The organism is Acinetobacter sp. FDAARGOS_559 (genome assembly GCF_003940475.1).
GTDB lineage: Bacteria > Pseudomonadota > Gammaproteobacteria > Pseudomonadales > Moraxellaceae > Acinetobacter > Acinetobacter baumannii.
On the sequence record NZ_RKJG01000005.1, the window covers coordinates 288,357 to 346,027 of the forward strand.

The following is a 57,671-nucleotide window of genomic DNA, read 5'->3' on the forward strand; positions in this document are numbered from 1 at the left end:
ATTCATTTTCTTCCCCCGATCCATAAATATGGTTAAAAAGGCGGTCACAAACATAATGATTGCGAGCATGCGTAATAAGTCATTGAAACTCGATGTCAGTGCTTGAAAGTGAATATCGCGATAGATCACGCTGAGCGCGATTTGCTGGGCATTTGCACCGACTTCCTGATATTGCGCCGTAAGCCGGTCAAGCCGTTCTGTAAATATCCAGTTTTGCGGTGTCATCGACTGATTAATCTGGGTGACATGCATGGCGGTCAGCCAATCTAAGGATGAATTGATAAGTGCTAACCCCACAGCGCCGCCGATATTACGCATCAGGTTATAAATACCACTGGCATCAGCTACTTTACTGAGTGGTAATGTACTCATAGCCAAATGTGACACCACAATCAGGCAAATCATGAGGCCAATACCACGGTAAATTTGCGGCCAAAACATAAAGTCATAATCACTATGAATGCTCAAATGTGAATTAAGCCAGACACCAAAGCCCGCCAGAATCATTCCGACAAATACGGTTTTGCGGGTATCAAAATTGGGAATGAGCCACGCAAGAAATGGCGCAAAGCAGAACATAACAATACCTGTCACCATCATGACGTGACCAATTTGGCTACTGTTCATTTCACGGACTTGCCCAAGAAAGACAGGAATCATGTAACCCAAGCCATATAGCGCCATGCCAATCACAAACGTTGTAATGGCACTTAAGGTAAAGTTTTTATTTTTAAATACGGACAAATCGAGCAAAGGTTTAGGCTGAGTAAAACTTCGAGAGAAGAAAATCATGCCACCTACAACACAGACCATAAAAGCAATCCGAACGCCTGTGTCTGCAAGCCAGTCATGCCGTGCGCCTTCATCAAGAAAATATTCAAGCCCACCCAAAAACATCGCCATACCAATGAGACTAAACCAGTCCATACTTTTGATGAGTGAATAGTTGGCACGGTCGATATTTGGACCTGAGTAGATGACCGTAGCAATGATAATGCCCGGAATAATATTGATCAGGAACATCCAATGCCACGAAAAGTTATTGGTAAGCCATCCGCCAATGGTTGGGCCAATGGCTGGACCTAAAGTACTGATCATGCCAAACATGACCAAAGGCAAAGAGCGTTTTGCTTCTGGAAAAAGTAAGTACAAGGCCGTCATGGAAGTCGGAATCATACCGCCGCCCATAAAGCCTTGAATGCCACGGAACACCAGTAAACTTTCCAAGTTCCATGACAAAGCACAAAGTAAAGAACTCACCGTAAAGCCGATTGCACACATGGTGTAATACACCCGTGTTGAAAGCACTCGCGAGACAATACTCGACATTGGAATCGCAATAATCTCGGCAATTAAATAAACCGTTTGTACCCAAGTGACTTCATAACGACTTGCGCTCATGCCAGCTTGTACTTCGTTTAGAGAACTCGCCACAATCTGAATATCAAGAATCGCCATGAAGTTGCCAAAAATCATGGCAGCAAAAATTGCCCATGCAGTTTTTGCGGGAAACCTCCACTCAGCTTCAACATGCTTATTCATTTATGATTACCCAAAATTTTATTATTAAGTTCTTAGGTCAACGGTGGCGCTCACCGACATTCCAGGTTTTATCAAATCAATATGTGGGCTTGAATCTATGGCGATACGTACAGGAATACGCTGTACAACCTTGTTAAAGTTGCCTGTGGCATTGTCTGGTGGCATAAGTGAGAAAGTCGCACCTGAAGCGGGAGAAAAGCTCTCAATTTTTCCGGTAAAGTTGAGGCTTGGATAAGCATCAAGTTTTAATTTAACTTTCTGACCGATATGCATTTTTTCTATTTGAGTTTCTTTAAAGTTCGCCTGTACATACAAACTATTTTCAGGAATGATCGCCATTAAGCGGGTTTGCGGTGAAACGCGTGAGCCTTTTTGAATTGCAAGACTACCGATCTTACCGCTTACAGGACTCACCACTTTTGATGAGGCTAAATCAACTTGGTACAAGTTCAAATTTGCATTGGCACTTTGAATATCTGCTAAAAGCTGTGCTCGACTGGCCTGTAAACTGCCTAACTGAGCTTCTGCTGCATTTACGGCGGCTTGTGCTTTACTGAGCTGTGCTTGAGCGGTTAAATATTGAGACTGAACCCCTTCAAAGTTTTGACGGGTAATTACGCCATCTTTTAATAAGTCTTGATAACGCTCGAACTCTTTTCTTAAGCGAGTTAAATCGGCTTGTGCTGCCACTACACCACTATTTGCTTCACTAATTGACGACTTGGCAGACTTTTCATTTTGTTGTTGTACACCTAGGGCGGCTTCTTTTAAGCTGACTACTGAACGGGCTTGGTCATATCGAGCTTGGTAGTCACGATGGTCTAATACCGCTAAAGTTTCCCCTTTTTTTACCACCTGATTATCGTTAATTAATAACTCCATCACTTCGCCTGAAATCTTTGGCATTACCCAAGTGACATCGGCTTGTACATAAGCATTATCAGTAGATTGATAGAATCGGTATACAAAAAAATAATATAAGATGCCAGCAACTAAAAATAACAGCAGGACACTAAAAACACCCCAAGTTATTTTCTTTCGGCTTTGGAAATTAGTATCAGTTTCTAGCTGAGCTACGTTATCCATAATCATTCCGCTTATTTGTAATATTCGATTTTTTATTTAAGCCAATAAAATTATTGGTTTCTTTTTTACGTAACTTTTCACTTGGTTTTATTCAATGAATCGTGACAGCGTAAAATTTGGTGCAAATTATGGTTCTTAAGTGAATTAAATATCATTGACCTCTTTGACATATATTTCTTCTATTTATGTCAATTAATCATATTATATAAACTATGTTTAAAAATTATGTAATTCGAATTTGTCTAAATTTTCGATATAAATTTATTTTAAAGAATTAAATATAAATAATTGTTTTACAAATAAATTACCAATTAGTAGACATAGTTTTTTTAAATTTACTAAATAGCCTTTTATTGCAATATTATTAAATATAAGTTTAATTATGTAATATTTAAGTATTATTAATTAAAATAATATGTAATTTCAAAATTGGTTAACAATCTAAATTGTTATAGTTATACGAATAAGATATATAAGTTATAAATATTATATTTCTTTAAATTAACAATAGTAAAACTGACAGAATGTTTAATCTTATAAGTAATGATTGTTTAATAAATAAGCTACTAAAATAAGTAAAGTAGCTTATTATTTTTATATAAAACAATCTTACAAATAAGTTTAAACCTACTATTAAAAGGCGAACAAACCTTCAAAAATAGTGATTTAGGAGGTTTTGTTTATTAATTAAACTCTTAAAAATTTCTTCTAAAGTTATTCCCAATTAAACCCACTCATTGAGTGGGCTTTTTTATTACTAACCGTTTTGCCTGAGGTGGTCTTGGAACTCTTGGTCGTGTATTTTGTTGTAATTAACAGGGTCGTAGACACATCCAGTTAAAACAACAATTACAGTAAGTACAGCAACCAATTTTTTCATTGAGACAGCCTTTCCTTTAACGCAAAAGATTTGCTTTAAGTATACTCCTCGGTAGCCATTTTGACTGGACATAATTAAGGCAACTAATTGTTATTTTTAAATTATTGCTGTTCTTTAGCCTATCATTTGATTGTTTAACAAGTTCAAATCAAGGGTTAATACAAAACTTAAGCCTCAGTCGCTAAATACCAGTTTTTCCAAGAACTGGTTCCTCTCGTTTCAAGAGGCACCGTTGGAATCAACTTATCTTTTAATATTTCGGTTTGTTTAACCGCTTTGGCTAGTCTTGCTTTGACTGAATGAATACATTCACGATCACCAAATTCACAGCGGTCTAAAGTTGTTCCACCGCAAGGACCATTGGCTAAGCCTTTTGGACATGTTTCAGGACAAATATACAAAGTGTCGCCTAAGCGGCACTGACCACAGCTTTCACATCCCACTAGGCTATGTTTACTCAGTACTTCCGTTTTAAGTAAGAGTTTGGCGATCAAAGCGTTTTCCCAAAAAGATGCTTTGAAAATAAAACGTCCGACGCCTTTGGCAATTTTTGATCCAAACATTGCTTCATGCATAACATGTAGCTGACGATATTTAATTAATTGTTTAGATGTTGGCTGACATGAAAAATGCGTAATTTCAGGTGAAAACTCTTTGCCTGACGTGACTTGCCAAAGTGAATTCCAAAGCTCTTCTAAGGCTTTAAGCTCCAGATGTCTGTATTGCTCAATGTAGCTCTCAAGCAACATTTGCTCTTCTGGCTTATGACAAGCAGATAAATGAATACCAGCAAATCCTAAGTGTTTACATATTAAAATTTGTAAAGCGCAGCGCAAATAAACACGGTCTGTATGCCCTGCCTGTTTTTCCTCTGCCAAGACTTTTAGCATGTGTGGAGTAATCACAATACCCGCAACTTTATGCTTTACCATAAAGTTGGCACGACCTAAAGTCAGTGGCATGACGCAAGCTAGTATTTGCTGCGAATAATTGTTCTTGATTAAAAATGATTTGGCTTTCTTTAAGGCTTCAATATCATAGCCCAATTGGGTAATGATAAAGTCGGCACCTGCTTTAATCTTCTTATGCAGTTTTAAATACTGTGCATCACGCTCAGCTTCTACATATTTAAATGGGTTAAAAGCAACCCCAATACGAAACCCGCCATGATGCTTAGCTGCCATTACGGCGTTTACCGACTCTAGGTAACGACTACGAGGCTGTCCATCTCGACCATTATGATGCTCTTTAAGTTTGTCGCCTGTAAGCAATAACAAGTTTTGAATATTGGCAGACTTGGCTTGTTCTAAAAAGCGTTCAAAATCTTGTATGTCTCTCGCTTTACCTGAAAAGTGTAAGACTTTCTCTATTGAGTCAGGGTAACTTTTACTGGCTTCAAGCGGCGCGATATCATGATCTGAATGTACACGATCTGCCAATGTCATTGCAGCCGGATATCCTGCAAACTCATGTCTTACAGGATAAATTTCATGTAGTGAAGTGAGGTACTCCACCAACACAAAAAACTGGTTTTGCTGGAAGCAGGGAGAAACGTGTGACATAGGCAAAGTGCTGATCAAAACATGACATCAATCATAAGCGCGGCATTATAAATCAAAAGTGCATCAAGATGCGCTAGTCAGAAAGCTCATTGTTTTGCTTGTCTTCACTCTCTTTATTTCTAGGTAATTCGAGTGAACGAGGAAATATAAAATCAAAAGAATCAAGTGCATAGCGGTAAAGCTGAGCTGGTCGTTTGCCTACAATTTTACTGTGGTTGGTTTCTTCAACTGCCCCCGCTTCTATCATACGGCGTCTAAACGCTTTTTTATCTAAAGATTGCCCAAGAATAATTTCATAAATAGTTTGGAGCTCGGTTAGCGTAAATAACTCGGGCATTAGACTAGCTGGCAATGCGGTATAGCGAGTTTTACTGGTTAAACGCTCTAAAGCCAAGCTGAGCAATTCATTATGATCAAACGCCAATGCTAAATCCTGAGCTTTTGCTACAGGTATCCATTCGCTGTATTCAGCCAAGGCTTGGTGTTGATAGGCATTAAAATCGATTAATGCAAAATACAAAATGGTTACTGCCCAGCCACGCGGGTCACGTTTGGCATTGCCCACAGAGGCAACTTGTTCCAAATAAGGTGAACTAATTCCTGTTTTTTCGACAAGCTTACGATAAGCCGTAGCCATCAAATCTTGATCGTGCTTTAAATCGGCAAAACCACCCGGTAAGGCCCATTGGTCTTTGGCTGGAAAGTTGGGCCGCTTAATGAGTAATACCTGCAACTGACCATTAAATACCGAGAAAATAGCCATATCTACAGTGAGTAAAGGTGCGTCATAATCTCGGCGATCATAACTGGCAAGGAATTCTTGTTCAGTTTGAATAGTCACGTTCAGTCTCTCAATGAAAATGATGAGCCGATACTCATGCAACGGCTCATCTAAACTCAGTTATGCGATGGATAAACGCTCACGTATTTGATCCAAAGTACACTCATATTGAAGTTTACCATTTTCAAAGACGGTTTTAAGTGCTCCACCTTGTTCTTGTTCGGCTGTTTGCTCATCAAACAAAGTAAAGCCATTTTCACTTTCTTCGATGCGTAATAGACCTTTCGCAGATTTTTTAACGCCTGAGTCAGTAATCGGGTCTTTAAACAGTTCGCGGCCTACACCATTCACCTGTCCCCAAGTCGCTTTCACAGCAAACCCAAAGGTATCGCGAGTTAAGTAGTTATAGGTAAAACTGCCTATACCAAACACCAAGTTGTTTGAAGCAAAACCTTTGGCTTCTAGCCCTTCTAAAATACGCTGTGCACGGTCTAGGGTAATGGAGTCACCATAAATTAAACCGACACGTTCATTCAGTACTTTATAGCCTTGGTCAGTTGTTGTACCACCAAACACTTCCCATAAACATTCAACAGCGCCTTTATATGCTGGGCTACCGACTTTGGCGTCTGGGTCACCACAAATAATTTTAACTGGGTCACCAGAGTCTGGACGGAAAACCAATTTAGCCAAGCCTAAAGCATTAGGTTGTCGCGCCAAAATTTCAGGTTTTAAAGCCACCGTAAATTCTGTAATGACTCGCCAAAAGTCCCAAGTATCAGACACAATACTGACAACACCAGACGGATAAAGCTCGCAAATTAAACGTTTAAATGTTTCGAGCTCACTGTCTTCTGTGCCCATACACATCACACTGTGTTCGGTCGCTGGTACAGATACCCCAATCACACCTGTGGCATTGTAATATTCTTCTGCGTAGTCGATTGAAGCAACCGAGTCTGTTCCAATAAAACTGGTTAAGTGGCCTACTCCTGATTGTGCCGCATCATATATTCCACTCATGCCACGGCTACTAAAATCGTGTCCTTGCACAGGTACAAAATCGAGTGGTGCGCCAGTTTTTACGGCATATTGAGTTAATAAACGTTTGTACTCATAGGCAATTGTGGCCGTAGTGCAGCTTTTCCAAAGTTCAGCACTTAATACAGTTTCAATATAGTTAGTTAGCCAAAAGAAACGCGGGTCGGTATTAATTACAGTAAGCACAGGTACACGCATATTGACGCGGCTACCTTCTGGCAAAGCTTTAATCCGTAAAGGTAAATAACCCAAATCGTGTAAAGCTTCAATATGATCGACTGGTACAGCACCTTCACCTAATGAGCTATCCATACGGCGTTTATATGCAGCTACCACTTTGTCTTTAGGTTGCTTGAAAAAGCCTTCATTCCATGTATCGATTAAAAAGTGTTTGATAAAACCCTGAAGACCAAATAACACAACTTTATCATCGAAGTCAGGCAACATTTTAGCAAGTCGAGATGAACGCGGCGTAAAGTTTGCGTACACGTACTCTGTACCTGCTGGATACTGACGTCTGTGATCCGCTTTATAAAAATCGATAGCATTTAATGGATTAAGTTTAATCGTCATCTTTGTTCTCTTTATTCTGCTACAAAAGCAATTACTGAAATTTTGTCTGATGGTTGTTGTGGAAAGCTGTCTGAGGTAAATAGCTGGTCAAGCAGCCCATCAAAAACCTCTATTCCTTTACTGAAAATACCGTGGGTCACGTATAGAACGACCTTATGGCAATTGAGACGACGCAGTTCTTTGGCAATACCAATAAAGGTTGCACCGCCGTCGCAAATGTCATCGGTAATGACCGCTGTGAGGCCTGATAAATCAGTCGCATGTACATGTGTACCTAAAATTTTGCCAGTTACTGGATCACGTTTTTTATCGCACTGAATAATAGTGATTGGTTGTTTGCGCTTAGAATTAAAAGCATCTGCGACCATTTGTGTACGCGCTTTTGCGCCTTTGTCTGGGCAAACCAACACTGTTTTTTCATCTTTTAACAATGTACTTAGTGCTTCACTCTTTGCGATGATGTCGACTGAACTGATGTTTACAACTTCGCTAAAAGAAGTATTGGCAGCAAGTAATGTTGTTGTTACTTCACTATGGCAGTCCCAAACAGTCACCTTGCCTTGTTTGCCCGCTTTTTTGTCAGCATTGATGTTGAGTAACTTGGTCATCACATCAAGCGAGAATGCTTGGCCTACTGCACAAATACGGTCCTGACGTGCATATGGAAAATACGGAATTTCTAGGTCAACGGTTAAGCCTTGAGTCAGCAATATATTTTCAAGTAGTAAATAGTCCATCACATCGTGACTTGAGGCCATCTTTGCACGGACCAATACGTTGCCAGATAGTGAACCTAAGGTTGCCTCATCAATTTGAACATGACGCTCGCCACCAGAAAACTGCGTAAATTTCACTGGAATCTCATTTCTTGCCGCATCTAAAAGCTGGATAGCCATATCATCCTCTTTTTGTCTGATGACCTTCGATGAATATATAGTGGCACAAAGCCACTATATATTTCAAGTCTAATTTTTAAACTTTTTTCAAAGCCCTTTAAGACATAAAATTTGCAGTTTTAGAGCATTTAAAAATTTGATATTTAAGAGAGATTATTCTTCAACTAATTGAAATAACAAGTTAATTTACAAAAAATATGACGAGTAGAACTATTATTAAAAGTAGCGGATATAACTTTGCCCGCCATAAATCAGGTAGTTTTGAAATAAATTTTTCTGAAAAATATAGCCCAATCCATGTTCCAGCAACCAAGAATAAAGCAGCTTCAAACCAGATGAGACCGATAAATCCGTTGGGTGTAGATTGCCAAAGTGACAATACGCAATAGGTCAGCGTTGCAGTGAAAGACAAAGGCAGCGTGAGAATATTTGCAATAGCGGCAGCCTCTGCCATAGAACTGCCCCGCCGCCGTAATAAAGGAACCGTCATTACACTTCCTCCAACACCTAAAAGTGCTGCAACCCAACCAATAATGCCCCCTTTAATGAGTTCACTGTTTTGACCATAGTGTTGCTTTTGCCTTGAGGTCACTATAAACCCTGGTCGGTAATAACAATCTAGAATGGTTATGAACACATAGCCCATAAATATCCAGCGAAGCCAATTTCCATTAAACAATGAGGCCATTACCGCACCGACAATTCCACCAAGTGCAATACCACCCCCTAAAAAGCGGATTTTTTGCCAATCTATATGTCCAGAACGATAGTGCCGAAAGGTTGCAAAACTTGCCGAGCAGAGCATGACAAAAGCTGATGTAGCTACGGCGATTTGCATGGCATGTATGCCGATATTACTTTCATTACTCCACTTTTGAATAATGACTGTATAAAGCAAAGGTACAGCAACAAAACCGCCACCAAAGCCAAATAACCAAGTCGTTATGCCTGAAAGTAGTCCAAATAAAAATAGCTCATATAGCATGATTATCTTCCTCACGTTTATAGAGGCATGATATAAAATAGCTCTATGGCAAACTAACGTAGAAAAGCCATATTTTTATTTGTTTCAGCCAAAAATATATGCGTAATATTTCAATTAACGAGGTAGACCATCTACCACAAGCAGTTCTAGCGTTAGGGTCAGATTATCCTGCTGATACCTTGTTAGATACACATAGCCATCGCCGTGCACAGTTCTTATATGCACCCGAAGGCCTCATGAAAGTTGAAACTGAAGATGGACAATGGCTCGTATTACCGTACAGCGGTGTATGGATACCCGCAGGCAAACCACATCGGGTATGGCTATCTAAAGTCAGTACTTATAGTTTGTATATAGAAGTGAGTAATGCCCCAAGACAAGCAAACTATTGCGAGGTTATCCAAGTCTCGCCTTTGTTACATCAACTGCTCATTCAGGCAAATAAGTTATCCATTGATTACTCGCGCTCAGGCCGTGACGGCGCTCTTATCGATTTATTGTTATATGAATTAGAAGCTGCACCAGCCCTGCCTCTGTTTATTCCGCTGCCTCGCAACACATTATTATCTAAACAGTGTGCTGAGTTTATGCAGCATCCTGATATTCATAGCAGCCCTAAAGATTGGGCACATGACCATAATAAAAGTGAACGAACTTTTCATCGTTGGTTTAAGTCTGAAACTGGCATGTCCTTTCAGGCTTGGCGTAATCGAGTCTGCATTATTTATGCTTTAAATGCCTTAAAAGAAAATATCTCAATTACTGAAATTGCCTTTAGTTTGGGCTATGAACATTCGGCAGCTTTTACCGCAATGTTCAGTAAAATTATGGGTTATTCACCTAGCCAATTTCAAAAAAGATTTCATACGCATGATAAAGCGCTATAAAGATTTACTCATATGAATGGTGTCATAGGTATCGATCCATTCCCGTTGAATAACCTCAAAACCTTGTAGACGCCAAAACTCTTCAGCCGCCGGTAAAAATGGATGGGTATGCAAATACAAAGTCGTAATTTCACTGTTTTTGGCATGGCTAAACAACATGTCACATAGCTGGGTCGCGATGCCCTTACGACGGTATTCAGGCAATACAAATAACTTAACCACCTCAACCGTATTAGACGGTAAATTTAAATCAAAACGATGGTCATAAGCCCGATATGCAATCGTGCCAATAATGCGGTTTTGGTCTTTTACTGTAATGAAGCAGCCCAGTGGATCATGGACATAATGCTGCTCAAAATTTTGTAAATCATTGGGGACTTGCCCATGATAAATTTCTGGGAATAACAGCTCTCTTGTATAAAGCGCAAACTCTACCGCAGACGTATAGTCTGATTTACCAACCAATTGATAATAAAGTGTCATATTTACAGCCAAGAATGATCAGGAATCACAATGGTTTTGTCTTGAATCATGGCTTCATGGAACTCAACATCGTAGACACTTTTTAAAAACTTCGGATCGGTTATTCTTGTTTTTGACTCAGGCTTAACCACCTCATGTTGGCGCATAAAAAATAAATGATCCGCAAATAAAAAAGCTAAATTGGGATCATGCATAATCGCAATCACCGTAAAATTTTGCCGCGACAACTGACGCAATTTTTTCATTAAATAAGACTGATAATAAACATCGAGATGATTGGTTGGCTCATCGAGCAAAATGACTTTCGGTGCTTGCACTAAAATACGCGCAATCATAACCAATTGCCGTTCACCACCCGATAGCTCGGTATAAGGACGATCACGCAAATGCTCAATATCTAAATCAAGCAAAGCTTGGTCTACACACTCCCAGTCTGATTTTGAAGGACGATATCTGCTAAAAGCAGCACGCCCCGTAATCACCACATCTTTAACCAAAAATGGAAATACGGTTTTATGAAACTGTGGTAAAAAACCGAGTAAGGCTGCTCGATCTTTCCCTTTAAAGTCCGATAGTGGTTTTCCAGAGTAACGAATCAAGCCATCTTTTACGGGTTCTAGGCCCGCCATCAGCTTAAAAAGTGTCGATTTGCCGCAGCCATTACGTCCTAAAATGACGGAAAACTGATTTTCAGGAAATTCCAGATGAATATTTTTAAGAACCTGTTTGTGCCCATAGGCATAATTTAACTGATCAATTTGAATCATGCCCAATGAGTCCTCTGTGTTTTCATTAATAATAAGAAAAATGGTGCGCCAAGTAGCATGGTAAAAATACCAATCGGTATTTCAAACGTCAGTAAAACCCGAGAAAAGTTATCAATCAACAGTAGAAAACTGCCACCCAACACCATATTGGCAGGAATACTGTAGCGATGATCTGGCCCAACTAACATTCTCACAATATGTGGCATAAACAGCCCATATAAACTAATAATGCCTGCCGCAGCCACAGAAGTTGAGGTACATACAGTCACCAGCGCAATTAAAAGAAGCTGTTCCCACCTTGGGTTAACACCCACCGCCTGTGCTTCTTCAGCACCAAGTGCCATTAAGTTTAAGCGCCAACGCATCGCAAATAATCCGGCAAGACCAATACAAATCGGAAGCACGGCGTATTGAACCTTTTGCCAAGAAGCCTGATGTAAGTTGCCCATCGTCCATTGCACAATCGCTTGTAATTTAAATGGATCGCTTAGGTATTGAATAACCGTAAGTCCTGCTAAAAACAGTCCCGAAACAATCATGCCCGATAAAATTACCATCACTAAAGACGTCTGGCTTTCATGTTTTTGATGTGCAAATAAATACGTTAAGCCAACAGCACAAACGCCAAAAATAAAGGCTGATAGATTGGGTGAAAGCCAACTTAAAGAAAGTGCCAAGGCTGCACCGAACGCAGCGCCAGATGAAATACCAAGTACATAAGAATCAACCAATGGATTACGAAACAAGGCCTGCAAGCCATTACCTGCGGTTGCCAATGCAGCTCCCACCATAAAGGTCAGTAAAATTCTAGGCAGCCTGACATTTACTAAAATGTTTTGCATCAGTCTAAATTGTTCTGCATCAAAATAAGGTGTACCAAAAACTGCTTGTACACCCCAAAGCAAATAATCCCATGCACTCAATGTTTGAGTTGGCCCAATAAGCAATGAGATAAAAATCATGATGAAAGGTAACGGGTAAAACCAATAATATTTCAGCTTTTCCATATTCATTGCACCAACGCTTTAGCAAGCTGCTCACCATACAACTTGGTTAAAATACGCTGTTGTAAAGTACTTACTGGTAAATCAGACTGTTCAGGATAAATACCGTGATTTAGATAAATCGCCGTAATAATGATTTTGATGGTGTGCGGGTTATATATAAATGCAGGACTCAAATTAAATACCTTTCGGTTTTGTACAGCGCTTAAACCCTGTAATTCTTTTCGTTCATAAATCAGTTTAGGATTGGTATTCCAAAGCACAATATTGTCAGGGTTCCATTCAATTAATGTCTCGGGGTTTACGTTAGGTTGGTTAGCAGCGGTCTGAACAATGTTGTACGCACCAGCGAGTTCAATAAAGTCATTGGTAATCGACTCTCGTCCAGAGGTAGAAAAAATTCGTCCACCAGACCAAGCATAGTAAATCGATTGTTTATTTGGCTGACGGGCCGTTTTGGCTGCGACTTCTGCCACAATTTCATCAGAGAAATTTAAAATTTCCTGAGCTCGCTTTTGGGCGCCGCTCAGAATAGCAATTTCAGACAGTTCTTCTTTCACTTGTTTATAGGTGCCTGACTCCATTACATATACAGCGATGCCAAACTGCCGTAACAGTTCAATCGTTTGAGTCTGCCCGCTTCCTACAATCACCAGATCTGGTTTTAGCAACACGAGACTTTCAATATTGGTTGCATTGGCTCCTTGCGAAGGTGCTGCAAGCTGCTTATTAGCAATGCGTTTATCTATTTTTGAATAGGCATTAAATAATAAAGGTTGAATGTATACTTCGGCAGGTATACCAATTACTTTGTCACCTTGCCCTAGCATATAGAGGCCATCTAAACCCGACTCAAACAAAGATACAATTCTTTGGGCAGGTTTGGCTACACAGACTTTTGTATTTGTACTATCAAAGACACATATTGAATGAGAGGTTGAGTTTTCTTGAGTTTTTCTATGTTGCTCAGATGAGGAACATCCACATAGAATGAGTAAAGTGAGTAATGAAGCCAATAACTTCATTATGACACCCCGTGCACAAATAGAGTGCAAAATAAAAAGATGTGTTTATTTAGTGCATTTTTCATGTGAAAAAACACCATAAGAGAGCAAGACGTTTTGAATCATCATTTATACAGCAATCAAATTAAGTATGTTAGCTAAGGCCTTAGATAGTAAGCAAAAAAAACGCCAAATTTACCAACTAATAAAAACTATTTAATGATTGGGCAAAAAGTCTACAAAAGCGAGTCAAATAATTTAATCATGTTTATAGCGGTGAGCCTCGTGTTAGGACTCAGCTTACCTGTTTTTGGATTTAGTATTTTATTTAAGCTATTTATCTTTGCTATGGGTAAATATATATCTTCTAAATCATATCGCTTGCATTAATTAACCTGATGGGCTGTGCACACATAGCTATAGTATGCACAGCTCAAATAATGTCTGAATTAATCTTCAGATAGAGTTTTCATATCAATCACAAAACGATACTTCACATCGCTCTTTAGCATACGTTCAAAAGCTTCATTAATGTTTTGCATATTAATCATCTCTACTTCAGAAACGATATTATGCTCACCACAAAAATCGAGTAGTTCTTGTGTTTCTTTAATTCCACCAATAACCGAGCCTGCAATTGATTTTCTACCTAAAATCATAGGTACTGAATTTGCGCTAATTTCACCTAAATATCCCACTAATACAATGGTTCCATTTAAAGCTAAAGTTGGAATATAAGGCTTCAAATCATGGTTATAAGGCACAGTATCAACAATTAAATCAAATTGATTTAATACCGACTTCATTTGATTCTCATCTGTTGATAACACTACATGATGTGCGCCAAGTTGTTTTGCATCTTGTTCTTTGTTTGCTGAGCGAGTAAATAGTGTCACTTCAGCGCCTAGAGCATTGGCAAGTTTAATTGCCATGTGTCCTAAACCACCTAAACCAACGACAGCAACTTTACTGCCCTTTCCAACATTCCAGTGACGTAGCGGTGACCATGTGGTAATACCCGCACAAAGTAGTGGTGGTACAGCTTGAGCATCCAGATTTTCAGGTACTTTTAATACAAAATCTTGACTACAGGTAATGCTTTGTGAATATCCACCATAAGTTGGGCGTTGGTCATGGCGATCTACGCCGCCATAAGTCTGGATGTTACCTTCTTCACAATATTGCTCGAGTCCTGAATGACAAGCAGAACAAGTACGGCACGAATCGACCATACAGCCAATGCCCACTAAATCACCAACTTTATACTTTGTGACTTTAGGACCAATTGAGGTAACACGTCCAACAATTTCATGGCCCGGAACTAATGGATAAGCACTAAATCCCCAATCATTTTTAGCTTGATGTAGATCAGAGTGACAAACACCACAATACTCAATTTGAATGACAACATCATCTTCACGTGGGGTTCTACGTTCAAATTTAAACGGAACTAAAGGAGTTTCTGATGACAGCGCGGCATAACCTAAAACTTCAGTTGTCATATTTTTTCTCTCATGCTTAATGTAAATGAAGACGATTTTTTCGCTGGGAGCTCATTTAGAGCGATTGATTGTGAAAACTGGTCAATACATTTTGGAACCTTTGACCCACTTGCAGACTTACTTTTTCAGCAAGTATTTTCTGTATATTTTCAAATTGATGAGAACTAACACCTTGAGTCTTTGCAATATTAAGATGGGATTGAAGTTGGCTATCTACACCTTCTAGAGCCGAAAGCATGCTCAAAGTAGCAATCTCACGATCTTGCCAATTCAGCACATCCCTTGAAAAAATATCGCCAAAAAGATGAGCCTTTAAATACTCATCTATAGCTGGAGCAAACTCAAAAAGTGCACCTTTTACAGGTTGACCCACCAACTGAGTTTGATTCTGAGTACCTTGTAAAAGTGCCTGATAATCTTTCGGTAGAGTGCTGTTAGTCTTACCCTCTATGTCACGAATACCGCTTTCTTTACGCTGCTCTAGCACCTGCATAAATGTTGTAAGGGCATTCAAACTTCGAGGAAAACCTGCATAGGCATAGGTTTGAACTAAAACTTCCTTAATTTCTGCAATGGTTAACCCTAAATCTAAACCATCTTTTAATGATTGACTGAGTTTAGCTAGGTCACCATTTGCAGCATAGGCAGCAATCGGTATGATTGCCTGTTGCTGTTCGGATAAAGAATTTTGCATTTGTGTTATTTCCTTCTTTTGAGATAAAGGAAGCTGGACCATATGGGTAGCTGCATAAATCTGTTGATTCAGCGCCAACAAACTGATGGCTAGAAATAGGAACTTTATAATTTCAGTGGCCCGCCTCTTTATATTGCTCATCTGATACAGGCTCTAACCAGTCCACATTTTTGCCATGTTCATCAGTTGCAGTTAAAGCAAGATGTGTCATCGCAGAATTTCCACTTGCACCATGCCAATGTTTCACTCCAGGTGGACAATAAATCACATCTCCTACAGAAATTTTTTCCGCAGGTTTACCCCATTCTTGCACCAGTCCCTCTCCTTCTGTAACAATGAGATATTGCCCTTTAGGATGGGTATGCCAAAATGAACGGGCATTGGCATTAAAACTTACATAAGCACTGGAAGCATTTATACTGTCAGTAACATCAGTTAATGGTTTAATTGCAACTTGACCCGTGAAAATATTATCTAGGCCGGTAATTACCTGTTGTTGGTTGGCTTTTTTAACGGTTTGAAATGCTGTGACTGATTTTTTATCCATTGCGGGTACTCCCATTGAGATAAATAAACTGGTCACAAACGTGACTGCCTTAACATTCATCTTTTTTCCTAGATTGATACCAATGCCCTCAATTTAATGAGGGATGCAGGATTAAGCGTTGTTCAAACAGTATAAAAATGAAAGTTGTAAGGTGTTGTTCTATTCCTCTCACAGATTTGCCTAATCCTCCGAATTGTTGCACTTCTCACTATTTTTCTTATTTGAAATGCCTACAATAAAAATACAGAGGGTAATCGGTAGAATCTGAATGGCGAATAGGTCTAACCATAATCAAGAATTGGCTCAACTTGTCGATCAATGGACACGAGAAAAAGGCACATTCGAAACAGCTATTACGGGACTGACTTTATATCGTGCAGAGACATTGACCAAACCAAGTAGCAGCATGATGGATGCGAGTCTATGTATGATTGCTCAAGGCAAAAAACAGGTGATTCTTAGCGAAGAGACTTATACTTATGACTCTAACCATTTCCTTTTTACTGCAATTGACCTGCCTGTAATTGCTCAAGTGCTTGAAGCTTCTGTTGAACAACCCTATCTCTCAATTGTGCTAAGGCTAGACCCATATTTACTTGCTCAAATCATGCTTGAGGCCCATATTCCCTTTAAAGATGTAAATACTGAGAAAAAAGGAATGGCTGTTGGAGTAGTCAATTCAGAGCTGAATGATGCGTTTATACGGTTAATAAAATTACTAGATACGCCACAAGACATTCCCATCTTGTCTCCTCTTATTATTAAGGAAATTTTTTATCGTTTATTGATGAGCCCGCAAGGCGATCGACTTAAACGTATTGTAGCGGCAGGCACTACAGGCCATCGAATTGTGAAGGCGATTGAATGGCTGAAAACAAATTTTGCAAAACCATTTAGTATTGAAGAACTGGCAAGCACAATGGGGATGAGTGCATCAAGTTTTCATCAACATTTTAGGGATATAACCTCAATGAGTCCCTTACAGTATCAAAAGAGAATGAGATTGACCGAAGCACGGCGTTTATTAATGACCGAAGAATACGATATTTCATCTACCAGCATGCAAGTCGGTTATGAAAGCTTGTCCCAATTTTCCAGAGAATATAAACGCTTTTTTGGGGTTTCTCCGTCAGTAGATATTAAGAATATATAAAAGCAATAAACGTGGACTATTAAAAAATTAGTACCAGAAAAAAAAGCGGTACTTGATTATGTCTATTCATCAAGTACCACTAAAATTAAAGCAATATTACACATGATTCATTCGTTCAAGCTCACGAATTAAACCAGAATGATCAAGCTCACCGTCTCCGGCAGCAAGCATATTTTCAAATAATTGACTGACTTTTTGGGCTATAGGTAAATTCAACTCAAGCGATTTAGCATAGCTAACGGCTGTATGAATATCTTTATGCTGGTTTCGAGCTGTACCTCCCGGTTTAAAATCTCGATTTAACATACGTTCACCATGCTGTTGCAAAATCGGAGAATCTGCAAAACCGCCTGTTAATGCTTGTTTGAGTTTTATCGGGTCTGCTCCTGCTTTACTGGCAAGCAATAAACCCTCACTCACGGTTGCAATGGTGGATGCGACTATCATTTGATTGACAAGTTTTGCCAGCATTCCACAGCCAGCCTCTCCAACTAAAATTGGCCGCCCCATGGCAGATAGAACATGTTCAGCATGTGAAAATGTTTGAGCATCGCCGCCAACCATAATCGCCAGACTTGCATTTTGAGCACCTTTTTCACCGCCCGAAACAGGTGCATCTAAATATCTAAGTCCTCTTTCTTTACATTTTTCACTTTGTGTCTTTGCAAATTCAACAGGTATCGAACTCATCACTATGACCGTGCTTTCAGGTTTTAGCTGTGAAATTGCACCACGTTCTTGAAATAGAATTTCATCACAGGTTTTTCCATCACTGAGCATACAAATCAGAAACTCTACATCTTTTCCGACTTGTTCAAGTTCACTACAAACATGAGCACCCGCCTCTTTTAAACTTTCTGCTTTAGATGAAGTTCGATTCCAGACCTTAACTTGATGACCAGCTTTTAATAAGTTCATGGCCATTGGCATTCCCATAATGCCAGTTCCAACAAAACCAATCCGAGCCATTATTTCATCTCCGTAGCAGTCCGCACTTTAAGTCGCTGTTGTTCTACTTTTAGGCTATCAGACTTTAACTTTGCTAAAAGCAGTAACCCTAAACCGCCCATGGCGACAAATCCTGCAATGGCAAGGAACGCTACTGTATAGGTGCCCGTGGTGGTATATAAATAGCCTGTTAAATATGGACCAGTAAAACCACTTAAATTACCTACAGAGTTAATTAAGCCAATACCGGCTGCGGCACCCACTCCTGTTAAAGTTTGTGCAGGAATAGTCCAGAAGATGTTAATTGCACTAAATACACCAATTGCGAGCAAAATAAAGCCCACAATAATTGCCCACGGTTGATTCACAATTAAAGCAATCGCAATTGCGAAAGCCGCCATAAGTGCAGCACAAGCACCGTGTTTATAACGCTCTTGTTTACGGTCAGAACGGCGGCTCCATAAAACCATACCAACCGCCGCAAATGCATAGGGAATTGCGGTGAGTAAGCCATTTTGGATAAGGCTAATTTGCATACCAAAGGTGTTACGGAACGACTCTAAAACACTTGGTAAGAAGAAGAACATCGCATTTGAACCAGACGTAATTCCAAAATAAACAATTGCCATAATCCACACTAAAGGATTTTTAAACACTTGTTTAATGAGTTCACCTTTTGTTAAAGCAGCATCGGCAGATTGCTCTTTTTCTCTTTCTTCACGTTCTAGCGTATTCATGAGCCATTGGCGCTGCTCAGCTGTTAACCACTGTGCTTCTTTCGGGTTATTGGTTAAATATTTTAGACAGACTAATCCTAAAATAATGGAAGGAATCCCTTCTAAAACATACATCAAACGCCAGCCTTCATAGCCAATGGTATTGCCCCATTGCATAAGGCCGACCGAAATTGGCGCTCCGATAATTTGAGCAATTGGTAACCCTAAATAGAAGGTCGCGAAGACACGGGCACGATATTTAGCAGGAAACCATAAGGTTAAATAAAAAATAACCCCCGGAAAGAAACCCGCTTCTGCAATACCCAGTAAAAACCGTAAAATAATAAATTGAGTCCCACTATGGATAAATCCCATAAGTCCGGCAATAATTCCCCAAGTAATCATGATTCGGGCAATCCAGATCCGTGCACCAAACCGATGAAGTAAAACATTACTCGGTACTTCTGCAATAAAGTATCCCAAGAAAAATACACCCGCACCTAAACCAAAAATAGTTTGGGTAATTCCAATTGCATCATTCATATGTAGCGCAGCAAAACCAATATTGGTTCTGTCCAGAAAAGCCATAATGAATAAAATAATAAGAAACGGGATAATGCGATTTGAAATACGTTTAATTGTCTGCTCTTCGAGAGCAGTGACATTTTTGATATCTTCCATAATAACTCTCACATGAATTGGCGATCACTGCCATTAATTTTGGGTATCTTCTATATGTGCCTGAATGATGCTTTCAAAATTCTCATCTGCTTGGAAACCTAAAGATTCGGCATATTCAGCTTTCACTTGAACCGGCCAACTTTGAACAATCCTTTGAATCGTTTTATCTTCTTGCCACTGCACTAAATCAGTTGCTTGTTTACCAGCAACTTTTTCAAGAGCCTCAAGCATTTGCTTAACGGTAACGGTCAATCCCGGTAAAGGAATAATTCGGTTATCTTGGAGTGCATCTGAAGAAATTGATGCAGCCTTAATCATTGACTCAACACAGCGTCGTGGTGAAGTAATAAAAACCGGAGTATCTGGCGGGACTGGACAAACTGCCGTTTCACCTTTTAAAGGCTCGCGGATAATTGAGCTAAAAAATGTAGATGCGGCTTTATTAGGCTTACCCGGACGAACCACAATAGTCGGTAATCTTAAAACACGGCCATCAATAAAGCCTTTACGTGAATAATCTGAAACGAGCAATTCTCCTACTGCTTTTTGCATACCGTAAGAGGACTTTGGTGTAACCACCGTATCATCTGTTACAACTTCTGGTAATTGACCACCAAATACAGCGCAGCCACTCGCAAAAATGACTCGAGGCGTGGTTTGTTTTTTTCTTAATTCTTCTAATAAATTTAAAAGGCCATAAAGGTTTACATCCATTCCCAAGTCAAAATCGGCCTCTGCTGCCGAACTCACCACGGCGGCTAAGTGCCAAACAACATCAATTTTTTCTGTAATATTTGCCACTGTGGTTTTGTCGGTAATATCGCCAATCACCACTTCAATTTTTGGGTCTTGCGGCAAATCATCACCAGCAAACGCATCAAACAAAATAATTTTATCGATGGGCTTAGCTTGTTTACCGTCTAAAGTCAGGCTTCCGGTTTTTAAAATCTCTTTGGCGATTTGCTTTCCAATAAAACCCGTGCCACCAGTAATTAACACATTCATACAGGGATCCTTTCCTAATTCTTATTCACTTAAAGATTTTTAATCATCATGAATTAAACGATAAGGAGTCCCTGCAATAATTTCCAATGAATAATTTCTAAATATTGATAACTTTTTAATATCAGTTTTATGATGAAACTTTGACTAAATTAAATAGGCTTTCTTTTAATTTAAAAGCCCCAAGTCTTCTATGACTTGAGGCTGAGGACTTTACTTACGTTTTGCATTTTTAAGTAAAATATTAATAAATGCTGCGGCTATATCAGACACTGGTTCATCTTTACGTGTCAAAATTCCATAATCTTGGGCATCTAAAATCAGGTCTGTTTCTAAAATCTGTAGTTGTCCTTCTTTCACCTGATCAATCACCATTGCTTCTGGCAACATGCCCACCATAGGTGCCCCTTTTAAGATCTGTAAAAAGGTCTGCATCGACATGGTATTTACCGTATTTAAAGGAATTTTGACTTTAGCTCGGGCGAATGCACCTTCCATACGCTCTCGAATCGGTGTGCCTTTAGGATAAAGTACCCACGGCCATTTTAATAATTCTTCTAATGTACAAAACTTTTTCTGGGCACATGGGTGCGCATTATTGACAACAATACAGAACGGTTCAGGGCCTAACGGCTGGAAATCGAAAAACTGACTTTGCGTCACATCGGTAAAGCGACCTATGGCTAAATCTAGAGTATGTTCACTCAACATTTCCATTAAATGGTCACTGGTCTGTTCAACAACATCTATAGAAAGTAGCGGCCATTGTTTCTTAATTTCGATAATTGAGTTTGGAATTACCACGGCGGTTGCTGCAAATATTCCCCCTACTTTTAAAAATCCATGTCCACCCAACCGTAAAATCTCGATGTCTTCGACAAAATGCTTTGCGTCATTCAAAACACGTTGTGCATAACGAATGACATGTTCACCCAATGCCGTTACAGGCATATTACGAGGCAGTCGCTCAAAGACCTGAAACCCAAGAAGGCCCTCAATTTCCTTTAGCATTTTACTTACGGCAGGTTGACTTAAATTCATCTGCTCGGCAGCCAAATGCATGTTATTGGTTCGAGCTAACGTCTCTAACAAAACCAAGTGCTTGAATTTAAGCCAGTTATTTAAACTTGAGTAAGTCAAATCTGCCATTTTTAAAATTCCTTTTTGATAACCACTGGTTATTAATAATTAAATTATTACGATTGGTGTTTATTAAATAAGAAACATATCATGATTTCAAATAAAAGAAGGAAGCTTTAAATGAACTTTACGTTAAATTCCCAGAACTCATTACCAGATGATGCAACTCAAGGATGTTTAATTGGCCGTGCGTGGATTCCAAGTCAAATTTCGGGTCCATCCCCTATTATTTTAAGGGGCAATCAAGTTTTTGATATCTCGGAAAAATTTCATACTATTTCCGAGTTACTTGAAAGTGCTGATCCTTTAAAAGCTTTATCTGAAATTGAAGGAAGACGAGTTGGTTCAATTGATGAATTATTTGCCAATACTGTCGCCGAGCCAGATACCGACAAGGCATATTTTTTAGCCCCTATTGATTTACAAGTAATTAAAGCGGCAGGCGTTACCTTTGCTGCAAGCATGTTAGAACGCGTGATTGAAGAACAAGCTGGTGGCGATGCACAAAAAGCTCAATCGATTCGTGAAGTTGTACAAGGCGTAATCGGTGATAATTTAAAAACAATCGAACCCGGTTCTGAAAAAGCGCTACAACTCAAAGAATATTTAATCGAACAAAAAATGTGGTCTCAATATCTTGAGGTGGGTATTGGTACAGATGCCGAGATTTTTACTAAAGCCCCTGTTTTAGCAGCTGTAGGCACAGGACAAAATATTGGTATTCACCCAAAGTCTGAGTGGAATAATCCAGAGCCGGAAGTCGTATTAGTTGCCAACAGCCAAGGTAAGATTTTAGGTGCGACTTTAGGTAACGATGTGAATTTACGGGACTTTGAAGGCCGTAGCGCCCTCTTGTTAAGCAAAGCGAAAGATAACAATGCATCTTGTGCGATTGGCCCATTTATTCGCCTTTTTGACCATACTTTTACTTTAAATGATATTCGTACTTGCGATGTTGAACTGCAAATTCAAGGCACCGATAACTTTGTGTTAAATGGGGTGAGTTCTATGTCGCAAATTAGCCGAGATCCTGAAGATTTAATTCAACAAACTCTTAATGAAAACCATCAATATCCAGACGGTTTTGTTTTGTTCTTGGGTACTTTATTTGCACCGACTCAAGATCGAGAACAAGCTGGGGCTGGCTTTACCCATAAAGTCGGAGATGTCGTCCGTATTCATTCACCTAAACTTGGTACTTTGTACAACACGGTTATGACCAGTGATAAAGCAACACCGTGGAATTTTGGAATAAATGCTTTGATGCGTAATTTGAAGCAGCGTGAATTACTATAATTTTCACGTATTATCGATCGGTTGAATTGCAAGATTCATCCCGTAAATAAACTAAATTTCAAAAAGTATGAGTGAAAGGATCAAAAAATGAATGATCAAAATAAACGGATTTTTTTACGTAGCCAAGAATGGTTTGATGATCCTGAACATGCCGACATGACCGCTTTATATGTTGAGCGCTACATGAACTATGGTTTGACCCGTGCCGAGTTACAATCAGGTCGCCCGATTATTGGAATTGCACAAACCGGTAGTGATTTGACCCCATGTAACCGTCACCACAAAGAACTTGCTGAACGCGTTAAAGCGGGTATTCGAGACGCGGGTGGTATTCCAATGGAATTCCCCGTCCACCCGATTGCAGAACAAACCCGTCGTCCAACTGCTGCACTTGACCGCAACTTGGCCTATTTAGGTTTGGTTGAAATCTTGCATGGTTATCCACTTGATGGTGTAGTGCTGACCACTGGTTGTGACAAAACTACTCCTGCATGTTTAATGGCAGCAGCCACAACAGATATACCTGCAATTGTGTTGTCTGGTGGGCCAATGCTAGATGGTCATTTTAAAGGTGAGTTAATTGGTTCCGGCACTGTGCTTTGGCATGCAAGAAACTTACTTGCCACTGGTGAAATTGACTATGAAGGGTTTATGGAAATGACCACTTCTGCTTCACCTTCGGTGGGACATTGCAACACTATGGGCACTGCACTTTCCATGAATGCTTTGGCAGAAGCGTTGGGTATGTCTTTACCAACATGTGCAAGTATTCCGGCACCATATCGTGAACGTGGGCAAATGGCCTATATGACCGGCAAAAGAATATGTGAAATGGTTTTAGAAGATTTACGTCCTTCTAAAATTATGACCAAACAATCTTTTGAAAATGCAATCGTAGTAGCCTCAGCTTTAGGTGCATCGAGTAACTGTCCTCCTCACCTCATTGCAATTGCCCGTCATATGGGTATTGAGCTGAGTTTAGAAGACTGGCAACGTGTGGGTGAAAACATTCCGCTCATTGTGAACTGTATGCCGGCGGGTAAATATTTGGGTGAAGGTTTCCACCGTGCGGGTGGTGTTCCTGCCGTTTTACACGAATTACAAAAAGCTGGTGTATTACACGAAGATTGTGCATCGGTTAGCGGTAAAACAATTGGGGAAATTGCCAAAAATGCAAAAACCTCAAATGCAGATGTCATTTTCCCTTATGAACAACCTCTTAAACATGGTGCCGGTTTCATTGTGCTCAGCGGCAATTTTTTTGACAGTGCCATTATGAAAATGTCTGTAGTGGGCGAAGCATTTAAAAAAACCTATTTATCAGATCCAAACAATGAAAATAGTTTCGAAGCACGTGCAATCGTTTTTGAAGGTCCCGAAGACTATCACGCACGTATCAATGACCCTGCCTTAAACATTGATGAACATTGTATTTTAGTCATTCGTGGCGCAGGTACAGTGGGTTATCCGGGCAGTGCTGAAGTCGTCAATATGGCTCCACCAGCAGAGTTAATTAAAAAAGGGATTGATTCACTGCCTTGCTTAGGAGATGGCCGCCAAAGCGGAACTTCTGCTAGCCCATCTATTCTCAATATGTCACCCGAAGCGGCTGTAGGCGGTGGAATTGCCTTACTTAAAACCAATGACCGTTTACGTATTGATTTAAATAAACGTTCAGTCAACGTACTCATTTCTGACGAAGAGTTAGAACAACGCCGCCGTGAATGGAAACCGACGGTATCTCCATCTCAAACACCTTGGCAAGAAATGTATCGCAACATGGTAGGTCAATTATCTACTGGTGGTTGTTTGGAACCCGCAACTTTATATATGCGAGTCGTAAACCAAGACAACCTTCCAAGACACTCTCATTAATTTCAGGATATTTGTTATGACCATTATCGGACACAACTTTATTGGTGGTTCACGCAGCGCACAAGGTACAACCTTATTAAAAAGTATTCATGCTACGACTGGTGAAGCTCTGCCTTATGAGTTTCACCATGCAACCGAGCAAGAGATTAATCAGGCCTGTGAAGCAGCCAGTCAAGCGTTTAAGACTTACCGCCATACGTCTCCTGAACAGCGTGCTATTTTTCTAGAAAATATTGCCGATGAACTCGATGCTTTGGGTATAGATTTTCTTGAAATCGTATCACAGGAAACCGCTTTGCCACTTGCACGCTTACAAGGTGAACGTGCCCGGACCAGTGGGCAAATGCGCCTGTTTGCCAAAGTACTACGCCGTGGTGATTTTTTAGGTGCCCGTATTGATACTGCTTTGCCTGAGCGTCAGCCTTTACCTCGCCCAGACTTGCGTCAGATTAAAATCGGTGTTGGCCCTGTTGCAGTCTTTGGGGCAAGTAACTTTCCTTTAGCATTCTCAACTGCGGGTGGAGACACTGCTTCGGCACTCGCCGCAGGTTGCTCTGTAGTGGTGAAAGCCCATAGTGGACATATGGCGACAGCAGACTTTGTAGCGCAGGCAATTGAACGTGCCGTAGAAAAATCAAATATGCCAAAAGGTGTGTTTAACATGATCTACGGTAATGGTGTGGGTGAACCACTGGTTAAGCATCCTTTAATTCAGGCAGTTGGTTTTACCGGTTCACTGCGCGGTGGTCGTGCTTTATGTGATATGGCCGCAGCCCGACCACAACCGATTCCGGTGTTTGCTGAAATGAGCAGTATTAACCCGATGCTGATGTTGCCAGAAGCCTTAAAAAACCGTGGGGAAAAAATTGCACAGGACTTGGCTGATTCAGTGGTTTTAGGCTGTGGTCAGTTTTGTACCAATCCGGGTTTAATCTTGGGAATTAAATCAGCTGAATTTAACCAGCTCATTAGCAATCTGACTGAAATTATGGGGGCTAAGCCTGCACAGACTATGCTCAATGGCGGAACCTTAAAAAGTTATACCGCTGGTCTTGAGCACTTGACCCAGCATCAAGGCATTAAGCATTTGGCTGGCAATACTCAACAAGGTAATCAGGCGCAGCCACAACTGTTTAAAGCTGATGTTGAGCTTTTACTGGCGGGTGACCAGCTTTTACAAGAAGAAATCTTTGGGCCAACCACAGTCATCATTGAAGTCGAAGATAAAGCCCAACTCATTCAGGCACTACAAAGCATGAATGGGCAACTGACTGCGACTTTAATTGCCGATGAGGCTGACTTAACCGAGTTTGCAGATGTAGTTCCAGTTTTAGAAGAAAAAGCTGGGCGATTACTTATAAATGGCTACCCAACAGGTGTTGAGGTGTGTGATGCGATGGTACACGGCGGGCCATACCCAGCCACTTCAGATGCACGAGGTACTTCAGTCGGAACCTTGGCCATTGACCGCTACTTGCGCCCTGTGTGTTACCAGAACTATCCACCGAGTTTATTGCCGGAAGCCTTAAAAGACAGTAATCCGTTGCAGATTTTAAGACTGGTGAATGGTGAGATGACTAAAGAAGCGATCTAAGAATAAAAAGAGACCACAAGTTGGTCTCTTTTTACTTCTACATTTAGGTTTTTTAAGGAGGTATAAGCTCCTTAAAATCAATCTAGTTTGTAATTAATATTTTTTAAAAATAAATCAACAGCGTATTCAACCCAAGTACTAATTTCATCAGCTGAGATTAAATAATCAGGATGAGTCAAACACTTTAAGTGGGCATCACTTCTTAACAGTGATAAAAATATATTTGCTGCGACTTCCGAAGAAGACGTTAATTCAATTTCTCCTTGTTTAATCGACTTTTCAAGATAACCTGCAATAATATTTGCCAGACGTTGTGGTCCCACTTCAAAGAACTTTTCGGATAATTCCGGGAACCTTACAGCCTCTGCAATACACACTCTAAAAAAAGCTAAACCTGAATGCGATAAGATAAAGCACAGATAAGTTTTCCCAATTTCGGTTAAGGCTGAACGTAAATTTTTGGCTTTTGTCTCGACCGACATAATTTGTTTTTGCATGTTGGTACATTGGCGTTCAATGACCGCAGCAAACATCGCTTCTTTATTTTTAAAACAACCATACATGGTCGCTTTTGAAACGCCCGCTTCTTTTTGAATCATATCTGTGGTTGTTCCACTAAAACCATGGATCAGAAAAAACTTTGTTGCTGCATCCAGAATTTTTTGATCTTTCTCATTCGTTTTAGTGCAATCAGACATACGACCCTACAAACATATTTAGCAATTTCATTCTTAGTGTAACTCATCGAAAAGTTCAAAATCGAGAATTGACGTAAATTTAATAAGATAGTAGAGTACCGATCGGTACAGTTGAGCTTAATCACCGCTATAAGCATTAAGCTCATTTTAAAATTTAAGGTAAAAGATGAATATACGACCACTCATCGGTTTGGCAGGTGCCATTTTTGCAGCCATGACTGTCGAATTTAATAACCGAATTAGCAGCATTACCTTGGTCGATATTCGCGGTGAGATGGGTATTAGTGTCGACTCTGGTTATTGGGTCAGCAGTATTTATGCCAGTGCCATGATTATTGGGATGATCCTGTCCACCAGTTGGGCCGTTATTTTTTCCATGCGTCGGGTTCTTCTTTTTGCGATAGGACTTTGCCTCTTCTCTAGCGTTTTAATTCCTTTTAGCCCAAATATCGAAATATTTTATTTATTACGGGGCTTACAAGGACTCGCCAATGGTTTAACCATTCCTTTATTAATGGCATGTGCACTTAGATTCCTAGGACCTGAAATTCGTCTATGGGGCTTGGCCTGCTATGCATTGACAGCAACTTTTTTCCCAAACTTAAGCGCTGCGCTTGCTGCCTTTTATTTAGATGTGATTGGTTGGAAGATGATATTTTTCCAAACCATTCCTTTTTGTGCTTTAAGTGCTGCGTTAGTATACTTCGGTATTCCGCAAGATCCGTTAAATTACTCAAGAATAAAAACTTACGATTGGACTGGCGCGATTCTAGCCATTATTGGTTTGGCAACCCTTAGTACCATGCTTTTGCATGGCAATCATTTGGACTGGTTCCATTCAAAATTGATTTGTGTTTTGGCTTTAATAAGTGCCATTACCCTACCTTTATTTTTAATACATGAATGGCGCTATCCAACACCATTAATTAAACCGCAAATGCTCGAAATACGAAATTTTGGTTATGCTGTTATTGCGTTGTTCTGCTTTGTGGTTATTGGTATGTCAACCAGTACATTACCCCTTAATTACTTAAGCGCCGTGCATGGTTATAAGCCTACTCAAACCATGTGGATTGGCTTACAAATTGCCGCATTACAATTTATCTATATCCCGATTGTTATTAAAGTTTTGAACCAAGCTTGGGTTGATAGCCGATATGTACATGGCTTTGGTTTACTTTTGGTTATGGTTGGCTGCTTAGGGGCAAGTCAACTTGATACGACTTGGAACCAAGACCAATTCTATTTTTGGCATGCAATCTCATGTTTAGGTCAAACCTGTGTAGTGCTTTCTCTCCTCATGATGGGTACAAATAGTGTCCACCCAACTATGGCAATCTATGCTTCGCCTATGATTAACACCCCGCGTGCTATTAGCGGCGTACTCGGTGTATGCCTTTTGGACTGGGTCAATCGAGTACGTGGCGAATACCATTCAACACGACTGATTGAAAATACCGCACAACATGTTTTTCAAAATATTCAAGGTCCTGTTATTAATCCTCTTACCCCGCCTGTGCTGAGTGCAGATGGTACCGAACGTGTTTCCGGTGGTTTATCTGCCTTAAATTCTGCGATTCAGGCACAGCAATCAGTGTTAGTCATTAGTGATCAATATCTGATTTTAGCGGGACTTACTGCAATTTTATTTATCGTTATGCTGATTTTGCCAGTTAGAACTTATCCACCACGCATTGCTCTCATTAAGTTAATGAATAGTCATAACTCAGGAAAATCTTTATGAGTACTCTCGAAGCCCAAGATCACTCCATGACCGAGTCACCCAAGTTAACAAAGATGCAATATCTTAAGAAACACTGGGTTATGGTTATTGCATGTATTATCGTTCTAGTTTCCATTTTATGGATTTTAAAAGTTATATTTTTACCTTCTTCCATTGTTAAAACTGACGATGCGCGGGTAGACGTCGAGTACTCAACCATTGCTCCAAAAGTGTCAGGTAATATTGAAGAAATTTATATTAAAGATCACCAGACCGTAAAAAAAGGCCAGCTTTTGGCACGGATTGATGCACGTGATTATCAGGCGGCTTTAGCTGAAGCTGAATCTAATTATGCCAAAGCACAAGCTGACTTAAATGAAGCAATGCTGGCAGTAGAAAGACAACCAACTGTTATTCGAGAAACAGAGGCCCAGCTTAGAAAAGTAGAAGCCGGCATTAAACTCACCAAAGATAATACCGCACGCTATGAGCAATTACAGGCACTTGGTGCTGAATCTAGATTGATTACACAACAATCAAAAACCACATTGACCGAGCAATATGCCGACTTGGACAGCAGTAAAGAAAAAGTTATTGATGCACAGTATCAGCTCAACCAATATAAGATTCAGGTTCAAGCTAAACAAGCGGCATTGAAACAAGCCCAAGCTGCGCTTGATAAAGCAAAACTGAATCTGAGCTATACAGAAATTCGAGCGCCTATTGATGGTATGATTGGGCAGAAGTCTGCAAATGTGGGCAACTTTGTTGGCGCAGGTAATCCACTCATGGTGGTTGTGCCTTTAGATCAAGTGTATGTAGAAGCAAACTTCCGTGAAATTGAGCTAAAACAAATTAAAATCGGCCAGCCTGTCACTGTTTATGTCGACGCTTACAATGTTGAGTTAAAAGGTGTGGTAGATAGTTTTTCACCATCGACTGGCGCATTTTTCTCGCCAATTTCAGCAACAAATGCGACGGGTAACTTTACTAAAATTGTTCAGCGTTTACCTTTACGCATCAAACTCCTTGAGAACCAACCTGATATTAAATTGTTGCGTCCTGGTCTATCTGTTGTGGTTTCTGTAGATACGACTAAATAGTTAGTCTAAACCTTGGAATATGAAAGAAAAAAAGAGACCTTTTATGGTCTCTTTTTTAATAATGAGTTTTAAAAAGTCTTTAAAACTTTTTGGTATAGTTTACAAAAAAGCGATCTTCGCCAAAGTCATTGCCATGTTTTACGTTGTAATCAATTCGAATGTATTGCAGGGCAACACCCTTTAAGAAAGGCTGTTGAAACGTATAGTTTAAAATCACATTCGACTCGGTTTCGTGGTTTTTCTCGCCATTTGCTGCTTTAAAGTCATGACCGTAAACATATTTCACCATCGCATTTAGGCCAGACACATAGTCTTTAAAATCGTAGCCGTACATCACATGGTAAGACTTTTCGTCTTCTTTAAAGAAACCAGTAGCGTTCCAGTTAATAAAATAGGTTTCTGGTAAAAAACCATCCGGTAGCGGATAAGCTGACTCACCAATGATCTGCTGATAGCCCAAGCCAAAGGTGTGGTTTTTTACTTTTACAGTTTCAAGTAAACCAATGTTCTGCGCATCAATATCAAAAGTATTGCCATCATCTTTTGCATTGAAGTATTTAAATTTAGACGTAAGAGCAAAATTAGATTGTTTCCAATTGTGCTCAAGTCCTACATAGTGTTTATTATACAGATCTTCTAAATTACCGAAGTAATATTCAGCCTTTAAAGACGGCGTGAATTGATATCGCAGATCAATATAATTTAAGCCATCAGATTCTTTGGTAATGCCGTTCGCTGTGAAAGAAAACTTTTTAAAGTCTTCTTCATTACGTGGAGAGACTTTTTCCACTCGTCCAATTTCAGCATAAAGCTGATCTGAAAGTTGTGACTTAAGATTAGTTCCCCAATACGAAGTGAGTAACTGACGACTAGCATCAACAGCCGTTACAGGTAAATCTAGCCAGAGTTCACCGACACTTAAAAGTGTTTTGTCATAACCTAGTTTTAAAGTTGCGCCGTATTTTAAAAAGTCCGATGCTTGTGACTGTGTTTCCTTATTAAAAGGTAAAACCGTGTCCGCAACATGTTTATCTGAACTCAAGCGCACGGCGTATTGAACAGAAGCATCGGCACCAATGGTAATGGGCTTATCTGCAATTTGCAGTGGGGTGTCATGCATTTTCGACTTATAAAATAATGAAGCTGCCTGAGACCAACTGCCCGTATCTTTGATTGCATCATTATCAAAGTCACGGTTTATATAGGCATTCTTTAGCGTGAATTTCCATTCATCTTCGTCTTGTTGAGTGGTATCTGCTGCCCACAATATTGAATGACCACTACAGATAAATAAAAGAGTAGAAAACTTTAAATATTCGATTTTTAAATATTTCATGAAACAAATCATCCTTTAACTATTGTCTGCGCCATCCTTTGGTACAGACATATATTTTTTCAGTGGAATCGTGTTGACTCAATTCGAAGCGACTAAAACTTGAGATTGATTTTTCTTTAAACGTTTAATGAGTAACAACGAAACCGCGGCACAAAATGCAGGTATCGCTAAAATACTTAAAATTTCAAAACTGGAGAGATTTAATGACATTAACCAGCCGCCCATAATTGATCCCACAATCGACCCTGAGCGCCCTACTGCATTGGCCCAACTTACCCCTGTTGCACGGCAATGTGTTGGATAAAAACTAGATGCAAAAGCGTTTGCTCCCACTTGTGATCCACTAATTCCAGCACCTACCCCAAACATAGCAAACATCAATAAAACCGCATTTGCCTGTTCAATTCCAAACCCTAAGCAAATCAGAAAAAAACCACCAAAAACATAAGCCGTACTTAAAATTTTGGTTGCATCCATCTTATCCATTAGCAGGCCTAAAACAATGGCACCAATGGTTCCACCTATTTGGAAAATTGAAGTAAGCCATGATGCGTTGGATAAATTAAAGCCCTCATTGGTTAATAAAGTAGGCATCCAACTTGAAATCATATAAATAATGAGAAGGCTCATAAAAAAGGTAAACCAAATCAAAAAAGTGCCTAAAGCAAAGCCTTTATTAAACAAATCTTTCAAAGTTGATTTTTCAACTTCATTGACTGTTGGAACCAAAGTTGGTGTGTTATTTAAATGCGGTGCGATACGGTGAATAATCTTTTCAATTTTCTCGGGACTCTTCTTTTTAAGTACTAAAAAGCGAAGGGATTCAGGTAGTAAAAAATATAAGAAAGGTACAGTCGCTAAAGGTAACACTCCCCCAATAAGCAAAATACCGTGCCAACCAATATGAGGAAGTAGCTGAGCTGAAAAAATGCCACCAAGAGCAGAACCAATGGTAAAACCACAGAACATCATGGTCACTAAATTAGAACGGCGAGATGTAGGCGCATATTCAGAGGTTAGAGTAATTGCATTAGGTAAAGCCCCACCTAAGCCCAATCCAGTGAGAAATCTCCAAATAATTAGGGTTTGTAAATCTGGTGAAAAAGAGGCAAAAACACTGGCAATTCCAAACATGATGACTGAACCAATCAAAATCGGTTTACGGCCTAATTTATCGGATAACGGCCCAAAAATGAGTGCACCTGCCATCAGTCCAAATAAACCAGCGCCAAATAAAGGTGCCAAATCGGTTGCTTGCAACCCCCATTCTGCCTTTAAAGCAGGTGCAATAAACCCAACTGCTGCGGTATCGAAACCATCAATCGCAACGATCAAAAAACACAACCACATGATTAATTTTTGCAAAGACGATAGCGGTATTTCATCAATGAAACTTTGTACGTCTATAGAATTTTGAGACATGAGAGCTCCTTTCGCCAATACATTGGCGTATATGCAATCCTTAGCAAAGGTGCCCAACTGTATTTTTTATTTAGGTTGAGCACCGATTTCAATAAATCAGATCAATTTGATTTATTTCACCTTCACCGTAATTCCAGTCAGTCCGGTAATGTCTGCACGCATAACATCACCTTTCACTACCACACCCACGCCTTCTGGAGTTCCTGTAAAAATCAAATCACCTGCTTTTAGTTCAAATAGCGTAGACAAATTGGCAATCGTTTCGGCCACAGACCAAATCAGATGACTGACATCGCTGTGCTGTTCGGTTTTACCATTTACCGTTAAATGAATATCGGCATTATTGATTTCACCCGTTTGAGTAATCGGATGAATTGGGCCAACTGGTGCAGAAAAATCAAAAGCCTTACCGATTTCCCATGGGCGGCCTTTTTCACGCATTGCCATCTGTAAGTCACGGCGTGTCATATCTAAACCAACGGCATAGCCATAGATATAGTTCACTGCATCCTCAACTGAGACATTTTTGGCATTTTTACCAATTGCAACGACCAACTCGATTTCATAATGAAAATTTGAAGTTTCAGATGGATATGGAATATCAACCGCATCTGTATTTACCGGGACAACCGACTCAAGATCATTTGGCTTACAAAAGAAAAATGGTGGTTCACGGTCTGGGTCAAAACCCATTTCACGTGCATGAGCAGCATAGTTACGGCCAACGCAATATATACGGCGTACTGGAAATTTATGCTCTGAGCCGTGAATAAATAGACCCGCAGTGGTCATTGGTTCGAAAATAAATGACATATGTAAATTCCTTCTATTAAGTTAATCACGACTCAAAATGCATCGGCCTGCTGTTCAGGCGCTGCCTTTTGAAATGCTTCTAGCGTCATGCAATGTTGGTAAATCTCATTAATGTTTGGATAAACCGATAAATCGACTTTAAAACGCTCAGCAGAAACTACTTGTGGAACCAAATAGGCATCTGCAATGGTCGGTTGCTTGCCATAGCAGAACTTTTCGCGATTCTGGTCTTGTTCCAAAATATGCTCTAAAGCAGTAAATCCATCTTGAATCCACTTGGCACACCATGCATTGATTTGTGTATCATCCAGCCCTAAGTTCTGGCGTAAATATTCAAGAACACGCTTGTTATTTAGGGGATGAACATCGCATCCAACTAATGCAGCAATGGCACGGACTTTTTCACGACCCAATACATCTGTAGGTAATAAAGCAGGTTCAGGATATTGTTCTTCTAGCCATTCGATAATGGCTGGACTTTGCAACAAGTTTCCCGATTCAGTTTCAAGTACTGGTACAAACCCTTGCGGATTTAAAGCTTTAAAAGCAGCTTGATGGTGTTCGTTTTTAGCGAGCGAGATATAAGTCGCTTCATAAGCCAAACCCTTTAGGTTCAACACAATACGGGTTCGATGTGATGTGCCACTACGGAAAAAGCTATAAAGTTTCATGCCACATTCCCTTGATAGTTTTTCACTGCATCAAGGCATTTATTGACATTCCAGCCATATAACCATTCCATTGCATCATAAAAACGTTCCGTAGGACGTCCACGCCACAAATCGTTGCGAACTAAGCGTTGCACACCTTTGGCATGGTAAATTTTGCCCATTTCACGTGAAGATAAAACAATACGTGCTGTACGTGCTACTCGTGCTTTTTGGTAAATATCAAAAGCTTTTAAAATGTCATGGTCAGTAACACGTAACGCTTCACCTAAAGTTACGGCGTCTTCCATCGCCATACATGCACCTTGCGCCATATATTGCGTGGTCGGATGTGCCGCATCGCCAAGTAATGTCACACGCCCAAAAGTCCATGTTTCAATCGGTTCACGGTCTGCAGTTGCCCAGCGGCGCCAGCTTTTTGGTAACTCAATCAATTGACGTGCTTTCTGGCAAATTTCTTGAAAATAAGACAGTACTTCTTCTTTGGAGCCATCAGTTACGCCCCACTGTTCTTGCTCACGGCTATGAAACGTCACTACAACGTTATATTCCTTTCCACCGCGCAGTGGATAATGCACAAGATGGCAATTTGGCCCTACCCAAATACTGGCTGCATTCCATTTCAAGTCTTCAGGAAACTCGCTTTCAGGTACAACAGCACGGTAAACCACATGACCTGTAACCAATGCAGGGTCACCCACATAGGTATCACGCACAACGGATTTAACACCGTCAGCACCGATAAGTGCCTGACCATGATATTGTTTCCCGTTTTGATCGGTAATTGTTACACCAGCATCATCTTGGTCAACTTTTTGAATATGACAATTAGTGATAATTTCCAAGTTGCCGTATTGTTTTGCACCTTCGACCAATGAACCATGAATATCGGCACGGTGAATCACCGCATATGGGTTACCGAAACGTTCACGGAATTTTTCATCGGTTGGAATTTTGCCGACCTGATATTCATCAATCGCATCATGCATGACCATATAATCGGTATAGACCGCTTTACTGCGAGCAATTTCACCAATTCCTAGCGCATCAAAAGCATGAAATGCGTTCGGCCCTAGTTGAATTCCTGCTCCGATCTCACCAATTTCAGGGGCCTGTTCAAAAACCTGTACCTTAAAGCCTTGTTTTGCCAAAGCGAGTGCGGCTGCAAACCCACCAATGCCGCCACCCGCAATTAATATCGGTTGTTGAGTATTTGACATGATTTATATCCTTATAAAATATTCTATTTACTGGCGCTCACGCACAGAGTACAAACCCAGTTTCCGTTGTAAGGGCGCCTCATCTGCAATAAACAAATAACATGGTTGATCTGAGGTATTGATTAAATCAATATGTGAAAAACATGGCGCACATGCCGTATCAGCTTTATTTAAATTGAAATCTTTCTGATCGATTTTGACTTGGAGCTGACCATCAATCACATGAAAAATTTGGGCAGTAGAGCGCGGTTGGAGCTGTAAAGTTTCATTTGGTCTGAGCATTAAAGCTGAGTAACCAATAATATTTTGACAATCATCACCAGTTTCTGGATTGATGTATGTCACCTGAATTGGAGCTTGATGGTTTTTATTATCTGCAAGCGCATGCAAAACTTTTTTGGTTTCTTTCCAAGAGTAACGCATGATCGGATATGAAGTATTTTCACGGGTAAAATGTGCTGTTGGTACAATGCCAGTTCCATAATGATGAGCATTTCCGGCACTGGTTACTTTTTGGATTTCACCCGGTTGTACATAAGAAGCTTCCATGTAATAAACTAAAGGTAAATCCAGTACATCTAACCAGATCACTGGCTCATCGCCATCATGTCCATGTTCATGCCAAAGACCTGATGGTGTAAGGATTAAATCCCCATGCTCCATCATGCATTTTTGACCTTCAACAGTCGTATACGCCCCTTCACCTTCAACAATCAGACGCACTGCATTTGGGGTATGTCGATGTGATGGTGCCCACTCTTTTGGTAATAAAAGCTGCATGCCAAGATACATGACCGAACTGGCTTTCATATTTTCCAGACCATGTCCGGGATTGGCTAAAACCAATACACGGCGTTCAGCTTTTTCAATTGGTGTTAACTCACCAGCTTCAAGCAATAAAGGTTTAATATTCTGAAAATACCAAGCAGTTGCTATGGTCTGCGGCATCGGTTTATGCGGAGGTAATACATTGCGTAAACTTGGCCATAAAGGGACTAAATTTGATTCTTCAAGTTGACCAAGATAACGTTTCGGTAAGTCATCTAGTGTTGCTAAATGTTCCATTTCAGATCCTCTATTTAAGGCCAATTTGTACAAGAATGCTTTGTACTTTTACGACCTATTCTTCCTTGATCATCAATTTAACAATCGAAAATTGTTGAATCCATGCACAAAAAACAATAGTCTGTATTGATAAAATCAATACAAGGAAATTAAAGTGTTTGATCTTGATACTCGGCTTTTGCAAATTTTCTTTGAAATTTATAAACATAGCAGTGTGTCTAAAGCTGCCGAACAGCTTGAAATTGGACAACCAACTTTAAGTATTGCGTTAAATAAATTACGTGAGCATTTTCAGGACCCACTTTTTGTCCGTATTGAAAATAAGATGCAACCTACTGAGTTATCTAAACAAATATTTCCGCTGGTTGTAGAAATTCTGAACCGACTGAAACTGGTTCAAAACTACAATATTGAATTTGATCCAAAGACTTCAAATTATCAATTTAAAATCAGCATGACTGATATTAGCCATCTGGTTTTATTACCTAAACTGATCAATTATTTACGTGCACATGCACCTAATATTCGCTTAGAAATTGTCCCAATTGATGCCAATAGACCAGTCATGATGTCAAATGGAGATATTGATTTAGCCATTGGTTTTTTGCCTCAGCTCGAAGCGGGTTTTTATCAGCAAACACTTTTCCAGCAACGTTATATTTGTATTGCCAGTAAAGAACACCCAAGGCTTACAAGGACAACACTATCAGATCAAGAATTTCGCCAAGAGCTGCATGTCGATATTTTCGCAACTGGTGGACACTATGTTCTGGAGCATGAGTTACAAAAACTTGGAGTAAACCGAAATATTCTGGTTCGCCTCCCAAGCTATCTAGGCGTTGGATTAGTTGTTCAAGACACAGATGCGATTGCGACTATTCCTCATTATTTAAGTCAGGTGCTTTTAGTCAGAGGTGGCCTAAAAGTCTTAGAACCGCCTTATCATTTTCCAACTTATAGCGTGAAGCAGCATTGGCATGCACGAGTTCATCAAACACCAAGCAACCAATGGTTAAGAAGAGTATGTTTTGAACTTTTTTCTGAATAGAATATTTAATCAGACACTATTAAAATCTAATAAAAATAAAAAGACTTTGCGTAGAGGGATAAATTGCTCCACACAAAGTCTTTATAAAATTTTTTACAGCATTACCCTTCTACCTTTTTATCCTTACTACTTGAATAGATAAAATATAAAGCAATCCCTAGGCAAATTAGCGCTCCTAATCGATACGGTGAAAAAGAGAGCACTTCATTACCAAACCAGCCAAAGTTATCAATCAAGATACTCATCAAAAGTTGCCCAAAAATTACAGCCACCGTAGCAACCGCCGCTCCAATTCTTTGCACGGCCAGTACCATAATGACAATATAAGGCACTCCACACATGGCACCTAACAACTGCCATTTGGGAACATCTAACAAGGTTAAGGTTTGTTTTGGTTCAAAGTAAAAAATAAGGAGAGCCGTAATTAGAGCACCGACCGAGAAAGTCAAAAAAGCACTACGAAATACACCAACTTTTGCTCCAAGTTGACCATTAATTGCAACCTGTACACTCAATAAAGCACCACCAAGAACGGCGAGAAGAATCATTAAAATTGTCATGGCTGTCTCCTACGCTTTTGCCACAAGTACAAGTGCAGCAACAATAAAGATGAGTGCCACTACCCGTTTACGATCAACCTTTCGGTGCGGAGTTCCTAGTAAACCATAGTGGTCGATAATCAGACTTTTAGATACCTGTCCCGCTAAAATGCCAATCATGGTCATTGCAATGCCAATAATTGGAGTGGTAATGGTCAAAATAATGACGTAAGCCGGACCTAAAACGCCACCGAGTAATTGCCAAGATGGAAGTGTAAAAAATGAAGGGCTATTGCGTGGGCTAAAAAACAACATGAGTAAAAAAGTAAGTGCTGCACCCACACCAAAAATACTAAAAGTGGCCCACAACTCACCTACTTCCTTTCCTAACGGCCCTAAAAGCCCAGCTTCGACCGATAGCCCCATTCCCCCTAAAATGGTTAGGAGTAGTAATAGAATTTGCATCTACATTGCCTCATCTGTATCTAGGCAACGAATACTAAGGTAGCCAATTCATCAGAAAAACAGCATAATGCATGAATCACTTTTGCAGAAATTGCACAAATGGATTTAACAAATTCGATTGATATCCGCACGCTTCGCTTCTTTATTAGTGTTTACAATGCTCAAAACTTCTCGAATGTAGCACGTAAAGAAGATGTGTCTGCCTCCATGATTTCTCGAACCATTCAACAACTTGAAGATGCGTTGGGGCAGCAACTTTTCTACCGAAATACACGAGCAATCACACCAACGGAATCGGGCAAATTATTTTTTGAGTATGCAAAAAGAATTACCGAACAATTTGATGAAGCTCAAAAGGCATTGCAAGATAAAACCATAGAACCATCTGGACTCGTCCGAATTAATGCCCCTGTATTTTTTGGTCAACGGCATATTGCGCCGTGGTTGGCGGGTTTATCAGAGCGTTATCCAAGGCTTCTAATAGAACTAATTCAAACCGATGAATTTATAGACCCATTACGCGAAAGCACAGATTTAATATTTCGTATTGGAGCACTGACTGATTCATCATTTCATGCCCGTATTTTTGGTACACAGAAATATCATTTGGCTGCCTCTCCTCAGTATGTTGCCAAATACGGTACGCTCGACCACCCAGCAGAACTTAATCAACACAAGTGCCTAGTTTATAAAGGTTTTGAAGGTCCTAACCGCTGGTTAGTGAGAAAGCCCAATGAAGAATGGGTACATTATCCAATTACCCCGTTACTTTCATCGAATAATGCCGAGAGTTTAATGACAGCCGCGCTTCATGGCATGGGGATTGTTTTATTTCCTGATTGGCTGATTGGCGAAGCTTTAAAACAAGGTGATTTAATAAAGCTTTTACCTGAATATGAAGTCGCGATTAAATCGCACCCCCAGCATATCGCAGCCATTTATCCCAATGTCCGCCATCCACCACTCAATATTAGAGCAGTGATCGATTATTTTGCAGAAATCTATGGAGACACACCGTATTGGCAGAATTAGTTTTCTTTTCAATGCCAGCAAAGTATTCAAATATCGACATACTTTGCTGGTGTCTCACCAGTGATGAAAATAAGACTAAAAACTTTAAATAAATAAGAATTTAATTTGCACTCAAACTTAAATTATCAACTTGTTCTGATTTTTCTTTTTTAATGAGATAACCCAATATAATTTGCAAAATCACGCCAATAAACGCGCAACATGACATTAAGAGAAAACACCAGATATACCCCTGATGACTATGCCAGCCACCAAAGCTCGTAAGCAAATATCCCATAATAATCGGTGCGACAGCCCCACCTACATACTGAGCAACTGTGATTAAACTATTTGCAGTTCCAATTGCTCCGGCTGGCGCATAATCTGATGCTGTCGCATAGAAAATAGGCCAAATTGCGTTGGCAGATAGACCAAAAAACAGTTGTATTGCAATGACGGAAACCACGCCTGAGGTTAAACAAAAACTTGCAATGCTGACCGCCATCCAACAACCACATAAAATCAATGTGAGTCGTCTGCCAATCTTATCGGACAAAGTCGGCCAAATAATTTGCCCCATCATGCCGGTAATTGTAAATACAGCGCTTAAGCCAGCCGATTTCGCCAGATCTAACCCGACAATATTGTATAAAAATGCAGGAAAGATAGTTAAAAAACCAATATAAACCACATGGGTAATTAAAGTACTGGCTGCGGTAAACACAATTCCCCGAGAACTTAGAGTTTGTTTTAAACGTTCCCATGTACTATGCGTACTTGTTTTTTCTTCTCCTTCATCGTGCACAAAATCTGTTGGTGGTGTGAATTGATTATCTACACAAGATTGGTGAAACTCTGAATAACGTTTACGGGTCGAATAAATCGCCCAAAAAGTTAATGCCGGTACAGCAAATATAATTCCAAGAAAAAAGGCATAGCGCCAATTCTGCGGACCAAAATAAGTAATGATGGTGGCCATTGCAACACCACTAAGTAGCGCTCCAACCGGATAACCTGAGTGATGAGCACCTATGGCAAAACCGCGGTGTTCCTTGGGCCACCATTCAGCAGTATTACTCACCCCAACTGGCTCTGCCACCCCACAACCCAAAGAAACCATAATACGTAAGGTTACAAACTTATAGAAACTTGAACTTAAAGATGTAATACCTGAAAGCAACGAAATAAAAGTAAATCCGATTACTAAGGGCCACTGAAAAATTCCTCGCTTCCAACCGGACGCATGTTTATCACTTAAAGCAGCAACCGGAATACTAAGAACGGCTAAAGAAAGTGTAATTGCAGCAATGGTGTATCCCCATTGCGTTGGAGATAAATTAAATTCATTACAAATCATATTGGCTGCGCGGAAAATCAACTCTCGGTCGTATGCAACAACTACCCAGATAATCCAGCAAATCACTAATGATACCCAAGAGTGGCGATGAACTTTTTTTAGGCTCATTTCTAATTCCTTTTTAATTAAAATGCATCCACATGCTTTTGCGTATAACGCTATGTCATTTGTTCACTCTTAAACTATCAAGTCGATTTAGAATTACTAATGATATTTCTACACCACGCAATAACTTATATTTATCAATTTAGTTTTAGCTATTTATCTCCATACATTTTTAATTCACAGGACCAATAACAATCTCTTATTAGATAAAGAAAAATTTTCATTGGTTTTTATATTTGGCTTTCATTAATTTAGTTTCATCGATGAATGACTGAATAAAAGGACTAAAAAAGGAATTATGGAAATTAAAGTACTGGTAGATGTAAAAACAAAACTTGGAGAATGCCCAACTTGGGATGCTGTTCGCCAACGCCTATTTTGGGTAGATATTGTTGATGGACGATTATTCTGTTGTGATGAATTCGGTGGGAATATACGGGCGTGGGAAGTTCATAAAAAAATAGGTTCTTTTGCTTTACAAGAAAATTATAACGGCGCAATTGTTGCGCTCGAAGACGGGTTATATCAACTCGACTTTGACACAGGCAACTTAAAATTTATTTACAACCCTGAACCAGACCTACCTCAAAATAGATTAAATGATGGTCGTGTTGATCGGCAAGGTCGATTCGTTTTTGGCTCTATGAACCGCCTTGAAGATGGGAATACCGCGTCTCTCTATCGATTAGATGCAGATTATAAAATAGAAAAATTAGAAAATAATATTAATACTTCAAATAGTATTTGCTGGAGTCCTGATGGTACTAAGCTCTATTTTGCAGACACATGGCAAGGTGAAATCTGGTCTTATGATTATGATCTTGAAACAGGGCAAATCTCAAATAAAACTACTTTTTGTAAGATAGATACATCAGACGGTGGTTCAGCAGACGGCTCGACAGTAGATCGTGAAGGCTACTTATGGAATGCAAAAGTATATTCGGGTCAGTTAGTACGTTATCGTCCTGATGGACAAATCGATCGTATTATTGAAATGCCTGTAAAAAAAATTACCAGTGCAGTTTTTGGTGGAAAAAATCTTGATGTCTTGTTTGTTACCTCTATGTCACAACCGCCTCTTCCGAGGTTCCCTGATGACAACCAATTGCGAGGCAGTGTTTTTGCCATTTATGGGCTAGGCATCCAAGGATTAGCCGATGCTCGATTTATGGGGTAATGACTCACTTCCTACAAGAAATACTTAACCATAAACGGTAGTGAACCAGCTCTGCAGCTTAATAAGGAAATCTTTATTAAGCTGCATAAAGAATTAATTAATTGTTATTTCATAATGAAAATTATCGGCCAAACCATAAGACTCACGGTATTCGACCGCTACACCTTCAAGATTTTTTGCAATACGGCATACCTTCACTAAAGGGTCTTCAAGGTGATTATTTAAATAGCTATCTTTAATATTTTTCTCAAAAGTTAACCGTTCTGTTGCAGAAGAAATAAATTGGCCACAGTGCTGATAATAAAAAGGATAAAGTAAGTTACCAAACTCAGCGATTGGAATTTCTTCCAGATTTTTAAATAAGCGTTCAGGTAGCCAGATTCTCTCGCTTAAAACAACGACATCTTCATGCTTACGGACACGCTCGATATAAAGCAACTTTTCGATGTGCTCAAGCCCTAACTCGGCGTTTACTTCCGGTATTGCATCACACACTTCTACTTTTTTGATTTGTCCTTGTGGCTGAATGAACTCGCCTTTTTTATTACGTAATCTAAAAAAACGAATGAGCGAATTTTCAAAATTAGGTTGTTTGAGGAAAGTTCCTTTTCCTTGCTGTTTAACCAATAAGCCATCTTCAACCAGCCCTTCAACCGCTTTTCTAACGGTTCCTACCGATACGCTATACATTTGCGCAAGTTCTTGTTCACTTGGAATAGGCTCTTCGACTGTCCATTTTGACTGGATCAGTAGTTTTTGAAGTTCCCAACGGACCTTTTCATATCTTGGCAATTTAAAATTTTTAAATGCAGTCTCATCAAGCATTTGCGTTAAACATTATGAAATCGATTTGACAATATTAGCATAGTTCTGTGTAATACAAAAAACCAAACATATATATGTTTAGATGTTTATATATTTATCAAGGAAGATAATATGACTGTATTGATGCTGATGGCTTTAGCCGTATCGATAGGTTTAGGTTATAAAACGAAAATTAATATCGGATTTTTTACGATAGCGTTTGCCTACCTGATTGGTTGCTTTGGCATGGGTCTTAAACCTTCCGAAGTTATTGAATTATGGCCTGTCAAAATTTTCTTTATTATTTTATCTGTCACTCTGTTTTATAACTTTGCTTTGGCAAATGGTGCTTTAGAGAAGCTTGCCAGCCATCTTTTATATAAATGCCGTAAGTTTCCTCAGTTTTTACCTTTAGCGATTTTTTTCGCAGCAACCATTATTGCTGGCCTAGGTGCTGGTTTTTATACAGTACTTGCCTTTATGGCACCCATTACACTGCTACTGTGTAAAAAAACCAATATGAATATGATTATTGGTGGGATGGCTGCAAATTACGGCGCTTTAGCTGGCGCAAATTTTATGACATCGCAAAGTGGTATTATTTTCCGAAGTTTAATGGAAAATACTGGCATTAGCTCACAAACAGCTTTTTCATATAGCGGTGGCATTTTTGTCTTAACTTTAATTATTCCAATTGCGGTGTTGGGAATTTATACCCTTTGGAATAGAAAAAGTAATTCGATTGTAATTGAAGATCAAAAGCCTGAGCCATTCGACAAAAAACAGAAACAATCCATCTTCCTTATTATTTTAATGATGTCGATTGTTTTAGTTTTTCCAATCTTGCATCTTGTTTTTCCCGATGTAAAAACGATTAGCTTTTTAAACTCCAAAATTGATATTGCCTTCCTTGCCATTACCTTCTCGCTCATTAGTTTACTTATGAAACTTGCCGATGAGAAAAAGGTCATTGCACTTGTACCTTGGGGAACACTGATCATGATTTGCGGTGTTGGTATGCTCATCGCATTAGGTGTGAAACTTGGCATTATTACTACCCTATCTGAATGGTTAGCAAACAATGTTCCTGTGTGGGTCATTCCAGTACTTTTATGTCTGATCAGTGCCATTATGTCTGTATTTTCAAGCACTCTAGGCGTGGTTGCTCCTACCTTATTTCCAATTGTTCCGGCGCTTGCACTTACCTCTGGCCTAAACCCACTAGTGCTGTTCATTTGTATTGTGGTTGGCGCTCAGTCTACAGCGATTTCTCCTTTCTCGTCTGGCGGTAGCCTCATTATGGCTTCAGCACCAGCAGACATCGACAAAACCAAATTCTTTAATCAACTGTTATTTAAAGCAATTCCTGTAGGAGTCATTGCCGCTTTAATCGCTATTTTCGCTTTAAAATTTGTAATGTGAGATGAAAATGAACTGTATAGATACACATGCACATGTTTTTTCGACACAGGACCACAGTATCGAAACAGCACGTTATGCACCTGATTATGAGGCAACTGTACAAAGTTTTATCTCTCATCTTGATGAACACAATTTCACGCATGGTGTTTTGGTTCAACCCAGCTTTTTAGGTACCAATAACCAAGCGATGTTAAACGCAATTCAGCAATACCCTGAGCGTTTAAAAGGGATCGCCGTTGTTCAACATACGACGACTTTTGATGAGCTAGTGAATCTCAAGGCACAAGGCATTGTAGGTGTTCGCTTAAATCTATTCGGTCTTAACCCTCCTGCACTAAATACGCCTGACTGGCAAAAATTTTTACGAAATGTGGAAAACCTCAACTGGCAAGTTGAATTACACGCACCGCCGAAATATCTGGTTCAGCTTTTGCCACAATTGGATGAATACCGCTTTGATGTCGTAATTGACCATTTTGGCCGAGTTGACCCTGTTAAAGGGATTGAAGATCCAGATTATCAGAAGTTTTTAAGCTTACTTAACGTAAAACAGCACTGGATTAAAGTGTCCGGTTTCTACCGTTTGGGCACTACTCCAAACAACATAAATACGGCACAACAGGCCTATAACATTTTTAAAGAAAAAGGCTTTTTACAAAAACTCATTTGGGGAAGTGATTGGCCACATACCCAACATGAATCTTTAATAACTTATGAAGATGCGATTAAAGCTTTTAAACAAATTGTGTTTGATAAACACGAGCAATGTTTAATTTTAAATCAGAACCCTACCGAGCTGTTTGGTTTCTCACGTACATAAGGAGTATGTATGAAAAATGATATATCTATATCGGAAGTAGAAAAGTCAACGATCCGTAAACTTTCTTTCCGTATTCTTCCTTTCCTCATTCTTTGTTATTTCATCGCTTATATTGATCGGGTGAATATTGGTTTCGCCGCTTTAACCATGAACCAAGAAATTGGTTTAACTGCTACTGCCTTTGGTTTTGGTGCGACATTATTTTTTATTGCATATGTCATATTTGAAATTCCAAGTAACATGGCTATGGAAAAGCTAGGTGCACGTATCTGGATTGCCAGAATCATGATTACTTGGGGAATTGTCGGTTGCTGTACCGCCTTCATTACCGGCCCAATTTCATATGCAATTTCACGGTTTTTACTTGGTGCTGCCGAAGCCGGATTTTTCCCAGGCGTATTACTGTATTTAACACTATGGTTCCCTAAACGATATATGGCTCGAATTGTTGCCGTATTTATGGTTGCGATTCCTTTGTCTAACTTTATTGGTTCACCATTATCTGCCTTACTGTTGGGCTTGCATGGTTTACTGGGCTTAAGTGGATGGCAAGTGCTTTTAATTCTTGAAGCATTACCTGCAATCCTTCTTGGTTTGTTATGCCTTGTATGGCTGCCGAATACCGCAAACAATGTGAAATGGTTAAATCAAGAAGAAAAGGACTGGTTATCAAGCACTTTAACTTTTGAAAAAAATCAATTGTTGAACTCTGAAAAACAAGACAGTGCCGAACAGAAAAAGAGTAAGTTCAAGTTGCTGATTACCAATAAATATCTATGGTTCTTTGCAATTATTTATGCAGGAAGTTCAGCAACCAGCAATATTTTATCGTTATGGATGCCACAGATTTTAAAAGCCTTCCATTTAACTGCTATGCAGACGGGTCTTTTAAATATGATTCCGTTTGGTTTAGCTGCCGCTTTCATGATTGTTTGGGGCGTACATGCCGATAAAAGTGGCAATAAGAGTCTCAACACAGCTATTCCGTTATTTGTGACCAGTTTTGGTTTGCTCCTTACTATTTTTACCTCGTCTTTAACTTTGAGCTTACTTTTATTCTCACTCGTTTTGATGGGTAACTATGCCATTAAAGGTCCTTTCTGGGCATTGGTTTCTGAGCGCTTACCGCCTACTTTAGTGGCTGTAGGTATTGCAGCGGTGAATACGATTGCGCATATCGGTACTGGGCTTATGAACTCTATTATGGGTATTGTAAAAGATTATTCGGGAAGCTTTCCTATTTCTCTTTTACCGTTATGTATGCTTACATTTACGGGTGCCATGATTGCGTTGTATTTGGGAAGAAAACCGACATTGCCAAAAGCGCAAAAGGTTCAAAAAGCAGTTTAGGTTTTAGAAATAAAAGATTTAATCAAAAGAGACCCATTGATGGGTCTCTTTTTTATTTATAACAAATATATAGAAGCTAAGATGGGTCAATATTTTCCTATTTTTATACGAAAACTAAGTTTGTCCATCTTTACTCCAACAAAAAAGCCCATCTTCCGATGAGCTTTTTATTTAATTAAGATTATCAAATGCATTAGGCTTTAAATTCTGCTAATACAAAGTTTTTTACTATTTCATCAAAATTAGGTTTCAGAAGAGTTGGCTTGCTATTTTTTATAGTTTTATACCAATAACTCGCTGCAACTCCCATGCTAACCAAAGCTAACAATTTCATAGCTCACCTCACTTATTGGGAAGAGTGGAGTTTAAAGTATCATTCGCGTTTGTAGCGTTCTAACTCGTTTTAGGGAGGTTTCTGTATATTTTTTAAGCACTATGTAATAAATAAAGCCCATATCTTTGTGAACTTTCTTTAAGGCCAGTAGTGCAATTTACTTACACTTCTTCCCATATAACTTATACTTAGTATCGGTCCTGTACAGGATCTATTTTCAATAAAAGATAAATAAAGGAATCTTCTAGAATGAAGAAATATTTATTAATTTGCCTTTTGCCTATTTTTATAACTGCTTGTAGTGCTAAACCAAGCCCTCAAGAAGAATTAGATCTCCAAGCTAGATTTTTACCTACAGTTTATAATATTGATGCAGGTACTTATGCTTTTGTTTCAAAAGAAGCACCTACACCTTTAACAAAACAAATGTATGAAGATGCATTATTTAAGCTTGGCTTATTAAAAAGATATGATGACCAAGCAAGTGCAAATTTCAAGCTTGAAAAAACTATAGAGCCAATAAAATTAAATACTTTATGTTTAATGAGTAAGTTTGTTAATAACCCAACTTATATAAAAGCTGTAAAGCATAGTATTGAGCAAGAGCCTGATTTAAATAAATGGCTCAAAGAAAAACAACCAAAATGGCAAAAAGCTTTGAGTAAGGAAGACCCAGCAATTTTTGACTACCCATGTAATATAACCATAAAGCCGCTTTGAGCGGCTTTTATACTTACGAACAAATTTTAGAAAATGGGTAGGAGTATTAAATTTATTATTTATTGTTTTGATGGATTTTATAGTCTAATTTGATATCTGTTTTAGCTCCTAGTTCTTTTCTCAAACTATGTGTTATTGGTAAGGTTAAATCATTAACTTCATCCAACATTTCTCTAAGTTGAGTATGACATTCATTTTTCTTAGTAAAAGTATCTATTTCTTGATCTGAGATTAATTTCTCTAATTTTTCACTTTCTTTCAGATTTTCATCAATAAAATTTAGAATTTTAGGTATCCGTTCATCTCTAGGATTTTGAATTTGCAGACTATCTAAAAGTTCCATTTTTTTATTGAAGATTTCTGTTAGATTTTTCCTTTTTATTTTTAGTTGTTCTAATTCTTCGACTGCTTCCATAAACTCATTAACTGATTGAATTCTTCTATTCAGATTATCATTAAAGCTTTCAAGAAACTCATAAAGTTCTTTTTTTGTTTCAGTAGTACTAATAAATGCTGCTTTATCTACCGTAATACAAAATTTAGTTATATTTTCAAAGAAAAAAGTCCAGCTATGAGAGTCTAGAAGGAATTTTGAAAAACCATTCACCATAAATGAGTAATGTTCAATCAACTCTAAATAAACATCTCGCCTTGTCTCAGCTAATCGTGCAACCTTTTGCAAATGTAAAGCTGTGTACCATGAGATTAAGATCCCTAAGATAATACCCACTGCACCTATAGATGCAGAGATTAAAGCGTAATTTGCCTGAATTTGAGCGGCTTTTATTGTTGCATCTATCACTTTCTTTTCCTAATTCATTTCAACTTATATCAAATATTCTTTTAAGTATATGTTTTACTCTCTCCCCAATAGCACATATATTATTCAAATAGTTATATTTAATCTACTTACTCAAATTGGAGGAAATTATAAAAACTACTAATGATCAATGTAAAAGTATTTTCATTTCCTACAAAAAAACCTCACCACCACCACATCCCTTTTCATCCAAACTTTTTGAGCTTAAAATTTGAAACATCAAGCCATCAATTAAATTTAAAACCATGTCGGCACTTGGTTTTAACGCATGAGTTTCCAAACTAAAAACCAAATCAAAAAGTTCTTTAAGCAGCCATTTTCTATATTCAAACGCTATACGGTAGGCCTGCGGGTAAATCTGTTTAGTTTCAAAAATGGCTTTAAGTATGCAGTGCCGCCTAATTATGCTACTACACCTCAAGCAGTAAAAATAAGAAAAAGAGACCTTTTATGGCCTCTTTTTCTAAAAAATAGAACTTGGTAAAAGATTTTAAATTTATTTTTTCATTAGTTTAAAAGCAACTACATAGTCACCGGGCGGTGTTTGCATAAAGTAATGGCCACCTGCAACAATGACAACATACTGCTCACCATCAATAGAATAAGTCATAGGTGTTGCTTGTCCACCCGCAGGCAATTTGGCACTCCAGATCGACTTACCAGTTTTACTATCAAAGGCATGCAAACGGTTATCAGTTGCAGCAGCAACGAATACAACTCCACCATCTGTAATAATAGGCCCACCATTATTAGGTGTACCAATATTAATAGGTAAGTACGTTGGCAATCCAAATGGACCATTGTGCTCTGCAGTTCCCAAAGGTTTTTGCCAAATCACTTTCTTGGTGTTCATATTAATAGCGGTAACCATGCCATAAGGCGGTTCATTACAAAGCACATTGGTAATTGGAGCATAGAATGGTTGAACATTTACTGCATAAGGAGATTCAGCCATTGCCGCAATTGAGCCATTTTTCTTAGCACTAAATTTCGGATCATCCATCGGTAAAATGCCTTCTTGATCTGCTTTAGCTCTTGCAATCAACTGGTTGTACATAGGGGTATTACTCCAGTTAGCTATCAAAATGCCATTTTTAGGGTTATAAGCTATGCTGCCCCAATCACTACCACCATTAAATCCAGGATATTGAATCCATGGCTTATTAACCGTAGGAGGCGTAAATTCACCAACATAATATGCCTGTCTATATTTAATACGACAAAGCATTTGATCAATTGGTGATATGCCCCACATTTTTGATTCTGTTAAATCTGAAAACCCTAATCGAGGAATATCTACAGACCATGGTTGTGTAGGCGAACGCACATCATCTGGAATAATAGATTTGGGAGCTTGGCGCTCGACAACGTTTGAAATCGGCTTCCCTGTAATTCGGTTTAAGACAAAGGTTTGACCTCTTTTTGTTGGCATAATGAGTGCAGGAACAACATTTCCTGATTGATCTTTATAATCAAGTAGAGTTGCTTGTGATCCTAAATCATAATCCCATGCATCCTTATGAACAGTTTGAAAGCTCCATTTTTTTACCCCTGTTAGAGCGTCCAATGCAACAACTGCGGTAGAAATTTGATTTTCTTCTTCTGTACGTAAAGCGCTATAGTAGTCGGGCGCTGAACTTCCTGTTGGAACATAGACTGTATTTAATTTTTCATCAACAGTCATAACTGTCCAAGAGTTCGGCGTACCACGGCTATAGGTTTCACCTTTTGGAGGTAATCCATGTCGATTTGGTTGTCTTACATCCCAAGCCCATTTAAGAGAGCCTGTATCAACATCGTACGCACGTATTACCCCAGATGGTGCTGTACGACGTTGGTTATCTTGAACTTTATGATTAACTACAATTACTCCATTTACTACTGGTGGTGGCGACGTAACAGCCATGAATCCTGGAACTGTATGACCAATTCCTTCTAGCAAGTTTACATGTCCTTTTGTACCAAATTGGGGACAAGCCTTTCCTGTTTTTGCATCTACCGCTATAAGTTGCATATCTAGCGTGCCTTCTATCACCTTTTCATGACATATTTCATTCTCAGGAATTACTTTTGAAGTATAGAATGTGACACCGCGACACACTGCTGTCGACGGTAATTTCTCGTAAGCTAAATTATGCTTATATTCCCAAATTTTCTTACCAGTTCGCGCATCTAATTTCAGCATATTATTGGTAGCAGTACATAAATAAAGAGCATCATTGACTTTGATTGGTGTAGTTTGAGCTGCCCATTTATTTTTTTTATCTATAGGAGGCATATCTCCTGTACGAGTTACCCAGACTTGTTTTAATTGATTAATATTCTCAGGAGTAATTTGGTTGGATGGTGAAAAGCGGGTTCCTTGCGTATCCCGCCCATAATAACGCCAATCATCGTCTGGCTGGGCACTAACTGAATGATAGGTATTCGTAGTATTTTGGGGAATTTGACTATTATCAAGCGTAGTAAAATATGGATACCATGCTAATGCTCCAGCCGTAAAGAAACAAATAACAATTAAACCAGTAAAGCTATAAGCAATTTTTTTTCTTATCCCATGCTCAAAATATGGAAGTAGTAAAGTTAGAAAAAAAGCAAATATAGCTATAGTTGCTAAACGAGGTATCCAGCCCCAAAATCTAGTGCCCGCTTCCCACATTGTCCAAATTAATGTGTAAACAAAAATCACTGCAAAGATTTTAGTTCCTGATAGTTTAATTCTAAAGATATATATTCCAGAAATTAAAAGAAGAATACCTGTAAATAAATAATAAATTGAGCCTCCTAAATACAGTAAATAAGCACCACCAAAGGTCAGAATAAGAGCAAATACTATTTGAATTAACGCATAGGTTTTTATAAAAAACCTACTTATATTAATAGATGTAGATTTCATTAATACCTCTTTAACTTTTGTAGATCATAAGAGTGCTAATGAATAATTAAAAAAGCATTTAAAAGTATTATTTATCAATACTTTGATACTGATTTCTGAATTCGCACTATTTTTATTATATTTTTTTTAAAGAAGATCTTGGTTGTCGAATTCACAACCTAAGATTTCATTTTTAGCAACCTTTAAACTATTTTTGCTTAAGTTGATTTTTTTGATTATTGGTTTCTTCTTCTTTTAGATGTTTTTCACCCCAGTCACATAGTTGTTTACAAATAGGACTTAAGCTAAAACCTAAGGTAGTTACACTATATTCAACTTTTGGAGGTACGACTGGATGAACAAAACGACTTACAATGCCGTGCTCTTCCATCTCTCTAAGTTGTTGAATCAAAACCTTCTGGCTAATATTTGGAATAAGGCGAAGAAGTTCCGATTGTCTTTTTGGACTATCAATCAGATGAAAAAGAATCATCATTTTCCAACGCCCACCAATGATTTTTAAGGTGCGTTCAATATGATTTAGCGGAAGTTTATTCATATTAATTTATACTTACTTTTTAGTCTGTATATGACAAAAAAGTCTGTTCCTACTTAATTTTACATATAGATATATTAGAACACTCTTAATTAGATATAAATATCGGAGTGTCTTTAATGAAAGCTATTCAATTTGATAATTTTGGTGAACCTTCAGTTTTAAAATCTGTAGATATTGTAAAACCAGAAATTTTACCAAATGAAGTATTAATTAAAGTGAGTCAAATTGGGGTTAATTATCATGAAACTCTACAAAGACAAGGTAATTATCCTGGACCTGCTTTATCTCTCCCAGCGATATTAGGCTCTGAAGTAGTGGGTACAGTTGAAGAATTAGGGATTGATATTAACTATATTCAAGTTGGGTCAAGAGTTGCTGTTCCTCTCTTTGCAATTCAACCAACTGGTGGATATGCGGAATATGTAAAAATACCAGCAAATTTCTTAGTTCCTATTCCAGATTCAATAAGTGATGAACAAGCTTTAAGTACGATGCTACAAGGATTAGTTGCATATTTTTTACTTAAAGAAAACTCTATACAAGGTAAAGTTGTATTAGTAACCGCTGCTGCTGGCGGGGTAGGTTCATTACTTGTCGAACTTGCTAAGATTCAAGGTGCAAGTAAAGTAATAGGAATAGTGGGTTCAGATGAAAAAATTGAATATTTAAAGACTAAAGGTATTGATTACGGTCTAAACTACAAAGCAAAAGATTGGACTCAAAGTTTAAGTGAGATATCAGATAGCTCACCTATTGATTTAATATTTGATTCAGTTGGTGGTGATATTGCTCAAACGATACTTCAAAAATTAAATACTTTTGGAACATTTGTGAGCTATGGAGCTGCTAGTGGCGTATTACCGGAACTAAATGTAAATGATATAAATCGATTTATTTTCCTTAGTCAAACATTTAAAGGTTTTGCATTATTTAACTCTTTAAATGAAATATCTATTAAAGAGGGTTTAACTGACCTATTTAAATTAATTGAAGAAGGTAAATTAAAACCAACAATTGATCATATCTATCAATTTGATGATATGGTTAATGTTCATACATTACTTGAACAGAATAAAACAATAGGTAAAGTGATCGTTTCTATATAAATATAAATGGAAAAATAAAAAGAGGAACATACACGTTCCTCTTTTAACTTATAATACTATACTTGATTCAAACTTTAGAACTTCTTGAACGGAACTTCTTTTTCCCAAGTTATATTTCAAATTGAGAATTTTAGGCCATTTCTCTAAGTCTATAGAAAAATAGTCACACCAATGTAGCATTACAAAGAAATAGAAATCTGCGATTGAGATTTCATTGCCGTTTAAATACTGATTTGACTGAAGTTTATTTTCAATAAAATCAAAACTTCTTGATAACTTATGTTTGGATACTTCAATCCAAGAATCAATCTTTTCTTTGTAGAAAAAAGCAGAGAAATTTTTATGTATATCCATACTAATAAATGACAATAAACTCATCATTTCATAACGTTCAAAAGAACTAGATTTAGGTATTAGATTTTTCTCAGGAACCAAGTCAGCTAAATAAGTCAGTATCGTTGTAACTTCAGTTATGACTTTACCATTTTCAAGTCCAAGTGCTGGAACTGCCCCTTTAGGATTAATCTTTAAATAATCCAATCCGGATCCAGTGACTTTTGTTGATAAGTCAACAAATTCTGTATCAAATTCTTGTCCAGTTTCTTTTAAAGCAATATGAATCGCCATTGAACAGGCATGAGGATAAAAAAATAATCTCATTGATAACAACCATTATTTAAATAGAAAAGTAAAGGTAAAAATACAAAAATGCACTTTTACCTCTCTGAAATTATTTAAGTTTCTTATCTACACTAAGGCCACCTGCGCCAAAGATAACAAGAGCCAATAGACCTCCAGCCATTGAAATGTTTTTCATAAACATAATTTGGCTGTTCATATGTAAGCGTCCGCTGAATCCCATACCTATTTTTTAATTCGATTTAGGTTTCCAGCAGTGCGGCAGTAACTCTTCAATCTGGGTCACTTTATGTGTCGGTAACCTTTTCAGCACATCACTTAAATAGGCATACGGATCCAGCCCATTCAGCTTTGCTGACTGGATTAAAGTCATGATGTTTGCCGCTCGCTGACCACTGCGCAGCGAACCTGCAAACAGCCAGTTCTTGCGCCCCAACGCCCAGGGACGCATCTGATTCTCTACCCAATTGTTGCATATCGGTAGATTGCCATCATCCAGATAGCGGCTTAAGGCTGGCCAACGCTTCAGAGTGTAATTGATGGCCTTGGCGGTGGGAGAACTCGATGGCACTGTCAGATGATGTTGGTTGAGCCATTCATATAGTTGTTGCATCACTGGTTGACTATGCTGTTGTCGGTATTCGCGGCGGTCTTCCGCTGTACCATCGGTCTTTTTCCTGAGTTCTGCTTCTATCGCATACAGTTTCTGAATCAGCACCAATGCCTGTTCAGCGACCTGACTTTTCCCGGTCACATGCAGTTCATGGAATTTACGACGTGCATGGGCCATGCAGCCGACCTCTATGACCTGGCCTGATTTAAAGCGTGCTTTATAACCACTGTAATCATCACAGACTAGATTGCCCTGCCAGCCTTTCAAGAACTCTGCAGCATGCTGGCCTGAACGACTATCCTGAAAGTCATAGATCACCGCCTGAACTGGATTGTACTGTGTGGTGGCATAGGCCCAGACATAACCTTTCTTCGGTTTTTTCTCATTCTCACCCATCCGCATGATGGTGACCGGTGTTTCATCTGCATGCAGCACCCGCTGTTGCAGCACCACCTCTTTTAAGGCATTGGCCAGAGGTTCCAGTTCTACACCGCAGCGACCTATCCAGTCAGATAAAGTTGATCTAGAAAGTTCGATTCCCGCCCGCTGATAGATCAGACGTTGACGGTACAGCGGCAAATGATCGGCATACTTCGATACCAGCACATGGCTGAGCAATTCAGGTGAAGCAATGCCTTTATCAATCACATAGGCGGGCATCGCTTGCTGAGTCAGAGTGTCACACTGATCACAGACCCATTTACCACGCACATGCTGTTCCTTATAGAACTGTGCCGGTCTGAAATGCAGTTTCTCACTGACATCTTCGCCGATACGACGGAGTTGGCATCCACAAGTGCATTGGGTTGATGCAGGTTCATGCTCAATACGGATGGTGTGTAGATGATCTGGCAGTGGTCGACGTTTAGGTTTATTGGTTTTGGCTTTCTGTGTCGCTGCATCGGTTTTATCTGCATTTAATCGTTCTAATTCCAGATCAACAGCAGCAATATCTTCTTCAACCGCTTCATCCCATAGGTGGATTTGTTTTGCCGTTAAGTGTTCATTCTTTTGGGCGAATTTGTGCTTTTTAAACAGCGCCAGTTCATGCTCGTATTTTTGATTGAGAATAGAAAGATGTTGAACTTTGGCATCCAATTGTTGGTTTGATTGTGCTAGAGACTGATGCTGCATCGCCAACTGTCTGGTGAATTCCAGCAGTTGTTCATGGGTCAGTTGGCTTAAGTCAGGCAGCGTATTCATGACCGCAGTATGCCTGAGGTCATGAAGAGAATGAAATAGAACGTTTGGAGGATGGCAGAATGGTCGAGCTTGGTTTAGAGCATATTCACCACTTGCTGCAATCCAATTCTCTGCCAGGGCAAACCTTGGATTAATGCCTGTAACTGTTCCGGGCTGAGGGCCACGGTTTCACCTTGGTGAACTTGAGCCCAGTGAAATTTACCCTGTTCCAAACGCCGGGCACACAGCCAGATGCCCAGTCCATCATGTACCAACACTTTCATACGATGACCACGTTTATTACAGAACAGGTAGGCGCAATGCGGTTTGATGTAGCCAAAGGCTCTCACCACCTGAGCCATGACAGTATCCATTCCTGCTCGCATATCCATGGGCTGGGTAGAGAGCCAAATTTCATTGATACGGATCATGTTGCCAGTGCCTTGAGTAATTCTGCCAAGGCAGGTATTTCTGATGTCTGCCATTTTAGCTGAATATCATTATTCGTATGAGGCACGGTGATACACAACGTGATCCTCTCATCAATAGGTTGGCTGATTGCAGCAGTGTAAGGCAAAGCAATAAATGCTGGATTCACATGAGTAGGATCCTGCACGGCACCCTCATGATGGCTGAAGATCCTGATCCAACGACTGACAAGGTTGGCATTAATACTATGTTGCAGTGCGACCGAAGCGATCGAGGTATTAGGATTTTTACAGGCATTGACAATACTGAGTTTGAATTCTTTGCTGTATGTTCTGCGTTTTTTAGCAACAGGAGGTGTTGCTGAATATATATCCATGTTCATGGATTAAGTCCCCACTTGTTTTTAGGTGGGAACTAAATTAAGGCTTATAGGACCGCTTGGTAAGGCTGTGTTAGCCGGATGCTTACTTTAAATATTCATAAAAATGTAGAATAGGCTTTATGAATTTTGGTTAAGGATGAAGATGCTTTTAAGCTTTATTATTGTTTTTTATAAGATATAAGATATCCAATTTATCCAGATTTATATCCAATAATTCCAAATTTTAATTAAGTTATATTTTTTAATTAATTGTTTCATTTTAAAAATTAATATTTTTAAAGTTGTTGTGTGAATTGATTTTTATTTTTTTAACAAAATCAAACATATATTAAAATAAAATTATTTAGAATTATTTCATCATAATTTTGGAATTTGCTTATGAAATTTTTAGGAATATTGTCTATCCCTTTTATTATCTCCGCCTGCATTACTAATCAGAATGTGCAAAAGGAAGAAGCCCCAGAATGTATGAATTATCATGCAATGATGACAGCACCTATGCCAGAACAGGCAATTGAAAGCTTAAAAAAAAAGCTTGTTATGAAACTAGAAAATAGCTTTGAGCATTTATATTTAAAAAAGAATTTATTATTACGAGAATAGTAAGTTAAAAATAACTACTGACCGTTCTTATTTTTGCAACTTAAGTTCTTATTTTAGTAGCTTGTTTTAATCTTTCGAAATTAGAAATATAAGAATGTTTTTATGAAGTATAGAACATTTAATTTAATTGTATATCTGAGGTTTCGAATGAAAAAGATCTTTTTAAATACAACACTACTAGGCTTGATGTATTTGAACATAAGTCATGGTGCTAATGCTCAAATTACGATAGATATTCCCGAAGCTCCCTCTACTGTACATGCGGTTTATGTTAGCCAATCAAGTAAAAAAGTTTTAAATCCATCGGAAAAAATTGACCGGCTATATAACCGAAATCTTCAGCAAGAGTATGTACTGCAACGTATGACAGAACATACTTATTTTTTTCAATCCCAATTTTATGGAACGATGTTTTATGTAGGTGAAAAAGGAGTACTCTTATTTGACCCAGTTGAAAATGCTGGAGAAAAGATTTTAAAAGCTATCTTAGAAGTAACAAAACTACCTGTTACAACAATTGTCTATTCGCATGCGCACGCTGATCATATCAGTTCAGCTCCAGTAATTGTTGAAGCTTCTAAAAAGGCAGGTGTCAAAGTACGTATTATTTCATCTGATGCTACA

Annotated in this window: 55 protein-coding genes and 2 pseudogenes (2 of these 57 cut by a window edge); 18 read left to right on the plus strand and 39 right to left on the minus strand. The window is 38.9% G+C overall.

The genetic code is table 11. The features are described 5' to 3' along the window. From EGS71_RS02795 to EGS71_RS02825, 8 genes are all read right to left on the minus strand, one after another. Nucleotides 1–1,542 carry the 5' portion of a DHA2 family efflux MFS transporter permease subunit gene (locus EGS71_RS02795; protein WP_001032985.1) on the minus strand. 6 nt of this gene lie to the left of the window's left edge, so only the first 1,542 of its 1,548 coding nucleotides appear in the window; it begins with the start codon at nt 1,540–1,542; the stop codon falls past the left edge of the window. Nucleotides 1,543–1,566: 24 nt separating this feature from the next. Further along, nucleotides 1,567–2,628 carry an HlyD family secretion protein gene (locus EGS71_RS02800; protein WP_000370774.1) on the minus strand — a complete coding sequence of 354 codons (1,062 nt, stop codon included), beginning with the start codon at nt 2,626–2,628 and terminating at the stop codon, nt 1,567–1,569. Between the two features lie 757 nt (nt 2,629–3,385). After that, nucleotides 3,386–3,508, minus strand: coding sequence for a hypothetical protein (locus EGS71_RS22870; RefSeq protein WP_000737387.1), 123 nt, complete (start codon nt 3,506–3,508; stop codon nt 3,386–3,388). A gap of 167 nt (nt 3,509–3,675) precedes the next feature. Continuing rightward, nucleotides 3,676–5,070 carry a methylenetetrahydrofolate reductase C-terminal domain-containing protein gene (locus tag EGS71_RS02805; RefSeq protein WP_000020066.1) on the minus strand — a complete coding sequence of 465 codons (1,395 nt, stop codon included), beginning with the start codon at nt 5,068–5,070 and terminating at the stop codon, nt 3,676–3,678. A gap of 73 nt (nt 5,071–5,143) precedes the next feature. Next, complete coding sequence (locus tag EGS71_RS02810) at nt 5,144–5,911, minus strand: NUDIX domain-containing protein (protein WP_000155295.1); 768 nt, start codon at nt 5,909–5,911, stop codon at nt 5,144–5,146. A gap of 60 nt (nt 5,912–5,971) precedes the next feature. Continuing rightward, entirely contained in the window at nt 5,972–7,465 is a 1,494-nt protein-coding gene (locus EGS71_RS02815; protein WP_000152985.1) for a nicotinate phosphoribosyltransferase, read from the minus strand. Between the two features lie 11 nt (nt 7,466–7,476). Further along, nucleotides 7,477–8,361 carry a phosphoribosyltransferase family protein gene (locus EGS71_RS02820; RefSeq protein ID WP_001007506.1) on the minus strand — a complete coding sequence of 295 codons (885 nt, stop codon included), beginning with the start codon at nt 8,359–8,361 and terminating at the stop codon, nt 7,477–7,479. A 181-nt stretch (nt 8,362–8,542) separates the two neighbouring features. Then, nucleotides 8,543–9,346 carry a sulfite exporter TauE/SafE family protein gene (locus EGS71_RS02825; RefSeq protein ID WP_000965108.1) on the minus strand — a complete coding sequence of 268 codons (804 nt, stop codon included), beginning with the start codon at nt 9,344–9,346 and terminating at the stop codon, nt 8,543–8,545. 98 nt (nt 9,347–9,444) lie between these two features. Here EGS71_RS02825 and EGS71_RS02830 point away from each other — a divergent pair, with 98 nt between their 5' ends. Then, a complete protein-coding gene (locus EGS71_RS02830; protein WP_001244571.1) occupies nt 9,445–10,233 on the plus strand; it encodes an AraC family transcriptional regulator in 789 nt (262 codons plus the stop codon). Here EGS71_RS02830 and EGS71_RS02835 read toward each other — a convergent pair. From EGS71_RS02835 to EGS71_RS02850, 4 genes are read right to left on the minus strand one after another with little or no spacing between them, the layout of a single operon-like run. After that, nucleotides 10,228–10,716 (minus strand): GNAT family N-acetyltransferase, encoded by a 489-nt coding sequence (locus tag EGS71_RS02835; protein ID WP_000177608.1) that lies wholly within the window; start codon nt 10,714–10,716, stop codon nt 10,228–10,230. The genes EGS71_RS02830 and EGS71_RS02835 overlap by 6 nt on opposite strands. A gap of 2 nt (nt 10,717–10,718) precedes the next feature. Next, on the minus strand, nt 10,719–11,483 hold the full coding sequence (locus tag EGS71_RS02840; protein WP_000614437.1) for an ABC transporter ATP-binding protein: 765 nt from the start codon (nt 11,481–11,483) through the stop codon (nt 10,719–10,721). Then, nucleotides 11,480–12,490: a FecCD family ABC transporter permease gene (locus tag EGS71_RS02845; protein WP_002009758.1), complete on the minus strand. Its 1,011-nt coding sequence runs from the start codon at nt 12,488–12,490 to the stop codon at nt 11,480–11,482. The genes EGS71_RS02840 and EGS71_RS02845 overlap by 4 nt, the downstream gene beginning before the upstream one ends. A 2-nt stretch (nt 12,491–12,492) precedes the next feature. Then, nucleotides 12,493–13,512, minus strand: coding sequence for an ABC transporter substrate-binding protein (locus EGS71_RS02850; RefSeq protein ID WP_000770280.1), 1,020 nt, complete (start codon nt 13,510–13,512; stop codon nt 12,493–12,495). A gap of 255 nt (nt 13,513–13,767) precedes the next feature. On the opposite strand from EGS71_RS02850, the pseudogene EGS71_RS22910 reads away from it, so the two are divergent. After that, a pseudogene (locus EGS71_RS22910) lies at nt 13,768–13,881 on the plus strand (hypothetical protein); the annotation flags it as partial. A gap of 59 nt (nt 13,882–13,940) precedes the next feature. Here EGS71_RS22910 and EGS71_RS02855 read toward each other — a convergent pair. The 3 genes from EGS71_RS02855 to EGS71_RS02865 form a co-directional block, all read right to left on the minus strand. Continuing rightward, nucleotides 13,941–14,993, minus strand: coding sequence for an NAD(P)-dependent alcohol dehydrogenase (locus EGS71_RS02855; RefSeq protein ID WP_000206303.1), 1,053 nt, complete (start codon nt 14,991–14,993; stop codon nt 13,941–13,943). Between the two features lie 55 nt (nt 14,994–15,048). Next, nucleotides 15,049–15,687, minus strand: coding sequence for a carboxymuconolactone decarboxylase family protein (locus tag EGS71_RS02860; protein ID WP_001181581.1), 639 nt, complete (start codon nt 15,685–15,687; stop codon nt 15,049–15,051). 112 nt (nt 15,688–15,799) lie between these two features. Next, on the minus strand, nt 15,800–16,294 hold the full coding sequence (locus tag EGS71_RS02865) for a cupin domain-containing protein (RefSeq protein WP_001989396.1): 495 nt from the start codon (nt 16,292–16,294) through the stop codon (nt 15,800–15,802). A 208-nt stretch (nt 16,295–16,502) separates the two neighbouring features. On the opposite strand from EGS71_RS02865, the gene EGS71_RS02870 reads away from it, so the two are divergent. Continuing rightward, the gene (locus tag EGS71_RS02870) at nt 16,503–17,387 is read left to right on the plus strand and encodes an AraC family transcriptional regulator (RefSeq protein ID WP_000013631.1); all 885 of its coding nucleotides are present in this window, start codon (nt 16,503–16,505) and stop codon (nt 17,385–17,387) included. Nucleotides 17,388–17,483: 96 nt separating this feature from the next. On the opposite strand, the gene EGS71_RS02875 is transcribed toward EGS71_RS02870, so the two are convergent. From EGS71_RS02875 to EGS71_RS02890, 4 genes are all read right to left on the minus strand, one after another. After that, nucleotides 17,484–18,356, minus strand: a complete 873-nt coding sequence (locus tag EGS71_RS02875; RefSeq protein WP_000090981.1) for an NAD(P)-dependent oxidoreductase — start codon at nt 18,354–18,356, stop codon at nt 17,484–17,486. Then, nucleotides 18,356–19,732, minus strand: coding sequence for an MFS transporter (locus tag EGS71_RS02880; RefSeq protein ID WP_000389435.1), 1,377 nt, complete (start codon nt 19,730–19,732; stop codon nt 18,356–18,358). Before EGS71_RS02880 ends, EGS71_RS02875 begins: the two co-directional genes overlap by 1 nt. Before the next feature lie 33 nt (nt 19,733–19,765). After that, nucleotides 19,766–20,737 (minus strand): D-erythronate dehydrogenase, encoded by a 972-nt coding sequence (gene denD / locus EGS71_RS02885; protein WP_001101639.1) that lies wholly within the window; start codon nt 20,735–20,737, stop codon nt 19,766–19,768. Nucleotides 20,738–20,947: 210 nt separating this feature from the next. Further along, nucleotides 20,948–21,883 (minus strand): LysR family transcriptional regulator, encoded by a 936-nt coding sequence (locus EGS71_RS02890; protein WP_000774594.1) that lies wholly within the window; start codon nt 21,881–21,883, stop codon nt 20,948–20,950. 111 nt (nt 21,884–21,994) lie between these two features. On the opposite strand from EGS71_RS02890, the gene EGS71_RS02895 reads away from it, so the two are divergent. The 3 genes from EGS71_RS02895 (at nt 21,995) to EGS71_RS02905 (ending at nt 26,639) form a co-directional block, all read left to right on the plus strand. Beyond that, entirely contained in the window at nt 21,995–23,170 is a 1,176-nt protein-coding gene (locus EGS71_RS02895; protein ID WP_001011891.1) for a fumarylacetoacetate hydrolase family protein, read from the plus strand. A gap of 87 nt (nt 23,171–23,257) precedes the next feature. Continuing rightward, the gene (locus EGS71_RS02900) at nt 23,258–25,045 is read left to right on the plus strand and encodes an IlvD/Edd family dehydratase (protein ID WP_000999646.1); all 1,788 of its coding nucleotides are present in this window, start codon (nt 23,258–23,260) and stop codon (nt 25,043–25,045) included. A 16-nt stretch (nt 25,046–25,061) separates the two neighbouring features. Next, nucleotides 25,062–26,639, plus strand: coding sequence for an aldehyde dehydrogenase (NADP(+)) (locus tag EGS71_RS02905; RefSeq protein ID WP_002010115.1), 1,578 nt, complete (start codon nt 25,062–25,064; stop codon nt 26,637–26,639). A 77-nt stretch (nt 26,640–26,716) separates the two neighbouring features. Here the strand turns inward: EGS71_RS02905 and EGS71_RS02910 are convergent, their stop codons facing one another. Further along, complete coding sequence (locus tag EGS71_RS02910) at nt 26,717–27,337, minus strand: TetR/AcrR family transcriptional regulator (protein ID WP_001278390.1); 621 nt, start codon at nt 27,335–27,337, stop codon at nt 26,717–26,719. Between the two features lie 166 nt (nt 27,338–27,503). Here EGS71_RS02910 and EGS71_RS02915 point away from each other — a divergent pair, with 166 nt between their 5' ends. Together EGS71_RS02915 and EGS71_RS02920 are read left to right on the plus strand one after the other, a co-directional pair. Further along, nucleotides 27,504–29,081, plus strand: coding sequence for an MFS transporter (locus tag EGS71_RS02915; RefSeq protein WP_001026289.1), 1,578 nt, complete (start codon nt 27,504–27,506; stop codon nt 29,079–29,081). Next, complete coding sequence (locus EGS71_RS02920; protein WP_000105387.1) at nt 29,078–30,163, plus strand: HlyD family secretion protein; 1,086 nt, start codon at nt 29,078–29,080, stop codon at nt 30,161–30,163. Before EGS71_RS02915 ends, EGS71_RS02920 begins: the two co-directional genes overlap by 4 nt. Nucleotides 30,164–30,242: 79 nt before the next feature. Here EGS71_RS02920 and EGS71_RS02925 read toward each other — a convergent pair whose 3' ends face one another. The 6 genes from EGS71_RS02925 to EGS71_RS02950 form a co-directional block, all read right to left on the minus strand. Beyond that, the gene (locus tag EGS71_RS02925; protein WP_000876229.1) at nt 30,243–31,499 is read right to left on the minus strand and encodes an OprD family outer membrane porin; all 1,257 of its coding nucleotides are present in this window, start codon (nt 31,497–31,499) and stop codon (nt 30,243–30,245) included. A gap of 78 nt (nt 31,500–31,577) precedes the next feature. Further along, the gene (locus EGS71_RS02930; protein ID WP_000081456.1) at nt 31,578–32,921 is read right to left on the minus strand and encodes an MFS transporter; all 1,344 of its coding nucleotides are present in this window, start codon (nt 32,919–32,921) and stop codon (nt 31,578–31,580) included. A 111-nt stretch (nt 32,922–33,032) separates the two neighbouring features. Then, entirely contained in the window at nt 33,033–33,734 is a 702-nt protein-coding gene (locus EGS71_RS02935) for a fumarylacetoacetate hydrolase family protein (RefSeq protein ID WP_000008094.1), read from the minus strand. Between the two features lie 32 nt (nt 33,735–33,766). After that, the gene (maiA, locus tag EGS71_RS02940; RefSeq protein ID WP_000781207.1) at nt 33,767–34,405 is read right to left on the minus strand and encodes a maleylacetoacetate isomerase; all 639 of its coding nucleotides are present in this window, start codon (nt 34,403–34,405) and stop codon (nt 33,767–33,769) included. Next, the gene (locus EGS71_RS02945; protein ID WP_000072611.1) at nt 34,402–35,622 is read right to left on the minus strand and encodes a 3-hydroxybenzoate 6-monooxygenase; all 1,221 of its coding nucleotides are present in this window, start codon (nt 35,620–35,622) and stop codon (nt 34,402–34,404) included. The genes maiA and EGS71_RS02945 overlap by 4 nt, the downstream gene beginning before the upstream one ends. Nucleotides 35,623–35,649: 27 nt before the next feature. Continuing rightward, entirely contained in the window at nt 35,650–36,687 is a 1,038-nt protein-coding gene (locus tag EGS71_RS02950; RefSeq protein WP_000400483.1) for a cupin domain-containing protein, read from the minus strand. A gap of 154 nt (nt 36,688–36,841) precedes the next feature. On the opposite strand from EGS71_RS02950, the gene EGS71_RS02955 reads away from it, so the two are divergent. Beyond that, nucleotides 36,842–37,735, plus strand: coding sequence for a LysR family transcriptional regulator (locus EGS71_RS02955; protein ID WP_002010285.1), 894 nt, complete (start codon nt 36,842–36,844; stop codon nt 37,733–37,735). A 101-nt stretch (nt 37,736–37,836) separates the two neighbouring features. Here EGS71_RS02955 and EGS71_RS02960 read toward each other — a convergent pair whose 3' ends face one another. Both EGS71_RS02960 and EGS71_RS02965 read right to left on the minus strand, forming a co-directional pair. After that, entirely contained in the window at nt 37,837–38,295 is a 459-nt protein-coding gene (locus tag EGS71_RS02960; protein ID WP_000153891.1) for a DMT family transporter, read from the minus strand. Nucleotides 38,296–38,304: 9 nt separating this feature from the next. After that, nucleotides 38,305–38,739, minus strand: a complete 435-nt coding sequence (locus EGS71_RS02965; protein WP_001166493.1) for a DMT family transporter — start codon at nt 38,737–38,739, stop codon at nt 38,305–38,307. Between the two features lie 99 nt (nt 38,740–38,838). Here EGS71_RS02965 and EGS71_RS02970 point away from each other — a divergent pair, with 99 nt between their 5' ends. Next, nucleotides 38,839–39,771 carry a LysR family transcriptional regulator gene (locus tag EGS71_RS02970; RefSeq protein WP_000366422.1) on the plus strand — a complete coding sequence of 311 codons (933 nt, stop codon included), beginning with the start codon at nt 38,839–38,841 and terminating at the stop codon, nt 39,769–39,771. 100 nt (nt 39,772–39,871) lie between these two features. On the opposite strand, the gene EGS71_RS02975 is transcribed toward EGS71_RS02970, so the two are convergent. Beyond that, the gene (locus tag EGS71_RS02975; RefSeq protein WP_000053789.1) at nt 39,872–41,215 is read right to left on the minus strand and encodes an MFS transporter; all 1,344 of its coding nucleotides are present in this window, start codon (nt 41,213–41,215) and stop codon (nt 39,872–39,874) included. A gap of 295 nt (nt 41,216–41,510) precedes the next feature. On the opposite strand from EGS71_RS02975, the gene EGS71_RS02980 reads away from it, so the two are divergent. Further along, nucleotides 41,511–42,389, plus strand: coding sequence for an SMP-30/gluconolactonase/LRE family protein (locus EGS71_RS02980; protein ID WP_000404171.1), 879 nt, complete (start codon nt 41,511–41,513; stop codon nt 42,387–42,389). A gap of 93 nt (nt 42,390–42,482) precedes the next feature. Here EGS71_RS02980 and EGS71_RS02985 read toward each other — a convergent pair whose 3' ends face one another. Then, nucleotides 42,483–43,214, minus strand: a complete 732-nt coding sequence (locus EGS71_RS02985; protein WP_000883488.1) for a GntR family transcriptional regulator — start codon at nt 43,212–43,214, stop codon at nt 42,483–42,485. Between the two features lie 111 nt (nt 43,215–43,325). Here EGS71_RS02985 and EGS71_RS02990 point away from each other — a divergent pair, with 111 nt between their 5' ends. From EGS71_RS02990 to EGS71_RS03000, 3 genes are read left to right on the plus strand one after another with little or no spacing between them, the layout of a single operon-like run. Next, nucleotides 43,326–44,615: an SLC13 family permease gene (locus EGS71_RS02990; RefSeq protein WP_000217343.1), complete on the plus strand. Its 1,290-nt coding sequence runs from the start codon at nt 43,326–43,328 to the stop codon at nt 44,613–44,615. 7 nt (nt 44,616–44,622) lie between these two features. Next, on the plus strand, nt 44,623–45,435 hold the full coding sequence (locus tag EGS71_RS02995) for an amidohydrolase family protein (protein ID WP_000995630.1): 813 nt from the start codon (nt 44,623–44,625) through the stop codon (nt 45,433–45,435). A gap of 9 nt (nt 45,436–45,444) precedes the next feature. Next, the gene (locus EGS71_RS03000; RefSeq protein ID WP_000786781.1) at nt 45,445–46,785 is read left to right on the plus strand and encodes an MFS transporter; all 1,341 of its coding nucleotides are present in this window, start codon (nt 45,445–45,447) and stop codon (nt 46,783–46,785) included. 193 nt (nt 46,786–46,978) lie between these two features. On the opposite strand, the gene EGS71_RS03005 is transcribed toward EGS71_RS03000, so the two are convergent. Beyond that, nucleotides 46,979–47,119: a hypothetical protein gene (locus EGS71_RS03005; RefSeq protein WP_000770269.1), complete on the minus strand. Its 141-nt coding sequence runs from the start codon at nt 47,117–47,119 to the stop codon at nt 46,979–46,981. 249 nt (nt 47,120–47,368) lie between these two features. Here EGS71_RS03005 and EGS71_RS03010 point away from each other — a divergent pair, with 249 nt between their 5' ends. Beyond that, complete coding sequence (locus EGS71_RS03010) at nt 47,369–47,839, plus strand: hypothetical protein (protein WP_000760381.1); 471 nt, start codon at nt 47,369–47,371, stop codon at nt 47,837–47,839. A gap of 55 nt (nt 47,840–47,894) precedes the next feature. On the opposite strand, the gene EGS71_RS03015 is transcribed toward EGS71_RS03010, so the two are convergent. The 4 genes and pseudogenes from EGS71_RS03015 to EGS71_RS03030 form a co-directional block, all read right to left on the minus strand. Next, nucleotides 47,895–48,641: a hypothetical protein gene (locus EGS71_RS03015; protein ID WP_000564355.1), complete on the minus strand. Its 747-nt coding sequence runs from the start codon at nt 48,639–48,641 to the stop codon at nt 47,895–47,897. Between the two features lie 162 nt (nt 48,642–48,803). Next, nucleotides 48,804–49,053 (minus strand): annotated as a pseudogene (locus tag EGS71_RS22740) (TetR family transcriptional regulator); the annotation flags it as partial. A 102-nt stretch (nt 49,054–49,155) separates the two neighbouring features. Then, on the minus strand, nt 49,156–51,555 hold the full coding sequence (locus EGS71_RS03025) for a membrane-bound PQQ-dependent dehydrogenase, glucose/quinate/shikimate family (protein WP_000843437.1): 2,400 nt from the start codon (nt 51,553–51,555) through the stop codon (nt 49,156–49,158). 187 nt (nt 51,556–51,742) lie between these two features. Further along, nucleotides 51,743–52,093: a winged helix-turn-helix transcriptional regulator gene (locus EGS71_RS03030; RefSeq protein WP_001038019.1), complete on the minus strand. Its 351-nt coding sequence runs from the start codon at nt 52,091–52,093 to the stop codon at nt 51,743–51,745. Between the two features lie 116 nt (nt 52,094–52,209). On the opposite strand from EGS71_RS03030, the gene EGS71_RS03035 reads away from it, so the two are divergent. Further along, entirely contained in the window at nt 52,210–53,199 is a 990-nt protein-coding gene (locus EGS71_RS03035) for a quinone oxidoreductase family protein (protein WP_000644422.1), read from the plus strand. Nucleotides 53,200–53,247: 48 nt separating this feature from the next. On the opposite strand, the gene EGS71_RS03040 is transcribed toward EGS71_RS03035, so the two are convergent. The 4 genes from EGS71_RS03040 to EGS71_RS03060 all read right to left on the minus strand — a co-directional run bounded on the left by EGS71_RS03040 (nt 53,248) and on the right by EGS71_RS03060 (nt 56,444). Next, nucleotides 53,248–53,859: a glutathione binding-like protein gene (locus EGS71_RS03040; protein WP_001235670.1), complete on the minus strand. Its 612-nt coding sequence runs from the start codon at nt 53,857–53,859 to the stop codon at nt 53,248–53,250. Nucleotides 53,860–54,070: 211 nt separating this feature from the next. Continuing rightward, the gene (locus EGS71_RS03050) at nt 54,071–55,654 is read right to left on the minus strand and encodes an IS66-like element ISAba25 family transposase (protein ID WP_001094424.1); all 1,584 of its coding nucleotides are present in this window, start codon (nt 55,652–55,654) and stop codon (nt 54,071–54,073) included. A 74-nt stretch (nt 55,655–55,728) separates the two neighbouring features. Continuing rightward, complete coding sequence (tnpB, locus tag EGS71_RS03055; RefSeq protein WP_000619347.1) at nt 55,729–56,064, minus strand: IS66 family insertion sequence element accessory protein TnpB; 336 nt, start codon at nt 56,062–56,064, stop codon at nt 55,729–55,731. Next, nucleotides 56,061–56,444 (minus strand): transposase, encoded by a 384-nt coding sequence (locus EGS71_RS03060; protein ID WP_001055589.1) that lies wholly within the window; start codon nt 56,442–56,444, stop codon nt 56,061–56,063. The genes tnpB and EGS71_RS03060 overlap by 4 nt, the downstream gene beginning before the upstream one ends. Before the next feature lie 378 nt (nt 56,445–56,822). Here EGS71_RS03060 and EGS71_RS03065 point away from each other — a divergent pair, with 378 nt between their 5' ends. Beyond that, nucleotides 56,823–57,047 (plus strand): hypothetical protein, encoded by a 225-nt coding sequence (locus tag EGS71_RS03065; RefSeq protein ID WP_000670226.1) that lies wholly within the window; start codon nt 56,823–56,825, stop codon nt 57,045–57,047. A 147-nt stretch (nt 57,048–57,194) separates the two neighbouring features. Further along, nucleotides 57,195–57,671, plus strand: the start of a protein-coding gene (locus tag EGS71_RS03070; RefSeq protein ID WP_002009972.1) for an MBL fold metallo-hydrolase. Its footprint extends 609 nt past the window's final position; only the first 477 of its 1,086 coding nucleotides appear in the window; it begins with the start codon at nt 57,195–57,197; the stop codon falls past the right edge of the window.

Excerpts from the sequence above, each read along its gene's own strand:
- EGS71_RS02800 (WP_000370774.1), bottom strand. The coding sequence starts at position 2,628 with ATGGATAACGTAGCTCAGCTAGAAACTGATACTAATTTCCAAAGCCGA.
- EGS71_RS02960 (WP_000153891.1), bottom strand. The coding sequence starts at position 38,295 with ATGACAATTTTAATGATTCTTCTCGCCGTTCTTGGTGGTGCTTTATTG.
- EGS71_RS03030 (WP_001038019.1), bottom strand. The coding sequence starts at position 52,093 with ATGAATAAACTTCCGCTAAATCATATTGAACGCACCTTAAAAATCATT.
- EGS71_RS02830 (WP_001244571.1), top strand. The coding sequence starts at position 9,445 with ATGCGTAATATTTCAATTAACGAGGTAGACCATCTACCACAAGCAGTT.
- EGS71_RS02905 (WP_002010115.1), top strand. The coding sequence starts at position 25,062 with ATGACCATTATCGGACACAACTTTATTGGTGGTTCACGCAGCGCACAA.
- EGS71_RS02840 (WP_000614437.1), bottom strand. The coding sequence starts at position 11,483 with ATGATTCAAATTGATCAGTTAAATTATGCCTATGGGCACAAACAGGTT.
- EGS71_RS02930 (WP_000081456.1), bottom strand. The coding sequence starts at position 32,921 with ATGTCTCAAAATTCTATAGACGTACAAAGTTTCATTGATGAAATACCG.
- EGS71_RS02845 (WP_002009758.1), bottom strand. The coding sequence starts at position 12,490 with ATGGAAAAGCTGAAATATTATTGGTTTTACCCGTTACCTTTCATCATG.
- EGS71_RS02875 (WP_000090981.1), bottom strand. The coding sequence starts at position 18,356 with ATGGCTCGGATTGGTTTTGTTGGAACTGGCATTATGGGAATGCCAATG.
- EGS71_RS02835 (WP_000177608.1), bottom strand. The coding sequence starts at position 10,716 with ATGACACTTTATTATCAATTGGTTGGTAAATCAGACTATACGTCTGCG.
- EGS71_RS02855 (WP_000206303.1), bottom strand. The coding sequence starts at position 14,993 with ATGACAACTGAAGTTTTAGGTTATGCCGCGCTGTCATCAGAAACTCCT.
- EGS71_RS02920 (WP_000105387.1), top strand. The coding sequence starts at position 29,078 with ATGAGTACTCTCGAAGCCCAAGATCACTCCATGACCGAGTCACCCAAG.
- EGS71_RS02890 (WP_000774594.1), bottom strand. The coding sequence starts at position 21,883 with ATGGCAGATTTGACTTACTCAAGTTTAAATAACTGGCTTAAATTCAAG.
- EGS71_RS03060 (WP_001055589.1), bottom strand. The coding sequence starts at position 56,444 with ATGAACATGGATATATATTCAGCAACACCTCCTGTTGCTAAAAAACGC.
- EGS71_RS02945 (WP_000072611.1), bottom strand. The coding sequence starts at position 35,622 with ATGTCAAATACTCAACAACCGATATTAATTGCGGGTGGCGGCATTGGT.
- EGS71_RS22870 (WP_000737387.1), bottom strand. The coding sequence starts at position 3,508 with ATGAAAAAATTGGTTGCTGTACTTACTGTAATTGTTGTTTTAACTGGA.
- EGS71_RS03010 (WP_000760381.1), top strand. The coding sequence starts at position 47,369 with ATGAAGAAATATTTATTAATTTGCCTTTTGCCTATTTTTATAACTGCT.
- EGS71_RS02935 (WP_000008094.1), bottom strand. The coding sequence starts at position 33,734 with ATGTCATTTATTTTCGAACCAATGACCACTGCGGGTCTATTTATTCAC.
- EGS71_RS03025 (WP_000843437.1), bottom strand. The coding sequence starts at position 51,555 with ATGAAATCTACATCTATTAATATAAGTAGGTTTTTTATAAAAACCTAT.
- EGS71_RS02865 (WP_001989396.1), bottom strand. The coding sequence starts at position 16,294 with ATGAATGTTAAGGCAGTCACGTTTGTGACCAGTTTATTTATCTCAATG.
- EGS71_RS02995 (WP_000995630.1), top strand. The coding sequence starts at position 44,623 with ATGAACTGTATAGATACACATGCACATGTTTTTTCGACACAGGACCAC.
- EGS71_RS02820 (WP_001007506.1), bottom strand. The coding sequence starts at position 8,361 with ATGGCTATCCAGCTTTTAGATGCGGCAAGAAATGAGATTCCAGTGAAA.
- EGS71_RS03065 (WP_000670226.1), top strand. The coding sequence starts at position 56,823 with ATGAAATTTTTAGGAATATTGTCTATCCCTTTTATTATCTCCGCCTGC.
- EGS71_RS02850 (WP_000770280.1), bottom strand. The coding sequence starts at position 13,512 with ATGAAGTTATTGGCTTCATTACTCACTTTACTCATTCTATGTGGATGT.
- maiA (WP_000781207.1), bottom strand. The coding sequence starts at position 34,405 with ATGAAACTTTATAGCTTTTTCCGTAGTGGCACATCACATCGAACCCGT.
- EGS71_RS02985 (WP_000883488.1), bottom strand. The coding sequence starts at position 43,214 with ATGCTTGATGAGACTGCATTTAAAAATTTTAAATTGCCAAGATATGAA.
- EGS71_RS02900 (WP_000999646.1), top strand. The coding sequence starts at position 23,258 with ATGAATGATCAAAATAAACGGATTTTTTTACGTAGCCAAGAATGGTTT.
- EGS71_RS02825 (WP_000965108.1), bottom strand. The coding sequence starts at position 9,346 with ATGCTATATGAGCTATTTTTATTTGGACTACTTTCAGGCATAACGACT.
- EGS71_RS02975 (WP_000053789.1), bottom strand. The coding sequence starts at position 41,215 with ATGAGCCTAAAAAAAGTTCATCGCCACTCTTGGGTATCATTAGTGATT.
- EGS71_RS02970 (WP_000366422.1), top strand. The coding sequence starts at position 38,839 with ATGGATTTAACAAATTCGATTGATATCCGCACGCTTCGCTTCTTTATT.
- EGS71_RS03050 (WP_001094424.1), bottom strand. The coding sequence starts at position 55,654 with ATGAATACGCTGCCTGACTTAAGCCAACTGACCCATGAACAACTGCTG.
- EGS71_RS02805 (WP_000020066.1), bottom strand. The coding sequence starts at position 5,070 with ATGTCACACGTTTCTCCCTGCTTCCAGCAAAACCAGTTTTTTGTGTTG.
- EGS71_RS02815 (WP_000152985.1), bottom strand. The coding sequence starts at position 7,465 with ATGACGATTAAACTTAATCCATTAAATGCTATCGATTTTTATAAAGCG.
- EGS71_RS02915 (WP_001026289.1), top strand. The coding sequence starts at position 27,504 with ATGAATATACGACCACTCATCGGTTTGGCAGGTGCCATTTTTGCAGCC.
- EGS71_RS02870 (WP_000013631.1), top strand. The coding sequence starts at position 16,503 with ATGGCGAATAGGTCTAACCATAATCAAGAATTGGCTCAACTTGTCGAT.
- EGS71_RS02895 (WP_001011891.1), top strand. The coding sequence starts at position 21,995 with ATGAACTTTACGTTAAATTCCCAGAACTCATTACCAGATGATGCAACT.
- EGS71_RS02880 (WP_000389435.1), bottom strand. The coding sequence starts at position 19,732 with ATGGAAGATATCAAAAATGTCACTGCTCTCGAAGAGCAGACAATTAAA.
- denD (WP_001101639.1), bottom strand. The coding sequence starts at position 20,737 with ATGAATGTGTTAATTACTGGTGGCACGGGTTTTATTGGAAAGCAAATC.
- EGS71_RS02950 (WP_000400483.1), bottom strand. The coding sequence starts at position 36,687 with ATGGAACATTTAGCAACACTAGATGACTTACCGAAACGTTATCTTGGT.
- EGS71_RS02910 (WP_001278390.1), bottom strand. The coding sequence starts at position 27,337 with ATGTCTGATTGCACTAAAACGAATGAGAAAGATCAAAAAATTCTGGAT.
- EGS71_RS02860 (WP_001181581.1), bottom strand. The coding sequence starts at position 15,687 with ATGCAAAATTCTTTATCCGAACAGCAACAGGCAATCATACCGATTGCT.
- tnpB (WP_000619347.1), bottom strand. The coding sequence starts at position 56,064 with ATGATCCGTATCAATGAAATTTGGCTCTCTACCCAGCCCATGGATATG.
- EGS71_RS03000 (WP_000786781.1), top strand. The coding sequence starts at position 45,445 with ATGAAAAATGATATATCTATATCGGAAGTAGAAAAGTCAACGATCCGT.
- EGS71_RS02990 (WP_000217343.1), top strand. The coding sequence starts at position 43,326 with ATGACTGTATTGATGCTGATGGCTTTAGCCGTATCGATAGGTTTAGGT.
- EGS71_RS02965 (WP_001166493.1), bottom strand. The coding sequence starts at position 38,739 with ATGCAAATTCTATTACTACTCCTAACCATTTTAGGGGGAATGGGGCTA.
- EGS71_RS02980 (WP_000404171.1), top strand. The coding sequence starts at position 41,511 with ATGGAAATTAAAGTACTGGTAGATGTAAAAACAAAACTTGGAGAATGC.
- EGS71_RS03035 (WP_000644422.1), top strand. The coding sequence starts at position 52,210 with ATGAAAGCTATTCAATTTGATAATTTTGGTGAACCTTCAGTTTTAAAA.
- EGS71_RS03040 (WP_001235670.1), bottom strand. The coding sequence starts at position 53,859 with ATGAGATTATTTTTTTATCCTCATGCCTGTTCAATGGCGATTCATATT.
- EGS71_RS03005 (WP_000770269.1), bottom strand. The coding sequence starts at position 47,119 with ATGAAATTGTTAGCTTTGGTTAGCATGGGAGTTGCAGCGAGTTATTGG.
- EGS71_RS02925 (WP_000876229.1), bottom strand. The coding sequence starts at position 31,499 with ATGAAATATTTAAAAATCGAATATTTAAAGTTTTCTACTCTTTTATTT.